Origin of the sequence: Moritella sp. 36, from assembly GCF_018219415.1 — a bacterium.
GTDB lineage: Bacteria > Pseudomonadota > Gammaproteobacteria > Enterobacterales > Moritellaceae > Moritella.
The window spans coordinates 2249188-2306858 of sequence record NZ_CP056120.1 but is presented as its reverse complement, the minus strand read 5'-3'; the positions used below and the strand labels follow the sequence as shown (position 1 = coordinate 2306858).

56 protein-coding genes and 2 tRNA genes (1 of these 58 running past the window's edge) are annotated in these 57671 nt (G+C 38.9%); 17 read left to right on the top strand and 41 right to left on the bottom strand.

Features of this window, described 5'->3' with window-relative positions; all coding sequences use genetic code 11:
• From HWV03_RS10395 to HWV03_RS10360, 8 genes are all read right to left on the bottom strand, one after another.
• Positions 1-423: the 5' portion of a hypothetical protein gene (locus HWV03_RS10395; protein WP_211679632.1), read on the bottom strand. Its footprint begins 1359 nt before the window's first position; the window shows 423 of its 1782 coding nt (coding positions 1-423); it begins with the start codon at positions 421-423; the stop codon falls past the left edge of the window.
• On the bottom strand, positions 420-1571 hold the full coding sequence (locus tag HWV03_RS10390) for a type II secretion system protein (protein ID WP_211679631.1): 1152 nt from the start codon (positions 1569-1571) through the stop codon (positions 420-422). The genes HWV03_RS10395 and HWV03_RS10390 overlap by 4 nt, the downstream gene beginning before the upstream one ends.
• Entirely contained in the window at positions 1561-2103 is a 543-nt protein-coding gene (locus tag HWV03_RS10385) for a hypothetical protein (protein WP_211679630.1), read from the bottom strand. The genes HWV03_RS10390 and HWV03_RS10385 overlap by 11 nt, the downstream gene beginning before the upstream one ends.
• A 29-nt stretch (positions 2104-2132) precedes the next feature.
• Positions 2133-2909 carry a prepilin-type N-terminal cleavage/methylation domain-containing protein gene (locus HWV03_RS10380; RefSeq protein ID WP_211679629.1) on the bottom strand — a complete coding sequence of 259 codons (777 nt, stop codon included), beginning with the start codon at positions 2907-2909 and terminating at the stop codon, positions 2133-2135.
• Between the two features lie 143 nt (positions 2910-3052).
• Positions 3053-4045, bottom strand: a complete 993-nt coding sequence (locus HWV03_RS10375; protein WP_211679628.1) for a type II secretion system protein — start codon at positions 4043-4045, stop codon at positions 3053-3055.
• A gap of 157 nt (positions 4046-4202) precedes the next feature.
• Positions 4203-4376 (bottom strand): hypothetical protein, encoded by a 174-nt coding sequence (locus HWV03_RS10370; RefSeq protein WP_211679627.1) that lies wholly within the window; start codon positions 4374-4376, stop codon positions 4203-4205.
• Between the two features lie 10 nt (positions 4377-4386).
• Positions 4387-4767: a hypothetical protein gene (locus HWV03_RS10365; protein WP_211679626.1), complete on the bottom strand. Its 381-nt coding sequence runs from the start codon at positions 4765-4767 to the stop codon at positions 4387-4389.
• 337 nt (positions 4768-5104) lie between these two features.
• On the bottom strand, positions 5105-5533 hold the full coding sequence (locus HWV03_RS10360) for a MerR family DNA-binding protein (RefSeq protein WP_211679625.1): 429 nt from the start codon (positions 5531-5533) through the stop codon (positions 5105-5107).
• A 127-nt stretch (positions 5534-5660) separates the two neighbouring features.
• On the opposite strand from HWV03_RS10360, the gene HWV03_RS10355 reads away from it, so the two are divergent.
• Complete coding sequence (locus tag HWV03_RS10355; protein ID WP_211679624.1) at positions 5661-6188, top strand: carboxymuconolactone decarboxylase family protein; 528 nt, start codon at positions 5661-5663, stop codon at positions 6186-6188.
• A 124-nt stretch (positions 6189-6312) separates the two neighbouring features.
• Here HWV03_RS10355 and HWV03_RS10350 read toward each other — a convergent pair whose 3' ends face one another.
• The 4 genes from HWV03_RS10350 to queE form a co-directional block, all read right to left on the bottom strand.
• Positions 6313-7689, bottom strand: coding sequence for a DUF1329 domain-containing protein (locus HWV03_RS10350; RefSeq protein WP_211679623.1), 1377 nt, complete (start codon positions 7687-7689; stop codon positions 6313-6315).
• A gap of 79 nt (positions 7690-7768) precedes the next feature.
• Positions 7769-9583: a DUF1302 domain-containing protein gene (locus tag HWV03_RS10345; protein WP_211679622.1), complete on the bottom strand. Its 1815-nt coding sequence runs from the start codon at positions 9581-9583 to the stop codon at positions 7769-7771.
• Between the two features lie 283 nt (positions 9584-9866).
• Positions 9867-10250 (bottom strand): nuclear transport factor 2 family protein, encoded by a 384-nt coding sequence (locus tag HWV03_RS10340; protein WP_211679621.1) that lies wholly within the window; start codon positions 10248-10250, stop codon positions 9867-9869.
• 156 nt (positions 10251-10406) lie between these two features.
• Entirely contained in the window at positions 10407-11075 is a 669-nt protein-coding gene (queE, locus tag HWV03_RS10335; RefSeq protein WP_211679620.1) for a 7-carboxy-7-deazaguanine synthase QueE, read from the bottom strand.
• 132 nt (positions 11076-11207) lie between these two features.
• Between queE and HWV03_RS10330 the strand changes: the two genes are divergently transcribed.
• The 3 genes from HWV03_RS10330 (at position 11208) to HWV03_RS10320 (ending at position 12648) form a co-directional block, all read left to right on the top strand.
• Positions 11208-11603, top strand: a complete 396-nt coding sequence (locus HWV03_RS10330) for a CidA/LrgA family protein (protein ID WP_211679619.1) — start codon at positions 11208-11210, stop codon at positions 11601-11603.
• On the top strand, positions 11600-12289 hold the full coding sequence (locus HWV03_RS10325; protein ID WP_211679618.1) for an LrgB family protein: 690 nt from the start codon (positions 11600-11602) through the stop codon (positions 12287-12289). Before HWV03_RS10330 ends, HWV03_RS10325 begins: the two co-directional genes overlap by 4 nt.
• Before the next feature lie 155 nt (positions 12290-12444).
• Positions 12445-12648 carry a CPXCG motif-containing cysteine-rich protein gene (locus tag HWV03_RS10320; RefSeq protein ID WP_211675292.1) on the top strand — a complete coding sequence of 68 codons (204 nt, stop codon included), beginning with the start codon at positions 12445-12447 and terminating at the stop codon, positions 12646-12648.
• A 161-nt stretch (positions 12649-12809) separates the two neighbouring features.
• Here the strand turns inward: HWV03_RS10320 and HWV03_RS10315 are convergent, their stop codons facing one another.
• The gene (locus tag HWV03_RS10315; RefSeq protein ID WP_211679617.1) at positions 12810-13415 is read right to left on the bottom strand and encodes a riboflavin synthase subunit alpha; all 606 of its coding nucleotides are present in this window, start codon (positions 13413-13415) and stop codon (positions 12810-12812) included.
• 274 nt (positions 13416-13689) lie between these two features.
• Between HWV03_RS10315 and HWV03_RS10310 the strand changes: the two genes are divergently transcribed.
• Positions 13690-15066, top strand: a complete 1377-nt coding sequence (locus HWV03_RS10310; RefSeq protein ID WP_211679616.1) for an MATE family efflux transporter — start codon at positions 13690-13692, stop codon at positions 15064-15066.
• Between the two features lie 121 nt (positions 15067-15187).
• On the opposite strand, the gene norR is transcribed toward HWV03_RS10310, so the two are convergent.
• On the bottom strand, positions 15188-16807 hold the full coding sequence (gene norR, locus HWV03_RS10305) for a nitric oxide reductase transcriptional regulator NorR (protein ID WP_211679615.1): 1620 nt from the start codon (positions 16805-16807) through the stop codon (positions 15188-15190).
• 282 nt (positions 16808-17089) lie between these two features.
• Here norR and HWV03_RS10300 point away from each other — a divergent pair, with 282 nt between their 5' ends.
• A complete protein-coding gene (locus HWV03_RS10300) occupies positions 17090-18322 on the top strand; it encodes an NAD(P)/FAD-dependent oxidoreductase (protein WP_211679614.1) in 1233 nt (410 codons plus the stop codon).
• Between the two features lie 83 nt (positions 18323-18405).
• Here HWV03_RS10300 and HWV03_RS10295 read toward each other — a convergent pair whose 3' ends face one another.
• Complete coding sequence (locus HWV03_RS10295) at positions 18406-18906, bottom strand: GNAT family N-acetyltransferase (RefSeq protein WP_211679613.1); 501 nt, start codon at positions 18904-18906, stop codon at positions 18406-18408.
• Positions 18907-19012: 106 nt separating this feature from the next.
• The gene (locus HWV03_RS10290; protein WP_211679612.1) at positions 19013-19540 is read right to left on the bottom strand and encodes a GNAT family N-acetyltransferase; all 528 of its coding nucleotides are present in this window, start codon (positions 19538-19540) and stop codon (positions 19013-19015) included.
• Between the two features lie 286 nt (positions 19541-19826).
• Between HWV03_RS10290 and hmpA the strand changes: the two genes are divergently transcribed.
• The 3 genes from hmpA (at position 19827) to HWV03_RS10275 (ending at position 21285) form a co-directional block, all read left to right on the top strand.
• Complete coding sequence (gene hmpA / locus HWV03_RS10285) at positions 19827-21017, top strand: NO-inducible flavohemoprotein (protein WP_211679611.1); 1191 nt, start codon at positions 19827-19829, stop codon at positions 21015-21017.
• A gap of 95 nt (positions 21018-21112) precedes the next feature.
• Positions 21113-21188 (top strand) — tRNA-Val (locus tag HWV03_RS10280).
• A 21-nt stretch (positions 21189-21209) separates the two neighbouring features.
• Positions 21210-21285, top strand: a tRNA-Val gene (locus HWV03_RS10275).
• Positions 21286-21517: 232 nt separating this feature from the next.
• Here the strand turns inward: HWV03_RS10275 and HWV03_RS10270 are convergent.
• Entirely contained in the window at positions 21518-22546 is a 1029-nt protein-coding gene (locus HWV03_RS10270; protein WP_211679610.1) for a hypothetical protein, read from the bottom strand.
• Positions 22547-22891: 345 nt separating this feature from the next.
• On the opposite strand from HWV03_RS10270, the gene HWV03_RS10265 reads away from it, so the two are divergent.
• Complete coding sequence (locus tag HWV03_RS10265; protein ID WP_211679609.1) at positions 22892-23830, top strand: hypothetical protein; 939 nt, start codon at positions 22892-22894, stop codon at positions 23828-23830.
• A 37-nt stretch (positions 23831-23867) separates the two neighbouring features.
• Here the strand turns inward: HWV03_RS10265 and HWV03_RS10260 are convergent, their stop codons facing one another.
• The 5 genes from HWV03_RS10260 to HWV03_RS10240 form a co-directional block, all read right to left on the bottom strand.
• Positions 23868-25337, bottom strand: coding sequence for an SLC13 family permease (locus HWV03_RS10260; protein WP_211679608.1), 1470 nt, complete (start codon positions 25335-25337; stop codon positions 23868-23870).
• A gap of 225 nt (positions 25338-25562) precedes the next feature.
• Positions 25563-25781, bottom strand: coding sequence for a hypothetical protein (locus HWV03_RS10255; RefSeq protein ID WP_211679607.1), 219 nt, complete (start codon positions 25779-25781; stop codon positions 25563-25565).
• Positions 25782-25783: 2 nt separating this feature from the next.
• Positions 25784-26311: a hypothetical protein gene (locus tag HWV03_RS10250; protein WP_211679606.1), complete on the bottom strand. Its 528-nt coding sequence runs from the start codon at positions 26309-26311 to the stop codon at positions 25784-25786.
• Between the two features lie 176 nt (positions 26312-26487).
• The gene (gene htpX / locus HWV03_RS10245) at positions 26488-27363 is read right to left on the bottom strand and encodes a protease HtpX (RefSeq protein ID WP_211679605.1); all 876 of its coding nucleotides are present in this window, start codon (positions 27361-27363) and stop codon (positions 26488-26490) included.
• A 184-nt stretch (positions 27364-27547) separates the two neighbouring features.
• The gene (locus HWV03_RS10240) at positions 27548-27733 is read right to left on the bottom strand and encodes a hypothetical protein (RefSeq protein WP_211675281.1); all 186 of its coding nucleotides are present in this window, start codon (positions 27731-27733) and stop codon (positions 27548-27550) included.
• Positions 27734-28006: 273 nt separating this feature from the next.
• Between HWV03_RS10240 and HWV03_RS10235 the strand changes: the two genes are divergently transcribed.
• The gene (locus HWV03_RS10235; protein WP_211679604.1) at positions 28007-28774 is read left to right on the top strand and encodes a spermine/spermidine synthase domain-containing protein; all 768 of its coding nucleotides are present in this window, start codon (positions 28007-28009) and stop codon (positions 28772-28774) included.
• Positions 28775-28901: 127 nt separating this feature from the next.
• Here HWV03_RS10235 and HWV03_RS10230 read toward each other — a convergent pair whose 3' ends face one another.
• Positions 28902-29249, bottom strand: coding sequence for a DUF2956 domain-containing protein (locus HWV03_RS10230; RefSeq protein ID WP_211679603.1), 348 nt, complete (start codon positions 29247-29249; stop codon positions 28902-28904).
• Between the two features lie 421 nt (positions 29250-29670).
• Between HWV03_RS10230 and HWV03_RS10225 the strand changes: the two genes are divergently transcribed.
• Complete coding sequence (locus HWV03_RS10225) at positions 29671-30732, top strand: CNNM domain-containing protein (protein WP_211679602.1); 1062 nt, start codon at positions 29671-29673, stop codon at positions 30730-30732.
• Between the two features lie 206 nt (positions 30733-30938).
• Here the strand turns inward: HWV03_RS10225 and HWV03_RS10220 are convergent, their stop codons facing one another.
• Entirely contained in the window at positions 30939-31592 is a 654-nt protein-coding gene (locus HWV03_RS10220) for a beta/gamma crystallin domain-containing protein (protein ID WP_211679601.1), read from the bottom strand.
• Between the two features lie 617 nt (positions 31593-32209).
• On the opposite strand from HWV03_RS10220, the gene HWV03_RS10215 reads away from it, so the two are divergent.
• Complete coding sequence (locus tag HWV03_RS10215; RefSeq protein WP_211675276.1) at positions 32210-32443, top strand: ubiquitin-like protein; 234 nt, start codon at positions 32210-32212, stop codon at positions 32441-32443.
• 183 nt (positions 32444-32626) lie between these two features.
• Here HWV03_RS10215 and HWV03_RS10210 read toward each other — a convergent pair whose 3' ends face one another.
• The gene (locus tag HWV03_RS10210) at positions 32627-33724 is read right to left on the bottom strand and encodes an SEL1-like repeat protein (RefSeq protein ID WP_211679600.1); all 1098 of its coding nucleotides are present in this window, start codon (positions 33722-33724) and stop codon (positions 32627-32629) included.
• Positions 33725-33821: 97 nt separating this feature from the next.
• On the opposite strand from HWV03_RS10210, the gene HWV03_RS10205 reads away from it, so the two are divergent.
• On the top strand, positions 33822-34976 hold the full coding sequence (locus tag HWV03_RS10205) for an IS110 family transposase (RefSeq protein WP_211675068.1): 1155 nt from the start codon (positions 33822-33824) through the stop codon (positions 34974-34976).
• Between the two features lie 372 nt (positions 34977-35348).
• On the opposite strand, the gene HWV03_RS10200 is transcribed toward HWV03_RS10205, so the two are convergent.
• On the bottom strand, positions 35349-35765 hold the full coding sequence (locus HWV03_RS10200) for a DUF6678 family protein (protein ID WP_211679599.1): 417 nt from the start codon (positions 35763-35765) through the stop codon (positions 35349-35351).
• Between the two features lie 559 nt (positions 35766-36324).
• On the opposite strand from HWV03_RS10200, the gene HWV03_RS10195 reads away from it, so the two are divergent.
• Positions 36325-36549, top strand: coding sequence for a ParD-like family protein (locus HWV03_RS10195; RefSeq protein WP_211679598.1), 225 nt, complete (start codon positions 36325-36327; stop codon positions 36547-36549).
• The gene (gene map / locus HWV03_RS10190) at positions 36542-37327 is read left to right on the top strand and encodes a type I methionyl aminopeptidase (RefSeq protein WP_211679597.1); all 786 of its coding nucleotides are present in this window, start codon (positions 36542-36544) and stop codon (positions 37325-37327) included. The genes HWV03_RS10195 and map overlap by 8 nt, the downstream gene beginning before the upstream one ends.
• 297 nt (positions 37328-37624) lie before the next feature.
• Here map and HWV03_RS10185 read toward each other — a convergent pair whose 3' ends face one another.
• The 4 genes from HWV03_RS10185 to HWV03_RS10170 all read right to left on the bottom strand — a co-directional run bounded on the left by HWV03_RS10185 (position 37625) and on the right by HWV03_RS10170 (position 40211).
• Positions 37625-38428, bottom strand: coding sequence for a hypothetical protein (locus HWV03_RS10185; RefSeq protein WP_211679596.1), 804 nt, complete (start codon positions 38426-38428; stop codon positions 37625-37627).
• A gap of 100 nt (positions 38429-38528) precedes the next feature.
• The gene (locus HWV03_RS10180) at positions 38529-38840 is read right to left on the bottom strand and encodes an immunity 53 family protein (RefSeq protein WP_211679595.1); all 312 of its coding nucleotides are present in this window, start codon (positions 38838-38840) and stop codon (positions 38529-38531) included.
• Between the two features lie 104 nt (positions 38841-38944).
• Positions 38945-39397, bottom strand: coding sequence for a hypothetical protein (locus tag HWV03_RS10175; protein ID WP_211679594.1), 453 nt, complete (start codon positions 39395-39397; stop codon positions 38945-38947).
• 7 nt (positions 39398-39404) lie between these two features.
• Entirely contained in the window at positions 39405-40211 is an 807-nt protein-coding gene (locus tag HWV03_RS10170; RefSeq protein ID WP_211679593.1) for a DUF4261 domain-containing protein, read from the bottom strand.
• Positions 40212-40904: 693 nt separating this feature from the next.
• Here HWV03_RS10170 and HWV03_RS10165 point away from each other — a divergent pair.
• The gene (locus HWV03_RS10165) at positions 40905-42098 is read left to right on the top strand and encodes a DEAD/DEAH box helicase (protein ID WP_211679592.1); all 1194 of its coding nucleotides are present in this window, start codon (positions 40905-40907) and stop codon (positions 42096-42098) included.
• 98 nt (positions 42099-42196) lie between these two features.
• On the opposite strand, the gene HWV03_RS10160 is transcribed toward HWV03_RS10165, so the two are convergent.
• The 11 genes from HWV03_RS10160 to HWV03_RS10110 form a co-directional block, all read right to left on the bottom strand.
• Entirely contained in the window at positions 42197-43156 is a 960-nt protein-coding gene (locus HWV03_RS10160) for an HlyD family secretion protein (protein ID WP_211679591.1), read from the bottom strand.
• On the bottom strand, positions 43156-43482 hold the full coding sequence (locus HWV03_RS10155; protein WP_211679590.1) for a DUF3302 domain-containing protein: 327 nt from the start codon (positions 43480-43482) through the stop codon (positions 43156-43158). The genes HWV03_RS10160 and HWV03_RS10155 overlap by 1 nt, the downstream gene beginning before the upstream one ends.
• A gap of 159 nt (positions 43483-43641) precedes the next feature.
• Positions 43642-44697 carry a TIGR01620 family protein gene (locus tag HWV03_RS10150; protein ID WP_211679589.1) on the bottom strand — a complete coding sequence of 352 codons (1056 nt, stop codon included), beginning with the start codon at positions 44695-44697 and terminating at the stop codon, positions 43642-43644.
• Complete coding sequence (locus tag HWV03_RS10145) at positions 44688-46133, bottom strand: YcjX family protein (protein ID WP_211679588.1); 1446 nt, start codon at positions 46131-46133, stop codon at positions 44688-44690. The genes HWV03_RS10150 and HWV03_RS10145 overlap by 10 nt, the downstream gene beginning before the upstream one ends.
• A 309-nt stretch (positions 46134-46442) precedes the next feature.
• Positions 46443-46931, bottom strand: a complete 489-nt coding sequence (locus tag HWV03_RS10140) for an RICIN domain-containing protein (protein WP_211679587.1) — start codon at positions 46929-46931, stop codon at positions 46443-46445.
• Between the two features lie 538 nt (positions 46932-47469).
• Entirely contained in the window at positions 47470-48513 is a 1044-nt protein-coding gene (locus HWV03_RS10135; RefSeq protein ID WP_211679586.1) for a hypothetical protein, read from the bottom strand.
• A gap of 415 nt (positions 48514-48928) precedes the next feature.
• Positions 48929-50230 (bottom strand): DEAD/DEAH box helicase, encoded by a 1302-nt coding sequence (locus HWV03_RS10130; protein WP_211679585.1) that lies wholly within the window; start codon positions 50228-50230, stop codon positions 48929-48931.
• Positions 50231-50453: 223 nt separating this feature from the next.
• Positions 50454-51281 carry a nitrite transporter NirC gene (gene nirC / locus HWV03_RS10125; RefSeq protein WP_211679584.1) on the bottom strand — a complete coding sequence of 276 codons (828 nt, stop codon included), beginning with the start codon at positions 51279-51281 and terminating at the stop codon, positions 50454-50456.
• A gap of 18 nt (positions 51282-51299) precedes the next feature.
• Positions 51300-51626: a nitrite reductase small subunit NirD gene (gene nirD, locus HWV03_RS10120; RefSeq protein WP_211679583.1), complete on the bottom strand. Its 327-nt coding sequence runs from the start codon at positions 51624-51626 to the stop codon at positions 51300-51302.
• On the bottom strand, positions 51623-54172 hold the full coding sequence (gene nirB, locus HWV03_RS10115; protein ID WP_211679582.1) for a nitrite reductase large subunit NirB: 2550 nt from the start codon (positions 54170-54172) through the stop codon (positions 51623-51625). The genes nirD and nirB overlap by 4 nt, the downstream gene beginning before the upstream one ends.
• A 292-nt stretch (positions 54173-54464) precedes the next feature.
• Positions 54465-57182, bottom strand: a complete 2718-nt coding sequence (locus tag HWV03_RS10110) for an HD domain-containing phosphohydrolase (protein ID WP_255547158.1) — start codon at positions 57180-57182, stop codon at positions 54465-54467.
• Positions 57183-57671: the final 489 nt, after the last annotated feature.

Sequence of the window (57671 nt, the reverse complement as noted above, 5' to 3'; positions counted from 1 at the left end):
AGTCCAATAGGCGATGAGTTCGTTAAACAGTGGTTCCATTTCCCAACGAACAAGTTCTAACATCTGTTGATCTGACAATGTTTTATCACCGTCAATCGGCAATGAAATTAATGCTGCTGTCACAGCGCCTGACACCAGTAATGCTTTTTGAGGAATTGCACAGCCTGCAACCGTTAACTGTTCGCAAATTTCAGCTAGTGACTCATTACAGCTTGCTATTTTGTTATGCGCATATTCAATTAATGTTATTGCATCGCCACGGCGTTCAACCACATAGGCATTAATACCAAAGCCACGACTTTCAATCACCAAGAGGCGATTAGCGCCAGCAGACATTTTACCTAAAAACGAACGACTTAACGCTTTACTTTTATTTCCAACTAGCTTTCCGAATAAACTGCGTTTTAACGGCGATTGACTCATAATAAACTCAATATAATAGGTTCAGGTGATACACCCGGTAATAGGTTCACATAGGTAAAAGTAGGACTTTCAGCATTGTATATCTGCCATGTATTTGAACTGGGCGATATTTCTTCCAGCAAGATGACAGCATGACTACCCACTGTAATCTTTGCTTCACCATGTGCAGAAAAATCAAATTCGGTAACTTGCGTTGGTATTACCGCTTCGAAGTGCCACTGTTTATTAGTGCTATCGCTAAAAATGAGCGCAGTCATTTTTTGGGTGCTTATATTGCTAGGCCCTGGCGTAATTGATTGAATTTTATTAGCGTCATCGACAAAAATCGAATTATCGTCACCGGTTTCAACTATTTTGAATAAATTATTAAAAGGCGCAGATGAAGCTGTATTTACATTACTTTTTAATGTTTGCCAACAGCGTTTAACTTCCTCATTGTTACCATTACAATCGGTTCGATTAGTAAAGGAAATCAATGCAACTTTAAAATTGGTTGTTGTATCGGGTAAATTTTTTACCGTAACAGATAATTCATTAACATGAATAGATTTCTCGATATTGATACGATGAAAGTTATCACTGACATTTTTATACGTCGAACTTGCAGCCGAAATCGCCACGCTAAACGCAGTGTCATTATTGGTTACCTGAATATTAAAGGACTCACCCCAACTGTCTTTTATTTTTCCCTCTCCATCACGATATTGACTAAGATCGAATAATCCAGGACGACTGCCTTTAAATAACTGGCTATTAGTAATAACGTGTTTGTTATTACCATTCGCATCACTCGAATCATCGGCATCAAGATTGACGAAAATAGGCGTTGCAGAGTAAACATAATAATCATCTGCCGATGTGTAGCCGAGGAGCATATTCATTAACTCATTATTTAGTCCATTATCAGCACTGAATCCACTGTTAATTAACTGCCCTTGATAAAGGTGTACAGATGATATAAATCGTTGGATCATCTTTAACTTTTCAACGGATTGCTGGTAGCGTTGTTGGCTGTCTTTTTCATCAATAAAAGTTAATGATACAGAAGCCATCACGCCCATAATGATCATCACTAAGACCAGCTCGAGTAATGAAAATCCGTGCTGACTTTTTCCCAGTAGCCGATTGTTACTTAAATTAGCGCACATTAACTTCGCGCCTTTTACGTTCAATTAAAAATCGTTGGAACCAGTTAGGTTCTACTTTCTTTTCCCAACTATAAATCAGTAATCCTGGTCCATAGGGAGAATTGTAAACATGGTATGATTCGAAAACGACATCATCACCAATTGATAAATGCTCATTCATTCCACCCGCTAACTCATCAATAATGTAAACTGATAATGTTTTTTGCTGTTTAGAGGCAAGAGTTAACCCTTGAGTTGACACAACATTAGACTTAGGCGCGATGTCACGTATGACTTGATCTAGATATGCGTGTTTTCGTTGATAAGGAAGTTCAACGACCTTACCTTCGAATTTTATTTTTCGAAATAGTGATAATTCAACAGTGCCTTCACGCGTTGCTTTAAACTCGATAAGCATTTGATCAAGTTCATAAAATGGTATTTCACTTGAGTCTGTTTCAGACGCCATCAGATGAGTTGAAAATACGATTAAAATCAAAAATGAAACCAAATGTAATCTAAACAGTAAGATATTTAAACGAGCGTTATTCATTAATAACTCCTTTTTTAATAAATACATTTTCAGTAAACACATAACACGAGATCATCACCAAATTGGGTACGACATGTTTCATCACTCGTTAATGCACGACCGTCATAGCGGCCATTGGCTCCCATACTCACAATTCTTGCGTTGTCTTTTGTATTGAGATCAAACAACAAATAAGGTCGACCATATGCTTGATGGGGTGTTTGATAATTACTTGTTGTTGTACCAACGGCCCACCATTCCAATACACAATTATGTGTGTTCGGGTCGGGGTCACTACACGCTTGGATAGTAGGCGTATCTTGTTTAAATTTTTGAGGCTTAAATTGAAATGGGTCGGGAATAGCGCGAACTATACTGCTCATGTCGCCAAACAAGGGACTGCCCGAACCGTCTGAAATTAATTGGTTTCCTATATCAACTAAGCCGCTATCACCGCCACTTAAATAAGGGCCACGCCAACCACGTTGGTAATCATTATTCCACGGAATTTGAATTATGCCGTTACTGTCCATGCTTGAGTATAAAAACAATAAATCAACAGGAGATGTCTGATTTGGAAATGAAAAATTGTCTTTTTTATAAGTTAATAACGCATTCCTAATATTAAGCATTTCAGTTTTAGCTGTTGCTAATTGACTCTCTTTAACCGCGTTTTGATTAAACGAATACATAGCGCCACCAGCAAGTATTGCTAATATGCCCACTACAACTAATAATTCCAACAAGGTAAAACCACGATGACGATGAACGGTTGGATAATGAATTAGAGGTAAAATATTAGATGATATTAGTGAAATATATGTCATAGGTAACAACTAGAATAAGCAGTAAATATAAAGAAACAGAAAGTAGAATTAATTCTATGTTAAATAGACATAACCAAGAGGTATTCCCCCTTGATTATGTGCTTAGCAAACTAAACGAATTAATTAAATTTAACTAAATACGATTAGATTTTTTGACCGTTAAATTCAGCGATTTCTTCATCTAGGAAGTCACCACGCGCATCAACAACCGCTTGAACTTGTGCTTCACCGTTAGTAAACTCGTCACCTGCTGAACCCACGTTTATAAGTGCAATGTAATGAGCGTATTTATCTTTACCGACTTGACCGTAGAAAGGTGCTTTACTAAATGCAGCATTAGGACCTGTACCTACTAAGTCAGACGCTTGGCCAAGGCCCATTGCGATAAGCACATCGTTTTCCGCTGCGCCAAGTTTAATGTTGTTATAACCACCGTCACCTTGTTTCCAAATTAGCACTGGAGAAGCAGTTTCAATCGTACCAGCAAAACCAATACCACGGTATTTATAGCCTGTTTGACCATCTGGGCGTAAACCTTCAAATGCTTGATTTGGAATATCAATACCAACTAGACCCTCACCGCCATCACCAAAATCAACTGATGTTGTACCATCTAATGCAACTATTGACGCTTTAGTTGCAACATCTGTATCACATGCTTCAGAGATTGCATAACGCATGCTTGTAATACCCACATCGTTCAGTGCTGCTGCTTGCTTCGCTGTTAGTGCAGCAATATCGAATTTAGCCGCTAGTTTTTTAGTCATACCGCCGCCAATACCCGACGCATTTGATGTGCCACCGTATTTATAAGACGTCGTTGGAGCCGCTGTTGCAGGAAGTACACCACCATCAGTTGCTGAAGGGACTGAAGTTGATACCGTACCAGCGGCATCATAGTTGGCACAAACAAGAGATTCCATGTTGTTCGGAAGCGTACCTTTAGTCGTAGCTCGGTAGATACGAGTCGCATCTTCAATACCTGCGATTGCGCTTGTTGCAACACCACGTGCAGCGGTAGCTTCTTGACCACTGAACGATGAAAGCATTGCGCCACCGATGATTGCGATGATACCAACAACAACGAGTAGTTCTAAAAGCGTGAAACCGCCTTGATTTTTGTTTACGAATTTCATTTAAAAAATACCTATACTTGTGATTGTATAGAGTACACAGGCCTCGCGCCCGCTGCGTTCTATGAGATTTGAGTTTGTAGTTAAATGGACGACCTCTCGCCGCTCCATGGTTCCAGTTAAAAGCAGTTGCCTTTAACTGGGGGTTTACTGGATATAATCAGTCTTTCTGAAAATCCAAAGTAAATCTGTACTGTTTACCGCAGTGGATAATGATTTCTTTTTGATTACGCTTCAATATTTTCATTTCAACTCTAAAGTCACCGTAACCATCATGTTCAAACACTTCGTCAAACACTTCATTCAATTTTTCTTTTACTGATAGATCACTCATTCTTAGTCCCTTAAGTTGCGCTAACCACATCTTGTGTATTCATCACTCGGTCGACTAAATTAAATAGATAAGCAGGTAAGATAATTGATTTTTGTTTCGCTAATACCCGCTTTAGCTCTCGAGTACCAGTACCATCGACTTTAATTTTTGACCAACTAATAATCGTGTCAGTACCGCTAAAGTGAACGCCATAATTAATCACGTTAATTTTATTCAGTTGTTCATCACGAACCAATTCAATAACAATACATCTACTTTTTTTATTTATCGAAAAATCAACGACACAACCTGCATTTTTAGGCAATTGTTTATTGAGTAGTATTAGTACTGGCGTCTTTTTACTAATAACACTTTTTTTAAACCGCTTAAGCCTTGACACAAAACCAAACATAAACAACCCCTTACAATCAACCTACGAATGCGAACCATTCGCATATCGATGAGGGCATTCTAACTAAATTTATGATTATTGCAACATTGCTCACAATTAATTAGGCTTCAAAGTATGTTGGAAAAATGTAGTGACTGTAACAAAAGTGTCACACTGGAAAATGTAACGCTAAATTTGACTCTTAGGATAGTGATAATTATTGCAGGGGGAGTAGTTTTCAGCTAAAAAAATTAATTTGAAATATTGACTAAAATATCTCTTAATGGATAACAAAAATGAGTAATTGATATGAATTCGGATTAAGTAATTACAGACTATTATCAATTACTCGTACATTTTAAAGATCTAATAATCCCGAAACATAGTCATCATAACTTGACTCTATATCCAAATCGCATGCGGATAAATCTTTCATCGCTATCTTTTCTAGCGCTTCTAGTTCAGCTATATTCTCTTGTAATGCAAGTTGCTGCTCACGCAGTTCATCTAATCTTGTACGACTCTGGTGTAACATATACAACATACGAGGTGGGCTATCCGGTTTGTCATCATACAGCGCCAAATAATGCTTTGCTGATGCCAAGCTAATACCTAGACGTTTGCTACGTAAAATAATAATTAAACGGGCACGCTGACGATAATCATAATACATAAACCGTCCTCGACGTTCGGATTGTAATAATCCCTTCGTCTCATAAAAACGAATAGCTCGTCGCGTGATCGAGAACTCTTCAGCAAGATCCGCCGCGGTATAATACATCGTCATTAATTAAACCCTTATTTAAAAACTGCCTTATGCTTCGCATACGAATAATTTACCACAAATTCACCCTATTGCTTAATTTAAACCATAATTAGTGTTGCAAAGCTTATGTAATGCGTCGAGGTTAGTTATGCGTATCCCCAAATTACAATCAAGCCAATACTCGTGGTTTATACGTCCGATCTTGTGGTTACTTGCGAGAAAACAAAATAAGACCTTAAAACCCGCACAAATACTGGGGCGTAAACCTAGGCTATTCGCTGCCGTCTTTCTATTATATAAAACCATTAATAGAAGAAGTTCCCCTATTCAACTCTATATTCACGCACTCATGAGTGTACGCGTGGCACAGCTAAATCAGTGTGAGTTCACCATCGAGCATGACTCTAAAGTATTACGCAGTCTTAAAGAAAGGTTGAATAAAGATAAACTATTAGATTGGCAAAATTGCAGTGATTTCAAGCCTCAAGAATGTGCAGTACTGGCCTATACCGACGCAATTACAAACACGTCGTTACACGTGACTGACAGACATATAGATCAATTACGTTGTTATTATAATGATGATGAAATTGTTGAGTTAACCACTATTATTGTATTTCAAAACATGACCACAAAATTCAACACTGCATTTGATGTCTGCAGAAAAACAGTTTAGAAAATTCAATCCTAGCAGTCTCGAAAAATACGGGCTGAAAACGAAAAACGAGAGTGTTAATACTTTTATTAAGTACTAACCCTCTCGCTATAATTGTAATACTAATCAAACAAATTGATTAAAATTAACGGCCCATACGTTTCAATGCTGACGTAGAGAAATCTTTACGTTTCGCTTTGACGTCGAACTGAATACCTTTGCGCTCTTCATTATTCAGACCAGTCACAAGGTAACGACCGGCGATAATATCATAGAGCGTTTCTGCAGCAAACCAGTTAACATCAGCGTTATAATATTGAACTGAATGTGCTTCTGCAACACGCCATAAGTTGCCACGTGCATCATAATGGTCAATCACTCCTGCTTGCCAACTATCCTCATCAATAAAGAAGTTACGCTGTGCATAAACATGACGTTGGCCATCTTTTACTTTTGCTTGAACTTCCCACACACGATGCTTTTCGTAACGTGTGTATTCTTGGTTGATATGGCCAGGCTTCACAATATCTTTATATTCAAGATCGGTAGAAGAAAGGTTGTAAGAGTTATATGGAATATATAGCTCTTTTTTACCAACCAGCGTCCAGTTATAACGGTCAGGAGCACCATTGTACATATCATAGTTATCTGACGTACGTGAACCTTCTACGCCAATCCCTTCGCCATCATACGATACGTTTGGAGCACGACGAACACGACGTTGCCCTGAATTATAGATCCATGCTTTACGTGGTTCTTTCACTTGGTCAATAGTTTCATGTACAAGGGCAATCGTACCCGTTAGACGTGCAGGTGCGATAATACGCTGCATGTAATAGAACAAAATATTGTCATCTTTCTTCGCATCACGACCGCCTTTCAGCGCTTCAGGAATATAAAATTTATCCTGTACTTTTACCGCAGTATAAGCGCCATTTCGCTGCACTGGAATGGTGGTAATGACACGTTCAGCGTGACCACCACGATAACGAGTAATGTGATTCCAGATTACTTCTAAACCATTTTCAGGAATTGGAAACGGAATTGATATTTTAAAATTGTTTAAACCATTACCACCCGCCGAAAGACTCGTATTTAAAGCGTTATCTTTAATTGTGGCATAGATATCATCTGGCTGAGCAAAACTACGGCGCGTTTCATAAACAGGCATCTTATAAGTATCAGGATACTTCTTAAACATAGCCAACTGGCCAGGCGTTAAATTGTCTTTGTATTTATCAACATTGGCCGCTGTAATAACGAACTGCGGCTTATCCGCTGCGAATGGATTCGTCACCCTATCATTTTTACCAATGTCTGTCCCTAGGATTGCGTTAGTAATGCCGCCTGTCCATGCAGGAATGGAACCGTCAGCATTACCCGCTTTAACCGCACCGACTGGTGTTAACTCTTTCCCTAATTTAGCCGCATCTGCCTCACTTACTTTTGCAAGTGCTGATGCCGAGAATGCCATAGCTACTGAAATCGCAGCTACGCTATATGCTTTATTTAAAACTTTCATATTAAAATCCTTTTCGATAACGTCTATTCGCTCTATCCGAATTTACTCTCTAAAACTTAATATACTTATCAATGCCTAATTAGAACGATATACCAACTGCAACAGAAACATAATCACGATCAGATAGCGGGTTAAAATCACCACCAAATTGGGTATAGCTCACTGACGCATTGTATTTTTTTAGGTAATCCGCTTTTAAGGCAACATTGATACCTGTACGACCTTCCTGGAATGTACCTTGTGGTTCAGGGCTGTAACCATAAACGTCATGAGACCAAGCTACAGACGGTGCTAAATCAACACCAGCGAAAACATTACGGTAATCGGCTTTTACTGCTAGACGATAACCAGCACTGTCAGACGTTGTAAAGCCATCTTTATCATCACCTAAACCATCAAAACTAACGCCATAAACCGTTGCACGGCCATATTTAACAGCACCATCTGATTCATCTAAGTCCCATACGTGACCATAACCCAGTTCAGCAACCGCGGTAATTCGATCGGTACCCAGTGCTTTATCAAAGAACTTAATAAACGTCAGTTGCGCTTGGCTATAATCAAAACGCTCAAAACCATCGACAGTATCACCAGCTTTTGCCTTTCGGTATTCTGGCGTTAACGGTGAGCCATCGGAATCTGATAGTGCTGAAGCGAGAAGATCTGCGCCATTAATTTGCAGTGGCATATCCAGACGATGACTCACTTCACCTGATACCGCCCATTCTGAGACAGTTGTATTAAAACTAAGACCAAACAACTGAATATCTTCTGGATAAACAGTATGATAATGAGGGTTATACGCATCTACGCCAGGAATGAATGGTAATAAAGCTCCAGTAGCAGGATCACTCTTTGGTGCAGTGTTATAAACACCAGCTTCGGCACTCGCATATGGTAAACGAGAGTGGTAGTTCATATAATAGAATCCAAATTCGGTTGCATTTAAGCTTTCTGCATAATATTTAAATGCAACACCGAATTGACCATCATCAGATGCCATTTCATCCGTACCACGAGTTGCATAAATACCTGCATCATATAGACCTTTATCTGTTACACCAGTGCTAGGATCAACAACTAACGTGTTGCAACCTTCAGCTAAATAATCCGCTGTCGAGAAATAAGTACCACAACTATCAATCACTGTTGGTTCAAATTCCAATTGATAAAACGCTTCAATACTTAAATTATCTGTTAAACCCACGTTAGCAAAAATCATGTTTACCGGTAATAAACCTTCTTTTACTTCAGCTCCCGGACGACGGAAAGCGGCCGCATCAACAGGATTGACCGCGTTAATACCGCCTTGAATGAATGAACTTTCCCCCCAGTTAACGACTTGCTTACCAATACGTAAATCAACAGCTGTGTCACCTAAGTAGAAGCCAGTGAAGACATAAGCATCAAGTAATGCGACACCTTTCGATTTAGTTAAATCATTAAAATCATCATCATTAATAGGCTGATTAGCAACGTAACCATTTGTACCACTACCGTGTATGGCATCATTTTTATCTAATGCATAGTCATACCAATACTTACCACGAACAAAGGCACCAAAAGTTGTGCCCTCTTCTGTTTCATACGTTAAACCAAGATCATGAATACCTTTAATAGTTTGAGTAAAAGCATCACCTTTATCATAGTTTAAATTACCGTCGTCACCCGTAGGTGTATTACCCTTAAGACCACCATTGCCGACACCGACATTTTTGGCATCTTGCTCTTGAACACGCCAGCTTGAACCCGCAGAAATTTGTGAGTTAAATGAACCTTCAACATCACCCCAGTTAAATTCAATTGCATGTGGTGCGGCTGTATAGCCTGAGACGATTAGTGCAAGAGCAATTGGTGTTGTTCTAAAAAATTTCTTCTGAGTTGTATTTTTCATAATAGTATCCATGCTACACCTTTAATTTGTTTTCATTCCATTAACAATTAGGTTGTAAGTATTATATTCACATAATACTTTTACTACACAGTCTCAGGTATAGGCTAAACGTGCCAAATTACTGTCAATCCAAGCCAAAAAGATATTTTATGCGAGCTATGTCAAACAATTAAAATAGATATAGAAACTTTACATCAGGGAGCCGCCCCCCTAAAGCGGAGGTAAACAGAGAAATAGTATTAGATAAGTGGGGGAGATATGAATGAATTAATATACATGCTTGTCAGTTTTTTGTTGCTTGGTGGAATTGAAGCCGCCATTGTTGGTTGTTAAAACGCCAAATTGAACTACGTAAACTGCCTGTTTCTTTTACCTTACCATCGTTAATCGAATTCGCTTGATAACAAACCAGCATTGTATCTGCAGCTAACTCAACAACTTTAAACTGAGTCAAGCTCCAACGTTGCGTCGCTGACTTGGCTAATAACCATGCCACTATCTCGCTACGTGAAGTATAAGTTCCTATTGGTGATATCTCAAATAACTCAGGGTGTAAGACCTCATCAAGCCGCATCGGAGATTGTGAAAAATCACTATGTAATAAGGTTTCTTCACGTTGTTTAAAGCGATCGATTAGTCCGGCGTCTGATGTATCAAAATGATTCATACCTGTCCCTACTTTCTATTAATACTTATTGATACTAGATGGCGATGATTTTGTCATGCCAACTTGATTTCTATTTTAGCGATGCGTTATGCCGCCATCCCCTGCTACAGATAAATAGAGCAGAAGGTAGGCGAATATCAACACATGTAACACAACTTAATCGATAAAGATGTATTTATGCATTTGAACAGACAGTTTCCAGTTACGTTCAATACATAGCTTGATCGCTAAGTCTGTTGCACGTTTTTGCTGTGAGATAGGCTGTAAACACATAATCTTGTCCGTAGTGTCTATATTCGCAATTAGCTCGTCCAGCTCTTCAATGTGTTTTTCCATTGCGATCACATGTTTAATTTCATTTGCACGACGCAGTGCACTCTGTAGAACCGGTAGCTGACCTTTCATCTGGATCTTTGGTGATACTGTCACCCAAGTCGTGTCTGTTGCGCGAACTTCGGATGTTCCCGAAGTCTCAATTTGGCAGAAATATCCTGCTTGTTCTAATTCACGCGTTAATTCGACAAGGTCATATTGGCAAGGTTCACCACCCGAAATCACAATATGCTTTGCAACAAAACCGTTTTTTTGTATCATGGCAATGAATTCTTGTGCAGTAAAGTTCGCCCAATGTGGTTTATCATCGCAAGCTTTGTTCACCGTTTGTTGTGACACTTGCATCTCGGGATCAACAGCCCAAGTTTGTTTGGTATCACACCACGAACAACCTACATCGCATCCTTGTAGGCGAATAAAGATAACGGGATAACCAGTAAAATGGCCTTCACCTTGTACTGTTTCAAAAATTTCATTAACCGGATACTGCATTTTTATAACCTAATAAACTTCAAGTAACGTTTATTGTATCATCTGCCCTGTATATTTTTAACATTTTATATAGGGCGCTTTCGATCGCACAGTAATTGCTTAGCAATCGCATAATTAGTAGGTAGGTAATCAATGAAAATATGGCTGTACAATATTTTCACCATTTTTTGTTTTGTGGTTTTAGGGCGTGTTATTAGCATGCTATTACCCGTTGAATTTCCCTCAAGTATCATCGGCTTATTACTTTTATTTATCGCATTAAGCAGTGGCATGCTAAAGCAAAAGTATGTAGCAAAAGTATGCTTTCAACTTAATCGTCACATAGGTATCTTATTTGTACCTGCAGGTGTTGCCCTCATGGGTTACTTTGATTTAGTGCAACAAAACTTGCTGCCCCTCATCATGGCGAGTTTCATTGGTACTGTTGTTATCTTTTTTACCGTTGGACATACCTATTGTTTTTTTAATCGAGCAAGTGCCACCAAATCAAATAAAGCACTAAATAAAAAACAAGGTGGTGATAAATGATCGTATATTTAGCTATCCCATTAACCCTTGTTATCTATTTTTTTGCGCAATGGATTTATAAGAAAACCGCACTTGCGATCTTTAATCCAATCCTGCTTTGTATTGGCATGTTAATTACCATCATGATGGTATTTGGATTTAAGCTTGAAGAATACGAACAAGGTACAACGATATTAACGCGTTTGCTCGAACCTGCCGTTATTGCCCTCGCCTTCCCCTTATATCAACAATTTGTCCACGTTAAGGCAAAAATAGTACCCATATTAATTGCCTGTAGTGCTGGCGTAATTATCGGGTTGGTCGTTACCGTATTCGTCGCCATTAGCTTTTCAGCTCCACCTGAAATTGTGGCCTCAGCAGCACCTAAGGCAGTAACCATGCCAATAGCAATGGCAATTAGCGAAACGATCGGTGGGATCCCAGCTATTTCTGCGATCATGGTTATTATGGTCGGTATATTTGGTAACGTCTGCGCACCATTTTTATTGAAACATTTACGAATTCACACCCCCGAAGCCCAAGGACTTGCTATTGGTGCAGGTTCACATGTTATTGGCACTTCTAAGGCGATGGAACTGAGTCATACTCACGGTGCGTTTAGCACCACAGCATTACTCATTAGTGGCGTATTAACATCTATTATTGCGCCGATGCTATACCCTTACCTACTCAGTTGTATGCTCTAGTATAACCACATAACATCCATTTTTTGGTACTGATATCGAGATATGTCAGTACCTATTTTCATCGTTACCCATGCCTAATACTCCAAACATGCAAAAGTACAATCTTCAGCTAAAATAAGCTTAGAGGATGCGATATATAACCTGCGGAGGTTATCATGAAACAATTTTCCCATAGAACAGTTGTGTGTCCACATTGTGGTAAATTTATCACGGCGGATATTGATGCCAGCAATGGCGAGCAAGATTTTTATGATGAGTGCAGTGCCTGCTGCAATAGTATTCACTTTAAATTATTGCATGATCAAGCTCATGAAAAATTTGAATTATTTATTGATGCGGATGATGAGCAAATATTTTAAATACGAAGCTTTAAATAAAATGCTTTTGAATACAAATTGTATAAATAAGGTCGTATTAGAGAGTGTGTGAATTTAGAGCGATGCGGCATGTTTGAAAAAACTGCTAAGCCTGAATATCGCTCTTATGATGCTATTTTCTATCAACTATAAGGTAACGTTAATTACTTATTTGCCATCATACGTTCGACAGTATCAACAATCGCTTGTGTCTGGCTGTCAATTTCAATGTTTACAAACTGACCAATACGACGACTGCCTAGGTTCGTTACGGCTAACGTTTCTGGTATTAAATGAACCCAAAAATGACCGTCTGCTACATCACCTAATGTGAGGCTGATACCATCAATTGAGATGAAGCCTTTTGGTAATACGTATTTTTGCCATTCTTGGGCTATTTTAAAGCAGATATCGCAGTTAGTTTCAGTACGATTAATGGTGACAATTTCAGCTTGTGTATGTACATGACCCGACAATAGATGCCCGCCAATCTCATCACCAAATTTTGCAGCGCGTTCTAGATTAACTTCATCGCCTACTTCAAGGTCGACAAGATTCGTTACTTTAAGTGTTTCTTCAATCACGTCAAAGCAAACACTGTCATCATTCATTTTTACTACCGTCAAGCATGTACCGTTATTCGCGATACTTGCACCGATAACTAAACCGTCTTGATGTACTTTATCTAGCGCAACTTCTAACGTATGTAATTGCTCTTTTTTTTCGATACTAATAATCTTTGCTTTTCTTTGTACAATACCAGTAAACATAAATGACCTTTATCACTACTTAAACGAATATACCTAACTATATCGTGTTAGTTTAGATAATTCATCTAGTTAATAACTTGATGTTAATATCGAATAAAATAAATTTAAATACATCTTTAAATGCTAGCCATAAAGGATTATTATGCTTCTAGCTGGATCAGGTATACCCTCACGAACGCGAATATCACAACATTCATAATCACTTCTTTCGTTTTCAGCAACATCAATTCTTAGAATACACAATATAACAACCCCAAAAATATTCGGAGTAGCAGTGCAGAAATATCGATCTGAGGTTTCTAAATTATTTAAATTAATGGTTCCAATTTTGATCGCACAACTTGCGTTCACTGTCATGGGCTTTGTTGATACCGTAATGGCTGGCGCAGTAAGTGCAACAGACATGGCGGCGGTCGCGATCGCCAACAGTATTTGGTTCCCAGTACTCATGTTTTTGATCGGCATTTTAATGGCGGTCACCCCTATCGTAGCGCAACTTTATGGCGCTAAAAAGAAAAATCAAATTGCACAAGTGGTTCAACAAGGTATCTGGTTTGTATTAATCACCTTTCTGCCTATGATGGCGCTACTGTATTACAGCCCTATGGTCCTTGAATTCATGCATGTTGAAGATAGATTAGCTGAGCTAACAACAGGTTATTTACGTGTTATTTCATTAGCATTGCCTTTTGCATGTGGTTATCAAGTATTTCGTAGTTACCATGAAGGTCTAGGCATTACCAAACCAACCATGGTGATTGGTTTAATTGGTATCATGGTAAACGTACCTGCAAACTACATCTTCATTAATGGTCACTTTGGTATGCCTGCACTGGGTGGCGTTGGTTGTGCTGTTGCATCTGCATTAGTATTTGTTGCTATGTTTTTTTCGATGATTGCTTATAGCTACTTCCATAAAGACTTTAAAGAGATCAAATTATTCGATCAAGTTTATGGTATCGATAAAAAAGAAATGTCGCACATCATTAGTGTTGGTTTCCCAATTGCCGCATCTATGTTCTGTGAAGTAACTTTATTTGCAGTTGTGTCTATTCTGTTAGCGCCACTTGGCGCGATTACGGTTGCAGCACATCAGGTTGCGTTAAACTTCTCATCAATGGTCTTCATGCTACCACTTAGTATTGGTATTGCAGCGACAATTACCGTTGGCCAATATGTTGGGGAGAAAAAACCACTACAAGCGAAGTTTGCCAGTATCACTGCGATGTGGATGGGTGTTGGTTTTTCTGTGATTACTGCGATCTTCACCATTATACTGCGTAACGAGATTGCAGAAATTTATACCGAAGACATGACCACCATTAATATTGCAACAGGTTTAATGTTGATTGCCGCTGTGTATCAAATTTCAGATGCAGTTCAGGTTATTGCTGCTGGTGCATTACGTGGTTATAAAGAAACAAGTGTGATCTTTTACATCACCCTATTCTCTTATTGGGCTGTGGGCATGACTATTGGTTATACGCTGGCATTAACAGATTTAATTGTACCAGCAATGGGCGCAGCTGGTTTCTGGATTGGATTTATTTCAGGTCTAACAATGGCGGCAATATTGTTATCGATTAAACTTGCAAGTGTTTATAAGAAAACAACGCAAGATCATACAGTTGAGTTAGCGACAGCAGCCTAATCAATATTGCTGTTTGGTTAGTACTAAACATAATAAAATAATTAAAAGGCGGTAGTGATTCAGATCACTACCGCCTTTTTTATACAACTTCGATGACGTTTAATCAAGTAAACGCGATGGCTTACTGAATATCAAGTCGCTTCATCAAGCGATGTAAATTACTTCTATCAACCCCAATCGCGCGTGCCGTTGCCGCCGAATTACCATTATTTTCAGCTAACATACTTTTGATAAACTGAGTCTGAAAATCGTCGGTTATTTGTTTTAGGTTATTATCATTGGCACTCGGGCTAATCACAATTTCGCCTTGTTCAACATTGCTATCAACCGACATAGCAGCCGATCTATTCATCGATAAAGAAGACGTTAATTGATTACTATCATTGGCTGTTTGTATATCTAAATCACTGCTTTCGAGTATCACAACACGCTCATCTTTGCGGTTACGAGCTGCTGCACGTAACGAGGCTCGACTTAATAGATGCTCAAGCTCACGCACATTACCTGGCCATTCATACGCCAATAATGCACGCTCTGCATCTTTGGCTAACGTTAAATTATTAATACCGACTTTACGTTGGATCTTAGCAAGGAAATTACCTGCTAATAACAAAATATCGTTACCACGTTCGCGTAAGCTTGGTACTTTTAAGGGATACACAGTTAAGCGATGGTATAAGTCATCTCTAAAACGTCCTTCTGCAACCTCTTTCGCTAAGTCTCGGTTCGTCGCTGTAATTAAACGCACATCAACCTTATGTGGCTTATCACTGCCTAAACGTTGGAGTTCACCAAATTGAATAACGCGTAATAATTTGGCTTGAATAGACATAGGTAATTCACCAATTTCATCTAAAAATAACGTGCCACCATCGGCAAGTTCAAATTTACCCAAACGGTTTTTAGTTGCGCCAGTAAATGCACCAGCGACATGGCCAAATAGCTCACTTTCGACCATGGTTTCGGGTAATGCAGCGCAGTTAACTGTAATTAATGCTTCATTGGCACGTTTTGATGCCATATGAATTCGACGCGCGACTAGCTCTTTACCCGAACCAGATTCACCATATATTAATGCCGCTAAGTCAGAGTCAGCCACTAAGTCTATTTCTAAATTAAGCATGTTCATCGCTGAACTTGAGCCGATCATTTCCTCACTGAACTTCTCGCTAATTAAACTCGCAGTCACTTGCTCTTGGCGTTGCACTCTTTGGTCTAATGCAAAGATTAAGTTGGCGGTTTTTATCACAGCTTCGGTCAAGCCAATCATGGAATTCAGGATTTGTGGGTCGAGAGAATCGAAGCGTTGTGGATTAAGCGCATCCATAGTGACAATACCCCACGGCTTGTTATCAATCACTAAAACCGCGCCCATACAATCGTGGACATTAAGTTGTCCATCTGGCGTTTGGATCAAGCCGTCATAAGGATCGGGTAGATCACAGGCAGCATCAAAACGGAGTACTTTTTTTTGTACTTCATTTTCGTAGTTAGCTAGAATCTGCTCAAATCTTGGATGTTCTGCAATGGGAAAATGTCGCCCCATTGCTTCTATTTGTAAACCGTTAGCCGATTTAGGCACCAAATTATCGCCTTCCAGCTTGAGTAATACACACGCGTCACATGAAAAAATATCCCGCCATGACTGCAATAATCGGTTATATCTTTGGTGCTTAGGTAGTTCTCGAGAAAGGTCATAGATAATCGTATCTATGCTCTCGATAAAACGGAGATTTTCCATTGTAACTAGTCCTTAAATCGGTCATTCAATAAGTATTAGTTATAGCACTGAGTAGTCATAGTGACAACATAAAATACTACAATTATATTTTTATAAAAAGCAAGGAGTTAAATAACCACCTTAGAGCTATAAATACACCAGCCTAGCTTGATTTATATCAACTATATTTATCGATTTACTTAAAGATTTTAACCAAGTATCGAACATGTGATAAAATCAGCATATAAAATATTTTACTAACTCAATCTGCCGAGCTAATACTCGATATAATAAGGAATTTTTGTGTCTTCAACACAACCAGCACATGTCGTCATTATTGGCGCAGGCCCTTCAGGCTCGCTCGCTGCTGCACTACTAAACAAGCAAGGCATTAACGCAACTATTATCGAAAAATCAATATTCCCACGTTTTTCTATTGGCGAGAGTTTATTGCCAGCGTGTATGGAATCACTTAAAAAAGCCGATATGTTTGATGCTGTCAACGCTGCTGGTTTCCAATTTAAAAATGGCGCTGCTTTTCATGCTTCTGGCAAATACACTGAGTTTGATTTCACCGATAAATACACCGCAGGTGAAGGTACTACATTCCAGGTACAGCGTGGACACTTTGACAAATTGCTTGCCGATTGTGCAGAGCAACAAGGCGTCACGATTAGCTATGAGCACGAAGTTAAAAACGTTGATATTAGGAGAGAAAAACCATTATTAACCGTCTTAGATAAAAATCAAAATAGCTATGAAATAGAAGCTGATTTTATCCTTGATGCCAGCGGTTTTGGTCGTGTATTGCCTCGCTTACTCGGACTGGAAGAACCATCAACTCTGCCTCCAAGACGCGCTATCTTTACCCATATTGAAGATAACATTACTGCCAATCACTTTGACCGTAATAAGATCTTAATTTCCGTGCATCCAGACGACAGTAAGGTTTGGTATTGGCTCATTCCATTTAGTAATGGAAGTTGCTCGTTTGGTGTAGTAGGTGAACCAGAATTCTTTGCCAACTATCCTGATGACCACATTGAAGCGTTAAAGCAATTAGCCAAAGAAGAGCACAACCTAGCGGCGTTACTTGCACAAGCAAACTACCCTAACGCTTGTGGCTCTATCATGGGTTATTCTGCTAACGTGACTAAGTTGTTTGATCGCCATTATGCTTTGCTTGGTAATGCGGGTGAGTTTTTAGACCCGGTATTCTCGTCTGGTGTGACGATTGCGATGAAATCAGCTGAGCTTGCAACTGACTTATTAATAAAACAGTTCAACAATGAAACCGTTAATTGGCAAATGGAGTATTCAGATACGCTCATGACCGGTGTTAACGCATTCCGTTGTTATGTTGAAGGCTGGTATAGTGGTGAATTCCAAGATGTGGTTTTACACGAAAATCCTAATCCGAAGATCAAACAAATGATCTGTTCGATTTTAGCAGGTTATGCGTGGGATAAAACCAATCCGTTTGTCGCAGAACCAGCCCGTCGATTGAAAGTCGTTGCCGAGCTTTGCAAGTCTTAAGTCAATAACGAAACCTTCCTCAGTCATTGAGGAAGGTTAATAATTGAGCTCAACAATAATTGAGTCCAAACTTTAAAATTACCCTACAAGAGTTTTTCTATAAGCACTTCATCTATATATTTACCATCTATCTTAGCGTGTTTTTTAGCTATGCCAATAACTTCAAATCCCTGTTTTAGATAGGTTGCCAATGCATCTTGGTTATCATTCCGAACATAAGCAAACAATTTCTCATAACCTTTGGATCTTGCTCGTTCAAACGTGGCGTTAAATAAGCTGGATGCAATACTCTGTCTTCTATAGCTACTATCAACATAGGTGCCGATGATGCCGACATGATCAAAGGCATGGGTATACGTTGCAAAAGGTTCTACGTTTTGAAAGCCTACAACGTTTGATTCTTCTAAGCTGACTGCAACATTAAAGACCCCTCTTTCAGGGAAGTCCTGGATAAATTTTTCTTCCTCTTCAAGTGAAAAGGTTGTGTCGAGAATCGTATAAAGACCAGCCTCTACGATAGGGTTCAATATGTTGATAATTCCTTGTGAATCTTCTTTTTGAACGTCTCTAATTATCAATTTCATTTTGTTCCTTCGCTGTATGAGGTATCCGGCCAAAGCAAAGTAAGTCAACCATTACAGGTGGTTATTAGCGCTTAAATTATCAATGCGTGATACCTATTGCTATATGTCAGGCTTGCAATTGCAGCTGGTATATATGTAAGTCCTGATTTTCATTACCTGCATTCATGTAGTTAGGTATTGAACCCACTAACTCCGCACCCGATTTTTTTGCCACACTAATACTCGCAATATTCTTTTCAAGACACCTAAATTCAATTATTTTTGCATCAGTACTCTCTAACAAAAAAGAAGGTAAATGTGCAATGATTTTAGTCATGATTCCATTACCATGCACAGCATGTGATAGCCAATAGCCGACCTCAGCAACACCACTCTCAGTTGAAATAGACTTAATAGCAAAGACACCACAAACTTGTGCATTGAATTTTATTTTGAACCATCGAGAACCTGGCAAGCCACTATGTAAACGTTCTACTATGTATTTATGAGCGGATACTTCATCTCGGACGCCATCAACCCAATAGAGATACATCCCTAATTGGGGTCGACTGGATTCAACTAAATTTAATATAGTTAAAGAATCACCTTCCTCTAGAGAAAGTAATTCGATGCCATCTGTAACATTCAATTTCATCTTAACTCCTTTATGAACAACATCTTAGCAATTTCAGGCAACAAGGTAAACCGGGTGAACATTAAACTTAATTCCATTTAGTTCACACACATGCAGTTGTCATTTGGACACCGCGTTGTGTTATTGACAACTAAATACGCGTGTCATAATAACAACGAACTCATAGTAAAAACAATAAACCAATTAAAAACAACAACTTAAAAACTTGGCACGACTACTGCAATAGAACAAACATAAAGATTGATGTAGATCAATTTATTTCACTAACCTATACAAGGTAGCTAATATGTTAACGCAACACACTATTGATATTATCAAAGCGACTGTCCCTGCTGTTTCTGTTCATGCCAATGATATTACAGCGCATTTTTATCCTTTGATGTTTAGAGAATATCCAGAAGTAAAGCGTTTCTTCAACCAAAAAAACCAAGCAGGTAATGCTCAGCCTAAAGCATTAGCTAATGCACTTGTTGCTTATGCAGCTAATATTGACAATCTTTCAGTATTAGAAAAAGCGGTAAGTGTAATTGTAAATAAACATGTTGTTCTTGATATTCAACCTGCGCATTATGAAATTGTTGGCGAATGTTTATTAAAAGCGATCAAAGCTGTTTTAGGTGATGCCGCTACAGATGAGGTTATTGATGCTTGGGGACTTGCATACTGGCAACTCGCTGACCTACTTATCGGGGCAGAAGAAGCTGTTTACTCTGCTAATGAAGAAGAAAAAGGCATGTGGCGTGGTGAACGTGAATTTAGAGTAACTACAAAAGCAGCTGAAAGCGATAACATTATGTCATTCTACCTGACGCCAACCGATGGTGAACCAGCGCCTTCATTCACACCGGGTCAATTTTTGGGCTTAGTATTAAACATTGATGGTGAAGAAACACGTCGTCAATACAGTTTATCTGATTCACCAAACTCAGAGTACTTACGTATCAGTGTTAAACGTGAAGAAGGTGGCGCCGTATCGAACTACCTACACGATCGTATTCAAGCGGGTGACACACTGCACGTATTAGCACCTGCGGGCGACTTCATCCTAAAAGACAACAACAAACCGGTTGTACTGGTAACAGGTGGCGTTGGTATTACTCCAGCAATAAGCATGCTAAATAGCTTAAAAGGCACAGACCGCCCTATTCACTTTATTCATGCAGCAATGAACACCAAGGTACATGCATTCCGTGACCATGTAACAAACCTTGCAGCTGAAAACGAAAACATCAAACCCTACTTCGTTTACAGTGATGCAACATCAGAATGTAAACCAGATGCAACAGGTTTCATCAACTTAGCCATGCTTGAAGACAAAATCGGTGATGATCGTGATGTAGAATTCTATTTCTTAGGTCCAAAACCTTTCATGCAAGCAATGAATGGCTTCGCACCAAAATTAGGGATCCCGGCTGAAAATGTCCATTTTGAATTCTTCGGTCCGTCAGAAGATCTAAATATCAACCCAACTGCTTAGTTTTAAAGCAAAGGACTGATATTATTTAAAAAAGACTTGCCGATAATTTGGATGCGGGCTAATATTTGTCTCGTCTTAACGACATACCAAATTATGCTCGCTTAGCTCAGTTGGTAGAGCGCTAGCTCGACATGCTAGATGTCACAAGTTCAAATCTTGTAGCGAGCACCATTTTTTAATGGTACAAACAACGCGTCCTTAGCTCAGTTGGTAGAGCGCTAGCTCGACATGCTAGATGTCACAAGTTCGAATCTTGTAGGACGCACCAAATAATGAAGCCTTGCTCAATGAGCGAGGTTTTTTTATATCTAAAATTCAGAGTTTGTTATATTTGAAGTGCATCGAGAATAGTTAACATTAAGCTTGAAGGCATTACCACCACAGGTTTTAGCAAAACCCATACACAGCAAACCCGCTAAACCAATTAATGTGCAAACCGGCTTAGCAAAGTTTCAATACTGATCAACACTCTTGGTATTAAGTGTTTAAATCCCGCGCTTTCAAAGCTCAGATAAACAAGAACGACTATCAACACCCGCATCGTTCAAAACACTTAACTGATTAACAATAATCGCTTTTAGTTCAGACACCGCAGCGACATAGTCTGCATCAACGTGTTGCAGAGCTTCATAACCAGGGAAACTTAATCTTAACTTACTCATTTGCTTATCTATGCTGTTAATCACCAAGACTGAACTTGCGTGATAAATTTTAACTAGCTTATCTGCTTTCTGTTTATCAATAATAGATAAACCCTCTAAGATCCCTGCTTCACCCACAAAATGCTCCGCCATTGCAAACTCAACATCTTTATACCATTCGCGCACCGCCAGCAGGGGCACAACATCAGTATTCAACCCCTTGTGATACGTTGCTAAGATCGGTGCTTGTTCAAACAGCTCATCAAAGTGTGCTTGAGTATTAGCGTATTTGATCATGGCTGGAAATAACAGCTTAATGTCATCAAGCTTTAGCTGTTCATTTGTTGCGAGGATTAATGCTTGTTGCTTAGCATTACGCCATTTAGATGAGAACCAACAAAACATCCCTGCATTATCTAAACAGCATTGAAGATTTCTCAGTGTACTCGCAGACCCTAACTTATGAGTATTTACAAACGGCGCGAGTTTCTTATTTAACGGTTTTAAAATGGCTAACAGCTGTTGTAATTCAGCCAAACGAAAGTCCATTTCATAACAATTAAAACTATCATCCCTTAACGACCACAGTGCTTGTGGCGCACTTTCGATAATCTTCACCAATGCTGCAAGCTGTTCGCGACTGGTTGCAGAACCTTGAAAACAAATATGTAACCTTGATGGTAAACTTGTGATTAACGGTGAATAGCTATCTTGCAATTGCTGACAGCTAACGAGAACAGCATCAAGTTCAAGGATCTGGAATTCTATCGCTTCAAGTGTCATCAAGCCCGAGATACCCAAGTTACTTAGCTGTTTAACAGCGCAAGCATGTGAATCGTCGTTTAGTATTTTATCTTGTAGTAAACGATTCGTTTCCAAAGATGACATTATTTTATCCTACTCAATATTAGATTATGCAAATTAACCACATGTTAAGCTTAACATAATCAACTTCAAATATTTAACAGGCTTCAGCTTACCTTATTCCTAACACTTAATCGACCTACTTCATCTTACCCGCTATTCAGTAGCAGAAGAACACACAGCCCTAACACGTCAAGAACCCATTAAATTATTAGATCCAGATCAATTAACAAGAAATAACTAGAACTAAGACTGGCATAGTTGTTGAATGTGAATAATTAGTTATTTAAATATTTATTAAAAACTGTTTAAATGTTGTAGTTATTATTGATGATATAAATTCAGTGAATTCAAAGAAAGTGGTGATCTATGAAGACAAAGCCAGTATTAGACCAATTCATTCAGCGCCACCAGTTGGATGCAAACTATTTAACCCATGCATCAAAAAATTTTTCGAGTGCACTGTTAAGTATCGTAGCGCACCAAAAACAAGCAAAACAAACCTTCCTCGTTGGTATTAATGGCTGTCAAGGTTCAGGTAAGTCAACGCTTGCTGATTATCTAGGTACTCGCCTAAGCACAGAGTTTGACTTAAACGTCGCGGTATTATCACTTGATGACTTTTATTACAGTCGGCATCAGCGCAACGAACTGGCCAACCAAGTTCATCCTTTACTGCGTACCCGCGGTGTTCCCGGCACGCACGACATGAATCTTGCTAATGTGACATTAGATAAGCTGTGTGCAGGCGCAAGCGAAAGCGAACCAGTAAAATTACCGAGATTTAACAAGTTTGCAGATAACCCTTACCCACAATCACAATGGCCAATTGTTGACCGCCCTATTGATGTGATTATATTGGAAGGTTGGTGTTTAGGTGTGCAACCCCAGTTAATGAAAGAGCTTATTTATCCGATCAACAAATTAGAAGCAATAAAAGACAAGTACGGAATTTGGCGCAGTTATGTTAACCAACAATTAAAGCAGAACTACCAGGAATTATATCAACGTATTGATCATTGGATCATGCTTAAAGCACCCAGCTTTAACAGTGTACAAGCATGGCGATTAGAGCAGGAAAACAAACGTCAAACACTTGAAGAAAATACTGGCCATAAGCAAAAAGAAACATTCATGACAAGTGCAGAGGTCCGTAACTTCACCGCTTATTTCCAGCGTATTACCGAGCAGTGTTTAGCCACGCTTCCCAATCAATGTGATTGGGTATATGAGCTAGATAATCAGCGTAACATCGTCAATATAGTGCATCAACAATCGCTAGGCGAAACTGCTACAGATTCAATTTAGCTATTTGCTCACTCAATTTAACTGATTATCACTAAATCTAACTGATAGTAACAAAAAACAGAATAACCGTATAAACGAGTCCTAAACCAGCAAGTCCCATGATAAGTCCCACTCTTGCCATGTCCTTGCTGGCAACTAATCCAGTTGCATACGCCAACGAATTAGGAGGCGTTGAAACAGGTAATATCATTCCTAGTGACGCAGAACAAGCCACCACAACCAGCATCACCAATAATGATAAGTCATCCATCGATGTTGCGACCGCTGCTGCAATTGGCATTAACAAATTCGCAGTTGCGGTATTTGAGATAAAATTTGCCATCAACCAACACACAAAAGACATGACCAAGATAACTAACAAGGCTGGTAACACGGAGTAATCAATCGCATTTGCCATCACTCCCGCTAACCCTGTTTTATCTAATGCAATACCAATCGCAATACCACCAGCAACCAGCCATAACACATCCCAATTAATTAACTTCAATTCTTCTTTACCTATGATGCCAGTTAACGTAAATATCGCCAGTGGCACAATCGCGACAACATAGGTATTCATGCCATGTAGAGCAGTACTCATCCACAAGATAATCGTTAACGCAAAGGTGATATAAACCACGATGGCTTGCCAACTACGTTGAAAGTCACCGCCAAGCTGTAAATGTAAGCTGTCACCGCTAAAGGGAAACAGTTTTTGTAATAACCACCATGCAAAAGCCAGTAGCACGATGACAAAGGGCAAACCAATCATCATCCAATCCAGAAAACTTACATTATAAAGACGGTCTAAATACTGCAGCGCAATTGCATTCGGCGGCGTACCAATCGGTGTCGCGATCCCGCCAAGGTTAGCAGCAATCGGCACACTTAATACTAATGCTTTGACACCCTTTTCTTCTTTCGGCACAGACATCAGGATTGGTCCTAACAAGGACAGCATCATCACCGTCGTTGCCGTGTTTGACATAAACATAGAAAACAACGCAGTGATCATCATCAAGCCAAGCATAATCATAGCGGGTTTAGTGCCAAACGGTTTTAATAATACGTTAGCTAGATTTGTATCCAAAGCATATTTATTTGCTGCAATTGCAAGTGAGAAACCACCTAAAAACAACACAATAATCGGTGACGAAAAGGCAGCGAAAATATCGTTATAATGCATCAGCCCCTCGATATTAGTGGCGGGTTCGATGCCATCATTAAAAAAACGAAAACTGTAAAGCCCTTGATCTGAGAGCATCACTAACTCAAGCGTTATAATTAAAATCGATGTGGCAAAGACAGGCACAGGTTCGAGGATCCACAGCAAGGCAGCAAGGACAAAAATGGCTAATAATCGATGTTGAATAATACTAAGGTTATCAAAGGGTAATTGTGAGGTGGGGACAGAGAGTAAAAACAGCGGAATGCCAAACGCAATGAATAGTTTAGCGAATCTAATCATTAACAAATGGCGACCGTTACCGTCAACCACAGGTACTTTATCTACAGTTATGTCCGTCATTAGCTTTAACCTCATAAGCCACTAATTCATAACATATAAAATACACTTTTTTGATATTTATTATTCGTTTGTCTATCACGTTTTAAACGTATAAAAACATTTAATTAACCATAAAGAGTTACTTTGGTTAATTATCTTACAGAAAACAAAAAAGCCCCAAAGGTATAATCTTATTTTAGTAAGACCACCAATGGGGCTAACTTAATCAACATTGATATGGTCTTATTAATTAATATTTTTATCAGACTTCATAATACTTGCAACAGCACCGATAATTACTCCAAAATAAGCCCAATCTGAAAGTTCATTCACAGTATTTGTTAGGTATAAACTCATTACGATTAAAACTGTACAAATTGAATACAGTGTAATGCCTTTACAAAAAAATCGGGTGAGAATAAAATAGAGGGCACCTGCAATACAGATAGAAATTAACATGTCCATAGCTATCGATCCAACTTGTTTTTATCATAACTGTTACGAGATATCACTATATACTGACTCGAATGTGGCTGTCCAATTCCACCGTTTACTTTTCCGTCTACCGTAATTAATATATCACCGCTATTCCAGTTTCGTTTTATAGACAACATAAGGTCTAAAATCGCAAATCGAGTCAAACCGCCAGCTGGTATACCCACCCAAGGTCCAGCTACAGGGGTTAAACCACCTGTAACTATTGTACCCAAAGTGTTTGCTACTGAGCTAGCCGACTTTGCTCTTCTATCATTTAAATTTTTAGACTGCTCTTCGTCTATTGGATCATATATCGAGATAATTAAATAACAAGGTCTATTCCCAGGTTGCATATGTTGATGTAATTTCGATGCAAGATCCGTTGCAGCTCTATTTATACCAAGATTAGGAGTAAACAATGTATTAGAAATAGCTGATTTATCAGCTGATGATTGTAGGACTAAATTCCAGACTCGCTTTGTTCTATCATTATGTGTAACAAGGAATGATTTATCCATAGAAAATATACTCATTTAAATAAGTTAAAACGACTATATCACCTACAATAATTTCAAATGTATGAGTAATGTATGAAATAGTAACAAAAAAGCCCCAAAGGTATAATCTTATTTTAGTAAGACTACCAATGGGGCTAACTTAATCATCAGAAATGATTATTTATAACGTCCGTAAATTAAAGGTTACGTAATGCGTTAATACGGTTTTGAAGCGGTGGATGGCTCATTAATAATTCCATCATCGTCTTCTTACCTGTAATACCAAACGCCATCATCGAGCCTTCAAGTTGTGTTTCTTGACTTGTTTTTAGACGTTCTAGTGCAGCAATCATCTTCTCTTTACCAACTAGCTTTGCTGCGCCAGAGTCTGCTTTAAACTCACGTTGACGGCTGAACCACATTGTTAAGAAGCTTGCTAAGAAACCAAATAGCATTTCTAACACCATTGATACGATGAAGTAAGTCATAAAGCTACCACCTTCACCCTCGCCTTCTTCATCATCCGATGTGAAACCACTTACTGCATTAGCAATAATACGTGATAAGAAGATAACAAACGTATTCACAACACCTTGCATCAAGGCCATTGTGATCATGTCACCGTTAGCAACATGATTGATTTCGTGGGCAACAACAGCTTCTGCTTCATCACGTGTCATTTGTGCTAATAGACCCGTTGATACCGCAATTAAGGCGTCATCGCGTTTAGCACCCGTTGCAAATGCATTCATCTCGGCAGCATCATAAATAGCAACATCAGGCATGCCAATACCCGCTTGTTTTGCTTGTCGAGTAACGGTTTCTAATAACCAATGTTCATTCGAGTTACGAGGCTCTGTGATGATCTCGCCGCCAATTGAACGTAGCGCCATTTTCTTCGACATCATTAATGAGATTAATGAACCACCAAAACCAAACAATACCGCCATCACCAACAACCCAGAAAGGCTACCTGATTGAATACCGGTAGTTGCATAGATAATGTTTAATACAATACTAAAAACCACCATTACGGCCAGGTTGGTTGCAAGGAATAGCATAATGCGTTTCATATATGTGTTTTCTCCAATCAAAATAGAGTGACATAATATGACAAAATTCAGAAAACGCAAAGAGATCACACTGTAAAGAGGAGTAAAGAATAAAAAATGACCTTTAAATGCTTAATACATCTAAAGGTCCAAAATACAAATGTCGCTGAGTGATGACACTGTATGTACTACAAAATAAAAAAGGTTAATTAACCGCTATATGAATAAGGTCAATAAGCTCTGTTTCTGTCGCAGGTTCACGAGCAAGGTCTAACTCGGGAGCCGCGCCACCACTTAGAGAGTAAACTTTCGAACCACAGTGATCGTAATGATACCAGGTACCATCAATACACACGTCCGTGTAACATTTAGGATTGCGTAATAATTCCATCTTTACCGCCTTTTACTCATGTGTGAATCACTTTACATGCTGTTCACATTAACTATAAACGCATAGACTGATACCAGCCATTGATACAGATCAAGTTACAATTAGTTTAATGCTTTGTTACCATTTTATTTCGCTAACTTGCAACACAGGCACGCGTCATTTATCATCATGGTGCTTAATATCCCACTATACACTCACTAAATACGATTACCTCATCAGTGAACTAAGCTTAGACATTAGGGCTTACAAGGCTATATAAAAGGTTAAAATACGATGGATATTAATGGTACCTGTATTTCACACACTGTCGATGAACACGGTCCTATCTACGTTTATGAAACAAGGACGAGCCGGATCCTCAGCTTTGATAGGAAGATCTATCAAAGTTACATGAAGCTGAATAATATTAATGGATTAGCACTCGGCTACACACAGGCTATGATGACGGGTTTATTGTTTATCCCTATACTAAAAACAGTCTCGATTATGGGACTCGGTGCAGGCTCAATGGCAAAGAACCTACTCAGTAGTTTCTCCGACTTAAACGTACACGTGGTTGAATACCGTGAAGCAGTAGCGAAGACCGCAAAAAAATATTTTAGCTTGCCCGACACTGACCGCCTCTTCATTCATATAGACGATGCTGTTAACCACATGAAAAATACCAACATGAAAAGCGACATTATCTTTTCAGATCTATACAACTCAGCAGGTATGGAACCAAAGCAAATACAGTCATCCTACTTGTCTGATTGTAAAAGTGCACTCAACGAACAAGGTGTCCTTGTACTCAATATTTGGCATACGACTCTTAAATCACGTCAAGAGTTAGATGAATTACTCGCACTTGAATTTGAAGGCCGACTACTCAGCTTCGAAGTCGAAAGTGGAAATACAATCGTACTCGCATTCAAAAACAACATCCCTTCAATAAAAAGAGCAGAGCTACTGACTAAAGGTAAATGGCTGCAGGAAGAAATGAACATTCCGATGGAACGTTATGCTGAATTACTTTGGGATACGCAAAATTTATCAGGATAGCAAGCTAACAACACCCACTATGTATACAAATAGGTGTCGCTGGATGACACCTATTCTTATACTAAATATAAGATTTAATGCTGTCTGTAACCGATGTCGCGAGCTCACGGATTAGGTAGCAAAACGATTAACCTACTTTAAGCACACCAGTTTGTACAAGATAACCTGCAAAACCAGCCCAGCTTAGTGCTAATAATGCCCAAGGTAATCGACTTGAACTTGATTTTGTTTGTTCAATTTCAATCTCTGCTTCATTTTCTTTTGCTACTGCCGCGGTATTAGATCTAATTTTTTGTTTTTTCTGTTTATCAAGTTGGCGAACTTTAGCTTTATGCTGTTTTTTGTATTCGGCTATTCCCTTTTCAATACCTGCCGCGATCAATTTAGTCTGCTCTCTGCTTTGACCTGGTTTTTTAATACCGTTAGCAATGCGTGTCGATTCAGTTTGCACTTCTGTTGATACTTTCTGTGTCATGGATTTTTCACTCTTAATTCAGTTACCTTGATGATAAATAACTCAGGTCCATGTTGCAAGTTTGCAAGATTACATTCCAAGTTTCCGATGATCTATTTCTGGAAAACCGTGCAGTCATGCTCTCATGGAATATGTTGAAAAAAATAATCAAGTTTTACCAAGTTAACTTATTAAGGGGTCAATTCTGCTTAGAATTATTGCTTAGCATTATTGCACTAAGCCATTGTTGGACATAAACGTGTTAGAATTATTGTACTAGCTGATAGTAATACTCATTATTTTTTGTTGGGTAAGTAAAGATACTCAACAGTTAACTATAAAATTTTAATTGATGTTTTATATGAGTGATGTTGTACGTTTAAAACGGAAGTGACATAGTTAACATAAATAATTTGCGGATTCCGTAGCAAAAGGGGAAGTTATGTTTCTTCTAGGATTGTATTTATTTATTGCCTTATTTTTTTCATTCTTGTGCTCTATTGCTGAAGCTGTTTTGTTGAGTGTGTCTCGTGTACACATTGCCATAATGGAAAAAGAAGGGCATAAAGCAGGTGGAATTCTACACGTATTAAAAGAGGATATTAATAAGCCGTTAGCAGCGATCCTAACTCTGAATACAATTGCGCATACGGCAGGTGCCGCAGGAGTTGGTGCTCAAGCAACAGTGGTTTTTGGAAACTCTTCACTGGGTATTGTTTCAGCGGTATTAACTTTACTGATCCTCGTTTTTTCAGAGATAATTCCTAAAACACTGGGCGCTTCGTATTGGAAGGAGTTGGCCCCAGTCACCGCTTACAGTCTGAAGTTTCTGATTTTTGTATTGTATCCGTTTATCAAAATGTCGGAAATTATTACCCGTAACATTCAGGGTAAGGAAGACTCAGCAGGTTTTAATCGCAATGAATTTACCGTCATGGCACAGTTAAGTGCCGAGGAAGGTCATATCGATAAGGAAGAAGCCACCATATTACAAAACCTGCTGCTATTACAAAAAATTAAGGCCAATGATGTGATGACACCAAGCACAGTGATGCTTTGTGCTTCCCAAAATTTAAAAGTAGAAGAGTTTTTTCATAAATATAAGAAAGCTCGATTTACCCGAATACCCATTTATGACAAAGATCCAGATGACATTGTTGGTTTTGTTATCCGCTCTGATCTGCTATTGGCGCAGGCTCGCGGCAATAAAGATACCCGATTAAATAACTACCTCCGAAAAATGCCAACTTTTCTGGATGTTATATCTTTATCTCATGTCATGAAGGAATTATTATCTGGTAAAATCCATATTGCGCTAATTGTAAATGAATATGGTACTGTTCGGGGAATATTAACACTGGAAGATATCTTGGAAACTCTGATTGGTCGTGAAATTATCGACGAAGATGACAAAGATATTGATATGCAAAAATTAGCAAAACGCTTATGGAAAATCAAAGCTAAAAAATTCGGCATTACACCAGGCAATACCAGAGCTGATTAGATTATCTATTCATCCCCACTAACCATAAGATCGTTATTCGCGGTGGTAATGTTGGAGCAGCAAATCAAGGCAAGTTTATCTCGGGATTAAAGATATCAACAATGTGACATTTTAAACTTGCCTTAACATGGTGAAACATGCGGCCCATACGTGTTAGTGTTAAAATAATCTGACGAAAGGGTTATAACGCGATTCTCGTCGTTGGTTTACATAAAATTGACCGTATCAAGGATCAAATTGAATAAATTGTTACCTTTAACCTCTACAGCCATATTTTTAGGATAATTAAGAGAAGCGTCCCAATCAACAGATGCTTCAACACCATCAGTTTTAAAATACAGCGCCCCATTAGCAACAAATTCACCATAATTACTAGATGTACGGTCAGTGTCACGAACTTGTACCGAAATGTACATATCATGCTCGGGAGTCATATCCCCAACAGCAATATAATCATTATCATTAGACGTTGTAATGACTTCAGGCATAACGCCAATGCTACCTGCGATTTTAGCGAACAAGGTGTATTCGTTAGAATTAGAGCCTGAATGGTCGATGAGACGAATTTTAACCACTTGGTTTTCTTCTGGAACAATTTTAAAACAAGAGAGTCCTTGGAGTTCATTTATATTAGCCTGGTCTTCTTTGTACTCTCGATAAACACCCGCTGCGCCTTGGTGTTGCCAGCAGTGGAGAGAGCAAGCAGATCCAACTTTAACTGAATAAGCTTTGTCATTGAAATCTTCTTTAACACAGTCATACACCTTATCAGTAACCTCATAAGGACCATATTGAGAACCTTCGAAACTAAAATCTGAAAAGAATAATACAGTACGAGCAGTAATTTTAGTGTTTTCCATAATATGTGTAATTTCCATTTTATATATTGAAAGAATGTCTTAATTAAAAGCACAATTAAATATAGCAACACTAAAAGAAAACTAAACCACCACGTAACACTTTAGGGATACAAATCACATAAGGTAATTGCTTATTCAATAGTACAGGCACAGAAATATTACTTAGTATCAATAACTTTTTGTCACAATAATCATTATTCATCTGCTAAGTTGAAGCCCCCCACCTCGCTTCGCGCCCGACAAGTCAGGTTTTACTGCGCGGTTATTGTCTACATTAAATCGACTGTCTTCTACGTAACAGCTTAGCTATCATGCTCAGTGCCATATCGGCCTTACTCATTTTTCCTACTTTGTTTTTCCTTAGTGCCACTATCGCGTCTTTGAATTTACGCCGAGCATGAGCCAGCAGCCCACAAGTTTGTTGCTTGCCTGCTGATAAGCCGCGTAGCCATCGAGTTTAAATAGCCATTAAACAGAAAGCGTCCTATTCGACTTGACTTGACAATACAATGTTAACGATAATGATAAAGCATTGATAATAATAAAATATTGATACGGTTTTGTGGCTTAGAGTCCACGTAGTCATATATATTTCAACTTACAACAGGGAATTGTTCATGAGTATACAAATTAATGTAAAAAAGCTAGCAGGATCTAACCGAGTTTCAACTTATGGTGTAGAGCTAACGGATACTATTAAAGTACTGAAATTGAAGATAAAAGATAAAGAAGGAGGGATACCACCTGAAGCGTTTCGTCTTATATATTTAGGGAAGCAAGTTGAGGACAGTAAGACGATTGCAGACTATTCTGTTGAAGAAGGATCAACTTTGTATCTCGTACTTCGATAGAAAGCGGCTTGCTCCCGTAAGCTCGCTAACTTTTTTAAATCAAAAACCTTATTCAGTTTGCTTGTCTTTTAATCTGCGCAACTGATTTTGGGGAAAATTTGGCTTAGCGCAATTGCACTAAGCCAAAGCTGGACAGGAACAAGTTAGAAATTGAAACTTTATTATCTAAAATATAACCGCGTTTTAATCTAACCGTGCTTTTAGCTCTAGGAGCTTTTTCTTAGACCAGGCTGAGTTTGATTTTTTATAAAGCTCTAATGCTTTCTGCTCATCTTTAGCAACACCAAATCCATTCTCATACATAAGTCCAAGATTTCCTTGCGCATCTGCATCGCCTTGCTCCGCTGCTTTGCTATACCAGCTAACCGCTTGCTTGTAATCTTTAACAACACCTAATCCATTCACATACATAAATCCAAGATTAAATTGTGCATCTGCATCTCCTTGAGCAGCAGACTTTTCATACCAGATAGCAGCTTGATTATCATTTTTAGCTACGCCATGCCCACTGTCATACATAAGCCCAAGATTATATTGTGCACTTGAATTGCCCTGTTCCGCAGCTTTGCGATACCAGGTAACCGCTTGCTTGTAATCTTTAGCTACACCGAACCCATTCGCATACATAAACCCTAAATTTCCTTGTGCAGTTGAACGGCCTTGTTCCGCTGCTTTGCGATACCATATAACCGCTTGCTTAGCATTTTTCGTAACACCTTCGCCATTAGCATACATCTCTCCAAGACTAAATTGTGCATCTGCATCTCCTTTCTCAGCGGATTTACCATACCAGATAGCAGCTTGCTTATAGTCCTTAGCTACACCATTTCCATTGTCATACATAAGCCCAAGATCATATTGTGCTTTTGAATCGCCCTGTTCCGCAGCTCTGCTATACCAACTAACAGCTTGCTCGTAGTCTTTAGCTACACCTAATCCATTCGCATACATAAACCCAAGATTATATTGTGCAACCGAGCTGCCTTGATCAGCAGCCTTGCGATACCAACTCATCGCATCACTGTAATTCTGAGTAACACCTTGTCCATATTCATGCATAACACCGAGGTTGTTTTGTGCACTAGCATTATTTTGCTCAGCTGCCTTTCTATACCAAATTAGTGCATTACTGTAACTCTCAGTGACCCCCTGTCCTTCTGCATACATATAACCAAGGTTTGTTTGCGATCTGGCATGACCCTGTTCAGCGGCCTTACGATACCAATTCAGCGCTTCACTATAACTCCGCGCTACCCCCTGTCCTTCATTGTACATAGACATAATGACTCCCACAAGGTGCTAGCCTCCAACTTCGTGGGTTAGTTTTAAAAACCAGAGCCATAATATATTTGTCAAAAATATAAAACTGGAGACTAGCATGAGTAAACATAACATAGTTTTTATTGGCATGGACACACACAAATCATTTATTGAGGTCGCTTATATTGAAGATGTGCGGGGCGTCAAACCTATTCACCTAGGTAAGAATCCATCAACTAAACAATCAGTTACAAAATTGGTGCGTCGGTTCGAATCAAAATACCCACATGCAACCCTACACTTCGTTTATGAAGCCGGTCCTTGTGGTTATTGGATCTACCGTTTGATCACATCACTCGGCCATTGTTGTTATGTCATCGCGCCTTCGCTTATCCCCAAGAAACCAGGCGATAAAATAAAAACCGACAAGCGTGATGCAATGAACCTCGCTAAATTGCTTAAATCAGAAGACTTAACCGCTATTTACGTACCCGAGCCTGAAGATGAAGCGGTACGAGATTTATCTCGTGCCAGAGAAACTGCAATGAAAGATCTTAAAGATGGTAAATATCAACTTAAAGCCTTGCTGCTGCGAAATAATGTTACAGCAAAAGTGAAAGACAATTGGTCAAAACAACATTTACGCTGGTTAACCGAATTGATCTTGCCGCACCCTGCTCAACAGATTGTTTTGCAGGAATACATACAAACAATAACTGAGCGTATGAATCGATTAAAACGGCTCGATAATGAACTTGAGCATCATGTGAAAAACTGGCGCTATTACCCCGTGGTAAAAGCGATCCAAGCGATGCGAGGTGTACGCTTACTTGTAGCAACTGGTGTTGTAGCAGAGCTCGGAGATCTAACCCGTTTCGACCATCCAAGAAAGCTCATGAGTTATCTTGGACTTGTCCCCAGTGAGCACAGCAGCGGTGGCAGCCGTAAGATTGGTTCTATTACCAAATGTGGTAATAGTCGAGCAAGACGCTTACTTGTTGAAGGAGCACACACCTATCGTTTTGCCGCAAACATCTCCACAGAACTGCAACTTCGACAGGAAGACCTAGGTAAAACCATTGTAGATATCGCATGGAAAGCACAGCTTAGGCTGTGCCGCAGATATCAAACCATGTTACGTCGAGGCAAACACTATAACGTGATTGTCACGGCAATAGCGCGAGAAATGATTGCCTATATCTGGGCGATATCGCGTGAAATAGTGCTGACACCCGTAGAGCCAAAATTACGGCTATCGAGAGTGCCTGCATGATAAAAGTTGTTGAGTTAGCGTATAGAATCAAGCATCGGGTGTGGCACAATCACCGACGGCGTTAGGATGGTAGCTAATGAAAGTTAGCTGATCCACGAACATAGACTGAAGACAGGTGTCACGACGAAATAAGTAAGGTAGGCGCTGCTTGCGAAAGCAAGTAATCCACGAATATCAGCATGATAACCGACGAATATACTTGCTTCATTCTTACGTTAACTCACTTTATTTAATGAAAGTGAATTTATGGCTATATTTTTTAGCAAGGATCTCTGCGTTTTACTTGACGTGGGGAGTCATACCAACGCCTAAAACAGCGGCGGCCGGTACGGCTGTCCAGCACAACTTGTTGTGCGTTGCTGCTTTTTCTTGTTATACGTATTCTACCGCTTGACCTGGCCATTGATAGCCCCAAATTCTCAGTGACTCACCCTCAATGCTAAAGGGTATGCTGTTATTCTTAAGAAGGCTGACAAAATACTCAGTATTATCCGTGACTTTATCAGGCAGTACGTGGCCCCTATGCTCTTTGTTGATCGGGTATATTTCTAGCCACTCAATATGCTTGTACTCTGGGAGGTGATAAAACCAGTCACCATCCCATTGTGGCTCAACCTTCCGCTTATCTCTCAGGCAGCGCACACGCCAAGCTGGTTTTCTTTCAGCTTCTTCGAGCATCAGAGTTCGGAGCTTCTCCCATTTAGTGTTGTTCATAACACTAATAAGAGATTCACGAACGATATAGCGCTCCAGCCTTTCGCGATCTTTGAGTTGCTCGTCAGTTTCCATGATTCGTATAACAGTGTATTTTACGGAATTCCGTATAATACCTAGAAAATCACTAGCGTTAAAGGGTTGGGCATTAAATTATTGTTCAATAACAATAATTTACATCATATTTATCATCGGTTGGTATTATCTCTTATTTGGATATACAGAATGCTGTTATTTATACAGGTCCGTATAAATAATGATAACATAGATGTATGACATATAAATCAACGGCTTAATTTTAAATACGCTTACAAATAAAGCCAATCTAGGTCTGTTGAAGTTACTAAACATTTATTTAATAGAACCCATAAACAAATGTATGGCAAATTGATATGAACATATTGTGAGAGAGTTTAAGCTCTAAATTGGTTTGGGGCAATTTTGAGTTAGCAAGGCTAGCTAACTCATTCTTGGACCGAAATGGCTTAGATCTTATGCCCAACAAGATAGCTTTGGTTAACGTTTCTATTACAAATCCAACAGATATATTCTTCGAGTATTATAAACTAACCTTGACTCACTAAATAGCTATGACATACAATTCATATACATTTTATATACAGACTATATATCGATGGGCATTGTAAAAATATCAGATGAGCTTCATTCAGAAGTAAGAAAAGCCAGTTCAGTTATGTCACGTTCTATTAATTCACAAGCTGAATTTTGGATGAAAATTGGCATGCTAGCAGAGCTTCACCCTCAACTTTCATTCAATCAAATCATCGCTGATCTTATGAAATCAGCAGAAGTATCTATTTCAAATCTAACAGTAGTCGAAGGATCGGATGATGAATAATAGCGTGAATATTAAAACAACGACTGAAATAGAACTAATGCGAAATTCAGGAAAGTTACTTGCTCAGGTTTTTCATATGCTGGATTCTTATATTAAGCCTGGCATTTCAACAATGGATATCAATAACAAAGTTGAAAACTTTATTGTTAATGATTTAAAGGCTCGCCCTGCGAGTAAGGGACAGTATGACTATCAGTATGTTTTAAATTCATCTATCAATGAAGTTGTATGTCATGGTGTACCTAAAGTAACTCAATTTCTGAAAAATAAAGATATCATCAACTTAGATATTACTTTGGAAAAGGATGGTTTTATTGCTGATTCAAGCAAAATGTTTGTTATGCCAGACGCATCTCCTTTAGCTAAAAAACTTGTTGAAGTCACGTATGACGCAATGTGGGCTGGTATCAAACAGGTAAAACCAGGAGCCAGACTTGGCGATGTCGGATATGCGATTCAACGTTATGCTGAGTCTTATGGTTACAGCATAGTAAGAGAATATTGTGGTCACGGTATTGGCAGAGAAATGCATGAAGAACCACAAGTTAGTCACTATGGTTCTCCAAACCAAGGTCTTCTACTCAAGGAAGGCATGGTGTTCACCATTGAACCAATGGTGAATCAAGGCTCAGCGAAAATAAAAAACAAAAAAGATGGTTGGACAGTAGTTACTCGAGATAAGAAACTTTCAGCTCAATCTGAGCATACGGTATTAGTAACAAGTTCAGGTTATGATGTCCTAACTTTACGTGAAGAGGAAAAGTATCCTGCCAATTAATACTAGCCACCGTTTTCAATCCGTAACTGTAAATCATGTGATATGAGAAAGCACCAAACTCCTCACATGAGAAAATGTATGACAAGTTGATATGGATATTATAAGTAAGTAACGACTCTAAGCCTAAATGGGGCAATTTTGAGTTAGCAAGGCTAGCTAACTCATTCTTGGACAGGAACGGCTTAGAGTTTATGCTTAAAAGGGTACGGTTCGCATTACAGAAAGTATTGGTAAATGAGATTAACGCCCCAATAAAAGGACAAAAACCAGCTGTTTTTTGTCCTTTGAATTGGCTTGTTAACTTAATATACTACCAAACCAATAATCAATCACAGTTTCATTTAAACCAAAGCTTGGTTTCCACAAATCTGTCGGGTATGCCCAGTCTGACTTAGCGTAATCAGAGTTTCTACGCTCAGAGTTATTAATATATGACTGAAAGAATTTTTTCTCATTTGGTACTTCAAGTATCCCACAGTAACCAAGAGTTGAAATAATTCCTTCCCTTTCTGTTTTGTTGCTCTTAATAAATTTTAGAGACTTCTCTGCACTTGAAAGTTTATCGTCAGGAAGCTCTTTCAACGCAACCATAATTTTTTTTAGTAGTTCCAAATCATCTACTGTTGGGGAAGAGGTTTTCTCTTTTTGAAATAACATTAGGTCTAACCAAATGTAACTTGGTTCAAGGTGGCGAACACCGCCAAATTTAAACCTCTCAAAATTACGTATATTTAAATCAACTTTGTCGGTCTGATTATAAACACCACATATGGAACAGGACGTTGAATATTCTAATAATTCAAATTTATGAGCGGGAAGGTTCTGACCACACGCATAACTACTTAAAGCAGACCTAAGATCCAACCTTCTCGAAGATAAGCTACAAACAAAAGCGTTTACTACATCACTTTTGGTTAATCTATTTAAAGCTTCCATACTCAGTTTTAAAGCCTCATCATGCGTTATAATACGATCTTCAAACATATAGCCAGCGTTTTTAGCGTATTCAAGGGCTTCATGATCAACAACCTGGTTTACCCAACCTTTTGAGCTACTCCAGTATTTGTTATAAAGAGTTTTTAAAGCTAATTTATCGAGCACACGATTCATCCCATTAAGCTAACGCCCACACACCGGACGGCTTTTAAGTTGATGTAGCGAAGCGGAAGCAGCTTAAAACCGGTTCGCGTGATTGCGTTTGTTAAGCATTGGACTTTGCCCATGCTAAAAACACAGTAATAATTTCTTCAAGCTTATGAGGGCCACCATAACCTTTGAATGTGTTTGACTCTACCTTTGAATCAAGCCATTCATTGCCGCTAGTGTCAGCATCAACCCCCATTCCATAACAAAACTCTGGATACTTGATATCTTCCAAGTAAGTATCCGATAACTCTATTGAAACACTCCAGCCTGGATTATCTAGAGTTTCAATTTTGATGCCATAGCAATGCTCCCAGTCCTCATTGCACTGGGATAAATACCAATTTTGTAACTCTATCATTTTGGACATAATTAATGCATAACGCCAATTTAATTAGTGAAGCACGTTAGCTAAGCTTTTTGCGGGTCTTTGCAAAAAGTGTGACAACTTGCTGAGTGCTTTTAAGTGACTTGTTATATGCCTGTGCCACCATACAAAACAGTCTCACTTTGACTGTTATTTATTAATTTTAATAGGTTACCAGAGAACTCTTCTATTTTATGGTTTCTTAGCTGTAATTCACCAGATAGTTTACGAATCTCATTATTACGACAGTCACTATATGGGTAATCCGCCAGTGTTACATGAACACCGATAATTCCATTCAATTTAGACGCTGACAGCACATAGCACCGAATTGAAAATGTTTCTAAATACTCGCTACCATCAGGTTTAGATTGAGAGCCTACTAATTCGGCTGTTCCTGCCATTTCAGAGGCAAGTTGCTTTAGCTTTTTACAAAAAACTGTGACTTCATCTAAGTTAAACCATGCCTCACCAAATCCAGAGAAATCGTTGAGATTTGCCTTACCTGTTAAACCTACCGAGAAATCATCAAGGTCTGCTGTGATTATTAATTGCTCCATCGTTTTCCTAAGGCATATTACGCCAGCATTTACGGATGCTCTGGAGCGGAGCGTAAAACCAGTCCGACAACATGCTTTTGTTAGTTTCTTCTTCTAAGGGGTAGAGCTTCCACATCCCAAAAGGATTATTGAACAACGTATTTTCTCCATAATCAATAGTGGGATGTTTGGTGATTTTATACGCGGGAGATTCCGAATCTACTGAGAATGTTTGACCATCATTTATATCTGGTGATTCAGATAATATGTATTTTGTAAAAGCCCTGAGTAATTCAGAAGCATTATCAGAGTCTGCGCTATTAATAATTGCATCGGGAAGACCGAAATTGTGCATACCACAGGAATAAGTCTCATCAGAGGTTACATAAACAACGTATGATGAGTGACTTTTGAATAAATAGCTGTATTCACATTGTTCTCCCCAGTCTTTAGCCGAGTGAGCTAAGCCTGTACTTTCAACTTTAACACCAAGTCCCCCTGCTTTTAGTAACGCATTAGCCGCGTTCATTATTGAGTGGGCAAATTCAATTGAACCGCCTTTAGAAATTAGATAACAAACGGATTTGTGGGATGAGATCAGATCCATTTCAGGCGAGTTATTCCAGTGAGAACCAGCAGCTTCAAAAGCAGATAGCATCCGCTCGTCTGAATCTTCAAATTCAAGCTCAAAAGATTGATTGGTTTCCATGTGCATTAGAATCATACCTGCAAAGATATAACCCTCACTATCTTTAACAATGCGCTCTACTAAATCACTCCGGTCTACCCATGGACCAGGAACACATAATACGATCTCTACTTCTTTCTCAGACATGTACCTATCCATTTTTGAAAACTAGCGTTTTGTATAACAGGACTCTCGATTTCCCAAATTCATTACCTCAATAAAAGTAGATTAATCAAGTGAAAAATAAGATTATACTTCAAATTTATTAATTACATGTTTATCGGAAAGCGAGCTGTCCTGTAAATTATTTATTTAGTCTTATAAGTTATATACAAGGCTCGCTATATTATTGAGTATATTGATATTAATTTTAGGCTACAAGGTAAAGCTGACGGCCTTTTGACAAATCGAGACTGGGTTCACCAAAATACCAATAACACTGTATAAAATCAGCCTATCTAGTCATTTTATTACACATAAGTTGGATTAACTTAGTTGGTAAATTTTGCTTAACGTAATTGCACTAAGCCAACGCTGGACAAAACCTTGATAGGATATAATGACTAAATCCCCCCCCAGCCCCCCGAATTACAGAACGTATTACTCAGTTGAAATGGTAACATCCTACACAAGACAGCTTCTTTTCTTTCCGGTGAATATAGAGTCATTTCAGCCCCCTATAGTTGACTGAAAATACAGGGGGAAGAACACTGATTACTGAACTGTTTTGTGAGATATTTTGTAGGTATTTGTCAGAAAAAGTCATCTTGAATACGTCTTAAATATGTTAAAGCATTCTGTTAGAATAATAGGCTATTGATTAAAGAATACCGAGCCAGCATGTCAGAGTTTAAAGAATTTTCACTTTTAGAGTCAATTATTGACCGCGTTAGTCTTAAAGGCTATAAACAGCCCACACAGATCCAAAAAGAATGTATCCCAGCTCTTATTAATGGGAATGATCTTCTTGGTATAGCGCAAACGGGAACAGGAAAAACGGCGGCTTTTTCATTGCCTATTATCAATAATTTTGGGCGGAATAAAATAGATATCAAAGCTAAGAGCACGCGTTCGCTCATACTAACACCCACGAGAGAGCTTGCCTCGCAAATAATGCAAAACATTGATGACTACTCTGATGGTTTAGGGCTTAAAACTAAGGTTGTTTATGGTGGTGTAGGAAGACAAGATCAAGTTGACTCTATCGCACTTGGACTTGATATTTTAGTAGCCACCCCTGGAAGGTTATTGGATTTAATTAAAACGGGCGATATAAATTTTAAGGCGTTAGAAGTATTTGTATTAGATGAAGCAGATACAATGCTTGATATGGGGTTCTTTAAGGATGTTCAAAGCATCATATCTAAACTGCCAAAGAACCGACAAACACTATTGTTTTCAGCTACTATGCCTCCTAAAATAGAGATACTTGCAGAAGCAATATTAACGGATCCAACAAAAATTCAAATTACTGCTAAAACGGTTACTATCGACTTGATTAATCAAAGTGTATACCATCTTGAAAAATCGAATAAAGTACCTTTGCTACTTAATCTCCTGAAAGAATCTGACTATAAAAAAGTGCTCATCTTTTGTAAAACCAAGCCTGGCGCAGACATCATTGTTAACACACTCGAAGAAGCATCCATAACTGCCGCTAGCCTTCACAGTGGTAAAACACAAGCAGCGAGAGAGGAAGCGTTACAGCACTTTAAAAACGCTAATTTACGCGTATTAGTTGCAACGGATGTTGCTGCTCGTGGCATTGATGTTGATAATATTACTTTAGTCATTAACTATAACCTGCCTGAAGATCCAAGAAACTACATACACCGTATAGGACGAACTGCACGTGCAGGGAAAAGTGGAATGGCCATTTCATTTGCTGTCGAAAATGATATAACGCTATTAAAGAGTATTGAAAAGAGCATAGGCCAAGTCATTCCTGTTGTTACAGAACAGCCTTTCCATAAAGAGTTTGCTGAAGCGCCTAAAAAAGCCAAGAAAAAGGTTAAAAAAAGAAATAGAAGGTGAGAATATCGAGTCTGAGTAAAGATATCGTAATAAGCGCCTGATAAAAAAGGACTATAACCGTGGTTATAATCCTTTAGGAAAGTCGTAAAACAAAAAAATTAATGGAATGGGAAGAGGTAATTCATCCAAGATGCCATGCGTAACAATATTTTACGCATGATAGCCACGTGTTCAAAATGCTCTGAATAGATTGCTGTCTGACCATACGCGCCCCCCATCATCACATCACTGTATTGCTCGAAGCGTGGATCATCGATTTCAAACAATACAGGGATACGGCCTGGAATTCGCGCAGTCTGAACTGAAATTAATGTACCCGATGCTTGAATTTGTCCTTCAGGGATCGCAGGAATAGCACCGATCACCCTCGCGCTAAACACCTTACCCGGCAGCCCATCAAAAATCACTTCAGCTTTCGAACCTTTCTTAAGACGCAGCATACTGTTTTGACGATACCAACCGACCAGATTCTTATCGCCTTTATGTTTAAACACCATCACAGGTCGCAATGGTATACTCACTGCACGCATCCCTGGACGTAATGCTTGTTGTACGACATAACCGTCCGTTGGTGCACGAACAACTGTATTATCAAGGTCATACAAGGCTAACTCTCGCTTAGCCGTTAAGTCATCAACTTGGCCACGAGTCAGATCAACATCTCGTTGCTTGCCAATGCCTTTACGATACAGTTCTTCCGCACGTTTAAAGTCTGCGGCTGCAACCACTAAATTAGCTTCAATTGAATCCAGCTTGTCTTGAAACGGTTTAGGATCTAACTTAAATAACACATCACCTTTGTTCAATAACTGATTCGGTTCAACTGGTACTTCAATCACAGTACCGCTAACAGCAGGCACAATTGGCGTAGTCGCATAATACTCCCGACTAATCTCTGAAAATGGGTGATTGTAATTCATGGTGAACACCAGTCCACCAATTAGAATGATGCCACCAAGTATCGCAGTTGGTACACTCCATTTATTTAGTGGGATCTTGAAGATTTTGAATATCGCGATACATAAGGCTGTATACGTTAATATGAGTAATAAATCCATTATTCACTCTCCCCTTCTAACGCATTAAGACGTTGTTTAACTTCGGTTAGTTCAAGTTTTAATTTTTCGATGTGCTCTTTACTTGAATGACCATCCGAGAAACCCCAACCACGATCGGTTCGGTACAACGTCGCCCAAATCCACAAAAACGGCCAAAGTACATGTAAGGTGAATAGGCTTACCCAACCTGCAACATGGATGGCATCTTGGTGTGGATGATTACGATGAACAGCAATTTCATAAGGAATATCATGTATAACGATGACACCATAAAACAGCAAAATAGCAACAAACACCAGTAACCCGAGTGCAACGTATTCCAACATAATAACTCCTTTGACCGTTGAAAATATTGCTTACTGCCAGTGAGGAGTCAGTAAGCCTATCATTTAACTCTAAAAATAATACAATTCGTATACAGAGCTTCAATGATAGACTACGTCTGTGGGATTTAGCGGGGAACGAACCCATTTATATTCGAGAATTTAACCATTCATACGTTGTATTATACGTTTTATAAAATCTTTCAATTTAGGTTTGTTCTCTGGTGAAAAACTAATAGGTCGACATGCCGCTACAGCTGCTAAACCAATACGTGCAGTATATACGCCAGCACCAACACCTTGGCTTAAACGAGCACCTGTTATTCCCGCTAAACTTGTTGTGCCAAATTCTTGCAACATTTCATCAACTGCAAGTTCACTTACACCAATTAATACCAAGTAACGGAGCACGCTCTTTAATAGCTTGTAACGGTTGGCCAACGAAGGACGCATGCCATATACCTGCCCTACCTCGTCAATCATTTTCATACTACGCCATAATGCTAATAACATATCAACAGTTGCCCACGGACTCGCAGCCACCACCATACCCGTTTGTAAACTGTGCTTAGATACACGCCGTAACGCTTCTTTATCCAATGGAGCTAAAAACACCTGTTCAAGATGCACCATTGCTTCTTTATCACTGCTGTAATCGGGCATAGTTTTAATGCTTTTAGCTAGCAGCGCCGCTTGTGGTTTGCCTTTATAAAATTGCGTTAACTTAGCGATGAAGCCTTTCGCTTGACCAACATCATTGGTCATTTTTAATTGTTCGGCCTTATCTTGTAACCCTGCTAATGCCGCCATATTTTCTTTATCAGACATAAAGCTAAACACGCTACGTAATGCCAACATAGCAACGATGATAATCAATCCTGCAAAACCTGCAGCAGCGATCCAATGTAAGGCTAAAGCACTTTGGAATATGGTATACATTTGCCATAAAGACATCACACCAAAGATACTCGCAATACCGATAACAAACGACTTTAACCCTTTGATTGGTAATGCTTCGAGCGTTAACCCACGGTAAGTATCATCTACCACATCTTCAGCAGTAATTGATGCGGGGACTTTACTCAAGTCATTATCGAGATCGGGCATAAATATTTTTGCTTCACGGCTCACCGTCACCACAGCTTCTTCGACTTGCATGTCGATGGTTTTACCTTGATTACGTGTTGAGCTGCTATTCGCTTGCTTGGTCATAGGCATTTGTCCCCTATTAATTCATTTAAAATAGTATCAATTCGAATATGTGGTAATACATCCTGATTACTGTACGACAGCCCTTGTGGTGGATTTAACAAGGGTATTTGCCAATCTAAAAATGGCTGCCACTGTTCCCCCTCGGGGATTCGTGTTGGTATAGTAGGATGAATGTAACCAATTGGTTCACCATTCACACCTCGTCCAGTAATACCACGATCGCCTTGATGCTTTATCTCTTTAGAAGAACGTACTGCAGCCGTTGCTTCACAGATTGGTTGTACCCCTTCATGCTGCGCACTCTTATAGGCTTGTTTTACAATTACCCCCAGTAGTTGACGCACTGCATCATGGTCTTCACTTAACACCTGATCAATTTTAGTTGCGGCAAACACAACCTTGTCTATTTTAGGCTTAAACAATTGCACTAACCGATTTTGGCGACCATACGAAAAGCTTTCAGTAATACTGGTTAACGCCTGACGCATATCATCAAGATATTCAGGCCCTGAATTTAAGGTATTAACCACATCCACCAGCACTAATTGTCGGTCAATACGGCTAAAGAATGTTTTGTAAAATGGTTCAACCAAATGCTTCACATAGCCTTGATAATTATGTTGGCAATGCTTGTAATAACTGTTGTCAGCCGCACCATTAAGCACATCGTCACTGTATTTCTGACAGCCAAGTAAAGGCACGAAGTTCAATAGTTCTGTATTCTCAACCGTACCCGGTAATAAGAAACGCCCTGGTTGGATCAAACTTAAACTACTGTGTTTATATTTACAGTCATGAAGAAACTGTACAAATTTAACGTTTAGTGATTTTAGAACGTCTTCGTCAACGACGGATAATGGGTCTAGCTGTGATAATTCGTCGAACAACTCCCCCATCAACGCCCGTCGTGGTGATACTTGGTACTGCGCTTGGCATTGTTCGCTCCAACGTGCAAAGCTCATGTCACGTAAAGGTAAATCGAGTAGCCACTCGCCCGGATAATCACGAATTTCAAGAAACAAAGAAAACTGCTCTGCTTTTAACGGATTTAAACGTCGTCCCGAACGAGATAGTCTTAATTCAAGTAAACAACCGCTAATATTAGTGGTTGATGCAGGCCATTTTGCTTCAGCTTGCGTTAAACTTTGGTAGTTCTTGTCATAGGGAAATACCGGAATATCTGCATCTGCTAGCGGGTGCATTTTTACACCCAACAAACGTTCACTTAATACGGGTGAAAATCCAGCTAGGCTCGCATTCTCGTGATGCATGAGCTGGTTAATTAAGCTGGTGATAAAGGTTGATTTACCACTTTTACTTAAGCCTGTAATACCAACACAAAAGTAACGGTTCTGTAATTTAGCAATGCTCGCCAGCCCGTCAGCTTTAAGAGACGATGCTTTATTCATTAACTTAGAAAACTTTTTGTCTGGGTCTCGCATATACCTACTTCATGGTTAAAGGAAGAAGAACAAAGATTATTTATTATAAACAGTGAGCTTACTATAACTTAAATAAACTGAACAAGAGAAAAATTAGATCGATTAATGCGGCACGTTTTTATATTAAAAGGATAAATCGCTTAATACGTATGTAGTGTATCTTGAGCAAGGATCACTGGGTTACCCTGTGATCCTTTCTTATAGCTTATCATCTATCTAGATTATGGTTCAGCCGCGAGCCTGACTGGAGACCGTAACAGACTTCTGTAAATTTGTGTTAAATAATGGAATACCATTACGGACTTCAAGTCAACTGCTAGCCCTAATTCGAACTTCCTTCAGTGAAAATAACAGAATTACTGACAACTGCCACTGCTGGCAGCCACTGCCGTTGTCGTGATGATAAAGATCAACGATTCTCCCGTCTCCTGTGCAACTTAGGTATTTTTCACCTTGATGCGTACCTCCCGAAATCTCAATATTAAAAGAACCGTCCGGCAATGGATTCAGCTTCCACAGTTGACGCCCACTACTGTCAACCTCATGATACAAATCAACTTTTCCGCCAGAAGTACAACTCAAATATTTTCTTTTGTTTGTTACTCCGGCGAACACCTCAATCGTGTAGAGACCTCGTGAAACCTCTATGAATCGCCACCTTTGACGACCGGCATGATCATCGTCATGCCAAAGATCAACCTTTGAGCCATCAGATGTGCAGCTCAGTAGTTGACGATTTGAACTTCCGCTAACGGTCTGCACATTGTAAAGTACATTTGCAATTGGCATTTGTGACATTTTTAGTTCCTTTTTCTAGTTTCAATGGGAATTACATTTTGGTCATTTTCTCCAGTCCATTATATTTTAGCTAAACTAAGCTAAACAATTTATTGAACAAAGCGACTGTGTGGCAGAGTAAACAATCCAGTATTTGTTATAATTAGTATTAGTCATCAATTACTTAGAACCACCTGATAACAATATGTTAACAATTCAGAAACACCAGATAAAGACCCAAATACCATTGATGGTTATTCTCGTGCAGTTCAATACATTTCGATGCAATCTAGCTTGTTTTAAATAAATATCCCGATGATTTAACTACTATTTATTTAAAAAACACGTCAATGTTCGGATTTAAACATAGACGTATGTGTACAATTAAAGCAGGCTTACAAGTGGAGGGGGAAATTAAGGTTTACAGCAGTCTCATTTACATATTTTGGTTACGAATGGTAGTTAGAATACAGTGAAGAATGTTAGATGCCATAAATCATAGTGATTTATCACTATCGACATCAATCCCAGGTAAATGTTTTCAAAAAACGCGGGTATCTTACAAGGCTATTCTGTAGAGACCACCACTAAGGAATGACGTAACCACTAGATTTCCTTCATTAAATAAAGAGTTACCTTCAGGTAAGTTTGGCTGATAAACAATACTACTCGGTATCACTTTCATGCGGATGCTTGAATACTTTTTAGCTTTATCTTCAAATTCAGCTGGTGTCAAGATAACAACAGCACCTGGTACAGAAATTTTAGAGTAGGCTATATAGCCTTCATGAATAGCAAAGTCATCAATGGTCGCAAGTTTTGACCCATTGTAATGAACATTTACGTCACTCGCCGAAAAATTTGGATTTATTTTAGCTTTGAGGATATTTGAGCCTCCCGTATAATAAAGAGTATCCCCTTCTATTTGCAAACCATTAGGGAAGAGCTCGTTTCCTGAGATCCACGTTTTATGGCTAAAGTCCAAAAAGCTAGTATCTCCATTTTCTGTGATCGTGACTTGCGAGATTGTATCTCCGTTAGGTGCAAAAAAGGCCTTGATATTACTGATATAAAGATGCCCTTCACTATCAACCGCCATACCATTTGCCATAAACCAGTTTGGGTCGAACGATTTTTCAGCGTCCCCTTGAATGAAATTTCTATCAGTCATATGACCTGTTTTGATTCTTTCACTGTTTAGCGTAGTTTCTACTTGGAATAAGGACACTGCTTCAGTCCTTAAGCCTAATAAGCCACTCGTCTGGATGCAAGTAGCATAAAGCAATGAGCCACTAGCCGTTAACCCAGTAAAAGTGCATTCTTCGCCATCAGGAGCGTCATTGATACCACCTAACGCTGTCCCATCAACCGTTCCTTTAACATAAGGCGTATGCGTATATGAACCATCAACATTTTTAATAATTTCAAAAATCCAACTTTCTTTATATCTATTTTTTCCCACAACAAACAAGCGACCATCTGTTGTAAAAGCGCTATTCTCAGTTGCTTTTATCTCTTTATCTGAAACTAGTTCAGAAACGATACAACCCTGCAAAAGGCCCGTGAACATTAGAATTAGTGAGAGTTTTATTATATTATTCATTCTTATTTCCTTATCATAGGCAAAGAAATAGGTATATAAAGCCAAATGCTTGCTACCCTTTTATTTTTACCTTACTAGGACTTAGTCTCTTTTTACTATTTAGCAAAAAAGAAGCGAACGCACATAAGTACAACGTCTTCATGTTGCCAATTTTTTCGACTGAATCCACCAACAAATAGGGTATATCCTTCAATTTGAGAGCTTAGTCTCAAATCATAGGCAGGTTCTTTGAAAAAGATAGAGGTTGTAACTTAAATTCGAAAGGACAATATGAAGGGTTCAAAAATTCTGGAATATTGACGACGTATTTCATTTACCAAGTAATAGCGAGAGCTTGTTATGGTTATAAATCGAGGAAAAAAATGGCTAAGGTCTTTCAACCTTAGCCATTCATGAACTAAAAAGTGTATCCAAATTAATTATTTGGCTTAACGTCTTTTTTCGCTCGATTATTTGTTTTCTTACCATAAGAACGATTCTTAGCACGACGTTTATCAGCAGTACGACTGTTGTTATTACCTTTGCTACCACCTTTACCACGGCCATCATCAACAGGTTTACTTAGATCAGGTTCATAACCCGGTAACCACTGCGCTACTAAACGGGTATCAAGCAGTGTTTCGATTTCTTCTAATAACCAGTTTTCACCAATACTTACTAACGACGTAGCAGTACCTGATAGACCTGCACGACCGGTACGACCGATACGGTGAATATAGTCTTCTGCTTTAAACGGTAATTCAAAGTTAATTACGTGTTTAAGCTGTTCGATATCAAGACCACGGGCAGCAACATCTGTCGCCACTAATGCGCGTATTTTACCATTTTTGAAATCTTCAAGACCGCGTTCACGTGCGCCCTGTGATTTGTCACCGTGCACAGCGATTGTCTTAATACCATCTTTACACATTTCTTTTGCTAGGCTATCTGCGCCCTGCTTAGTACGGGTAAAGATAAGTACTTGATGCCAGTTTCGAGAACCGATTAGGTAAGACGTTAATTCACGTTTACGATCAGTATCAACCGCATAAACAATTTGTTCAACTTGCTCAGCCGCTGCATTACGCGTATCAACTTCAACTAATAATGGATCGTTTAATAAGCTCTTGCTTAGTTTAAAGATCGCATCATCAAATGTTGCCGAGAACAACATAGTTTGACGTTTTTTCGGTAGGTGTTTTAGGATACGACGAATTTCTTCCATAAAGCCCATATCGAGCATACGGTCAGCTTCATCGAATACGATCTTTTCAACAAACTCAAGTGTTAGCGTTTCACGATCTAATAGATCCAATAAACGACCTGGTGTTGCAACTAAAATGTCAGCACCTTGTGCAAGCGCTTTAACTTGTGGGTTAATACTCACGCCACCGTAAACAAGTTCAGCCGTTAATTCACTGTCTTCACTATATGTAACAAAGCTTTTGTGTACTTGCTGTGATAATTCACGCGTTGGCGTTAATACTAAAGCTCGAATTTGTTTTTTAGCCGTTGACTCTGTTGAGTTAGCGGTTAACTGCTGGGCCATTAACTGGTGAATTATAGGCAATGCAAATGCTGCCGTTTTACCTGTACCAGTTTGAGCTCCACCCATGATGTCACGCCCTTCCAGAATTGCCGGAATAGCCTGAGCTTGAATTGGTGTAGGCGTTTCGTAGCCTAACTTGGTAACAGTATTAATTAAATTTTGATTAAGATTTAAAGCAGAAAAACCCATAATGACCTTACTAAACACAACAACAAAAACGATATGCCGCGCAGTTTAGCAGAAGTATTACAAGATTGCAGATAAAGTCGGTAAAGCAATGATTTTAAGAACTAGAGGCAAGTTTCTGCATATAAAAAAGCCAACCGTGTATACAGTTGGCTATCACTTAAAGCGTTAGTTAAATTTAAAACTTATATGCAATCGAAATCTAGATTGAACTAGTCAACATAAATTAAGCTTTAGCTGTTTTACCTGTAACTGTTGTCGCTTTTACAACGTCTTGGTTTACTACAGGGCGTTCAGCTTTTGGTGTTGAGTACCAGTAGCCTAATCCCATGAATGCAGTACCAGAAATGATATTACCGAGTGAAACCCATAATAAGTTATGACCAACACCAACCAGATTGAATGCTTCTTGGCTATCTCCGAAGTAAGACATTGCAAAGATAGTCATGTTAGCGATTGAATGCTCATAACCAGACGCGATAAACGCTAATAGACACCACCAAATAGCGATAAATTTACCCGTACCTTTTACACGTTGGCACATCCAGATTGCTAGACAGACTAACCAGTTGCATAAGATACCTTTGAATAACAAAACGATTGCTGGTGCAGTTGTTTTCGCTAACGCAACTTTGTGCACTAAACTTTCTGAGTTACCTAATAACTTTCCGCCACCAGCATAATAGAATAACGCTGCAACTGCGATTGAACCCATAAGATTATATAACCATGTTTTTGGTAATATACGTACATTATCAGCCCAAGTGATGGCCCCTGTTTTCGCTCCTAGTGCTAAAAACATAGTATGACCAGTGAACAGCTCAGAACCCGCAATAATAACTAACGTTAATGCAATACCAAATGTCGCGCCCATCACTAATGGACGAATTGATGGATCAACCATGTTACCTAACGTGAAGATCAAGATAATACCAAGACCCACATACGCACCAGCCATAGCACCGCTGATAAGAAAGCTAAGTGGGTCTGTCTTGTCTAGTTTTACAATGCGGGCAGCGTTGGCTGAGCATTTTTTAATTGTGTCTGCATACATAAGGGACTTCCTTTTAAACTAATCGCTAATCTCAACAGCATCTTTGTTCACTCTAATTTTATACGTTGCAAGTGACACAACATCGTTTTCTAGACATTGCCCTGTCGATAAATTAAAGCGCTGTTTCTTCAACGGACTTGCTACCCAAAGCTGCTCGTCATGTTCACAAATAAGACCGCGTGAAAGTACATTTGATTTAGCAAACGGGTCCATATTGTCTATCGCAAACAACTCATCGTTGTCACGTGGACGAAAAATCGCAACTTGTTTACCATTAACCAGTGCACACACACCTGTCTTTGGGTTGATATCGTTTAGTTGGCAAACGCCAATCCATTTACTCATGCGTGTTCCTCCACTGTGATTGTATAAGTATCCGCTTTCTCTGCAATTGAAGCAGGACGATGTTGGTCACGTGCACTCACAAAGCGCACATTGCTGTCTTGCTCATCGCTATTAATAAAGTGAGCGAAACGTTTTTGCTGCTCTTCACTTTCGACTACTTCAGACCATTCACATCGGAATTCATTAATCAGTTTATTAATGTCAGTTTCTAGTTGTTCATTGATACCCAGCTTGTCATTAACAACCACTTCACGTAGGTAATCAACACCACCCTCTAGATTATCCATCCATACCGAGGTACGTTGTAGCTTGTCTGCTGTGCGCACATAGAACATTAAGAAACGGTCAATATATTGAAGTAATGTTGCTTCATCTAGATCCGATGCGAGTAAATCTGCGTGACGCGGGTTCATGCCGCCATTACCACACACATACATATTCCAACCAGAGTCTGTCGCAATAAGACCTAAATCTTTGCCCTGTGCTTCAGCACATTCACGTGTACAACCGGATACACCAAACTTCATTTTGTGTGGAGTACGAATACCTTTATATCGGTTTTCAAGTAACACACCGAGACCGACACTGTCTTGCACACCAAAGCGACACCAAGTACTACCAACACAGGTTTTAGCCATACGTAATGCTTTTGCATACGCTTGACCCGTTTCATAACCTCCAGCAATCAGTTTCTTCCAGATTGTTGGTAAATCACCTTTATGAGCCCCGAACAAACCAATACGTTGTGCGCCAGTGATCTTGGTATACAAGTTATATTCAGCAGCAACATCAGCCAGTACAGCCAGTGCTTGTGGTGTTACTTCACCGCCTGCCATACGTGGAATAACTGAATAAGTACCGTCTTTTTGCATGTTTCCTAAGAAGTTATCATTGGTATCTTGCAGGCCAACATTATCACGACTTAATATATGCTCACCCCAACACGATGCTAAGATGGAACCAACAGTTGGTTTACACACTTCACAGCCGTAACCTTTACCGTATTTAGTCAATAATTCGTCAAAGGTCTTAATACATTCAATGCGGATAAGGTGGAATAACTCTTGGCGAGAATATTCGAAGTGACAACATAAATGGTTTTTCACTTCAATGCCTGATTTAGCCAGTTCTGAATTCAATACCTGTGTGATAAGTGGTAAACAACCACCACAACCTGTACCGGCTTTAGTAACCGCTTTTATTTCGCCTATTGTTGTGTGGCCATCGGCAACTGCGGCTGCAATTTTACCTTTAGTGACATCAAAACAAGAACACAATACTGCAGTATCTGGTAATGAATCAGCACCCATTGCTGGCTTATCGCCACCTGCATGCGCAGGTAAAATCAAACTATCTGGATGCTCAGGTAGATCCATGTCATTCAATTTAAGTTGTAATAAATTACCGTAATCAGATGTATCGCCGATTAATACTGCACCCAGTAATTTTTTGCCGTCTTCAGAAACAATAATACGTTTGTATACTTCCTCTGTTTCATCAAGGTATACGAAGCTCTTGCAGCCCGGTGTACGGCCATTTGCATCACCGATACTCCCTACTTTTACGCCAAGCAGTTTGAGTTTTGCACTCATGTCTGCGCCTTCAAATACACTTTCATGACCTAACAAGTGGTCAACAGCAACTTGTGCCATTTTGTAACCCGGTGCCACTAATCCAAAGAATTGTTCGTTCCAAGATGCGCACTCACCGATCGCATATACATCGTTATCGCTCGTCACACATTGGTCAGTAATAGTAATACCACCACGGCGGCCTGTTGCTAAACCTGATTGATGAGCCAACTTGTCTTGTGGGCGAATACCGGTTGAGAATACGATAAAATCAACTTCAAGCTCGGTACCATCAGCAAACTTCATGGTATTACGTGCCGTTTCACCTTGCGCAACGATTTCTAATGTATTCTTACTGGTATGCACTTGCACGCCCAGTTTTTCAATTTTTTTACGAAGCTGTTCACCACCTTCACGATCTAGTTGCTCAGCCATTAATACCGGTGAAAACTCGATAACGTGTGTTTCGACACCCAGCGCTTTTAATGCGCCTGCCGCTTCTAGACCTAATAAACCACCGCCAACAACGACACCGCTTTTACTGCGTTTTGCCGTTGCTTCAATGGTTTTTAAATCTTCAATAGTACGGTAAACAAAGCAATCTTTACTTTCGTTGCCTTTAATTGGTGGTACCCAAGGTGTTGAGCCCGTTGCCATAATCAATTTGTCGTATTTTATTTCACGGCCTGAGTTTGAATAGATGATCTTCTGTGAGCGGTTAATATTGATAGCACGTTCACCAATTAATACAGTGATATTATGCTTGCCATAAAAACCTTCTTTTACCAGAGATAATTCATCGGCAGTATGATGAGAGAAATAAGAAGAGAGATGGACGCGATCATAGGCAACGCGGGGTTCTTCACAAAATACCGTTATATCAAAATTTTCGATTTCAGCTTTTTCTACTAAGTCTTCGATGTAACGGTGGCCAACCATACCGTTACCAATAATAACCAGTCTGACTTTGCTCATAAGTATTCCTATATATTTATTATGTAGGTATTTTGAGGTATTACTTAGGAGTTAATAATGATGCAGATCAATTTTAATTATGAGGTAGCATGAAGGAGATCAAAAGTGTGAACCGGAACGTAATTATATAACGTAATATAGCGTTTAATAATTGAAGATTGATAAATACTGCCATTATTGTAATTTAAAAACAACAAAAACACCAATAAAAATACTCACAAGTGGGTATTTGCGAGTATTTTGTTATTTAATTACAAATGTGACAAGTCGCTAATCGGTGTATTTATATCGATTATTTTTTGATATAAATAGCTCTAAGCCCATCAACATCGACAAAATCAAGTTGTTCAGGTTTTAAGTATTCATCTGCATAAGATTCGTAGACGCCTTTTGTTAAAAACAAATCAAACACATCATGATCAAGGTGCTCGTCTTTTACCATAAATGCCATTATTTTTAATGCTTGGCTTAACTTTTTAGCGTCTTTATAGGGACGGTCAGATGCTGTCAGAGCTTCAAAAATATCAGCGACAGCAATCATACGACCACCCATCGGGATCTCTTCCCCTTTTAATTTCAGAGGATAACCTTCACCATTCATTTTTTCGTGATGACTACCAGCAATTAACGGAACATTCTTTAAGTATTCAGGATACATAATCTGATCTAGCATTATGTATGTTTGCACAATGTGATCGTTAATGTGGTAACGCTCTTCCTCTGTTAAGGTTCCGGCCTTAACAATAAGGTTATGTATTTCACCACGGTTAAAGCGGTGCGCGGGTTGCAGTATTTTAAAATCACGTTTACTATTCTTATTCTGCTTTTGCTTTTCTTCCCATGTACATAAATGTTCTAGTTTGTCCGCTAACACATTCTCAATGGCAGGCAGCTGATTCAAACCCGCAGGTTTTTTCGCTAACGCTTGTTGAGAGATACCAATATCATCAGGCAATGTTCTTAACCAAGTACGTTTTGATATCTCGGTTAATCGTTGCTGTTTTTCCGGTGCTAAAAATTCACTACCCGGGTTACAACTTGCTATAAATGCAAACTCTTCATCTAATTCCGCTTTTAGCTCGTGGCAAACTTGCTGGGCTCGAGACTTATCCATCCCCTTTGCTATCGACTGCCAATATACAAGGTCAGCATCTCGTTTTAACACTTCATAACGCATACGTATTTCATGAATACGATCATAAATAGTTTCAAGCTTCGTTGCTTTATCCATCACATAATCAGGCGTTGTGACTTTACCGCAATCATGTAACCAGGCGGCAATTAACAGCTCTTCCCTGCTTTTTGAAGTTAGCGAAAAATCAGCAAATAGGCCCGTATCAGATTCAGCCGCCTCGGCGATTAATTTGGTAATTTCCGGTACCCGCTGACAATGACCGCCAGTGTAAGGGGATTTTGTATCTAACGCGGTCGCTGTCATCATCACAAAAGAATGGAATAATTCCTGCTGTTCCTGTTCTTTCTCTAAATGTTCTAATACTATTTCGTTAAAACCAATAAAATTTCGTACCAAGCGAATTCGATCGTAGGCGGTTTTATCTATTTTGTCTTTAAAGCCGATCACTAAAACACCGATATTTTCTTCTTTACGGTTCATTAAAGGAATAATAAAACCTGTTTTACACGGCCCACCAGAAAAAATAGCTTTAGCACCTTCCCCTGATAATTTATGCACATGTTTATCAAATACGTCTTTATTGTCATGAGCGAAAGACTGAAGTTCAAACTCAGGAATAGAACCCGAATTGGCTGCGAGATGAAATTTTTGTCTATTTGTTCTATTCGTGATGAACAACTGGCAACTACTTGCAGATAAAATAACTTCTGTCTGTTCAACAATCGAAGCGGATAACTCTTCAGGCTTAGATGAACGAGCCACATGGTAAAGATTATTAAAGAAATCAACGAGCACGCTTTCCATCAATAACATGGTTTCATTAAGTTGATCGATCTCCGCAATATTTGAGGGTTGATATTTCTTATGGCGATACTTAAATGTTTGAATATTAGTTAAAGATTTATTTAAATATATAAGCGGCCTCGCGATCCGCCTAGTCGACAAAATACTAATAATAAAAAATATCAGCGTTAAAAACAGCATATTTTGAATATTGAAGTGGGAACTAAAATAGGCTGACATAGCTAAAAACTCTTGTTCTTTAATCAGATTAACAAGATAAATAACGTGTTCGTCTCCAACATTCAACGGGGTTATTAATAACCGAGAGGCTTGACCGTTATTAGTAATAGATTGCATTACCGTTTTAAAGGGGACTAAACGATCTAAATTTACCAGCGCTTTCACTAGCCCTGGTTCACTACTTTCTAGTAAATAGTCATTATCTATATCAATGTTACTGGCAATGACATCTTTCGTTGGGGTTAATAAGAAAGTCTTCGCATGTTTCGAGTACTTCATGTCCTGAGCTACTCGTGATAACGACTTATAATCAAAGTCGACACCAACAACACTTTTACCGTCATAGGCACGACGTGAAAATGTAATACCTAAATGTTGAGAAGGGTAAAACTTATACGGCTTAGAAAATAAAATACTGCCATCAAGTTTTGTGTTTTTAAACCAAGGGCGAACTCTTGGCTCATAACCACCATTGTCATAATACTCCCAAGAAACAACTTCTAATTCCTTATTCAAAAATACACGACGTTGCTTTCCACTTACCTGATTGAAGTTAACACTGAATACAGCATTAGCAGGTAGCGTATGCTCAGAACTACGCATATCTTCTGTGATTCGGTAAATAAAAACCGACTTGCCATCTTGATTCGCTGCATATAGGGAGGTCATATACGGATTTTTAATTAATGTTGTCGCTATAGGTGCTAGCCATGCTAAATCTTTGTCGTTATTTTCAACTAAGTTAACGACTATCAACATATCAAGGGAAGTGATCGCGGGGATCGAAATAAGTTTAATTTGGCTTTGCAAACTGCTGGTATATTTCTTTACATACTCGTTTGTAAAATTCACTTTTTCTGACTCCATATGGCTTACCCCTGCCACTATCGTCGTTAAGCTAAATATACTAAAGAGTAAAATGAAAATGCCAGAAATATAAGTTCTAAACGAAATAGGTTTCATAATCCATATAATGTTGTAAATATTCTGTGATGACATTGTATCGTTAAAATGACGATTAACGAGGAATATTAAATCCGCTCAGTTTTCCCCTTACAAATCTTACAAATAAAGTGATTTATCGCTCTAATTTTAGACTAAGTGAATACCAAAAAAACACTTGTTTTAATCAAGGGTTTAGCTTGTTAAGTAAATAGCCCGTAATACATCAACATCAGCATCAGCATCAGCATCAGCATCAGCATCGTCAATTTGCTCTGCGTTAAGTATTCTTGATATCTGTCATCCACTCATCTGTCCAGATAATTAATATTACTAATTGGTTAGTTTTTAATTAGAATATAACTGAAAACCTCATTAAGCATAAGAAATGACGCATTG

Coding starts and splice junctions, on each gene's coding strand:
- HWV03_RS10290 (WP_211679612.1), bottom strand. CDS start 19,540: ATGAAATTGAATGTTACAGATGGCATCGAATTACTTTCTCTAGAGGAA.
- HWV03_RS10145 (WP_211679588.1), bottom strand. CDS start 46,133: ATGCGAGACCCAGACAAAAAGTTTTCTAAGTTAATGAATAAAGCATCG.
- HWV03_RS10255 (WP_211679607.1), bottom strand. CDS start 25,781: ATGGACATGTTAATTTCTATCTGTATTGCAGGTGCCCTCTATTTTATT.
- HWV03_RS10165 (WP_211679592.1), top strand. CDS start 40,905: ATGTCAGAGTTTAAAGAATTTTCACTTTTAGAGTCAATTATTGACCGC.
- HWV03_RS10345 (WP_211679622.1), bottom strand. CDS start 9,583: ATGAAAAATACAACTCAGAAGAAATTTTTTAGAACAACACCAATTGCT.
- nirD (WP_211679583.1), bottom strand. CDS start 51,626: ATGAGTAAATGGATTGGCGTTTGCCAACTAAACGATATCAACCCAAAG.
- HWV03_RS10375 (WP_211679628.1), bottom strand. CDS start 4,045: ATGAAATTCGTAAACAAAAATCAAGGCGGTTTCACGCTTTTAGAACTA.
- HWV03_RS10330 (WP_211679619.1), top strand. CDS start 11,208: ATGAAAATATGGCTGTACAATATTTTCACCATTTTTTGTTTTGTGGTT.
- HWV03_RS10370 (WP_211679627.1), bottom strand. CDS start 4,376: ATGAGTGATCTATCAGTAAAAGAAAAATTGAATGAAGTGTTTGACGAA.
- HWV03_RS10180 (WP_211679595.1), bottom strand. CDS start 38,840: ATGTCCAAAATGATAGAGTTACAAAATTGGTATTTATCCCAGTGCAAT.
- HWV03_RS10350 (WP_211679623.1), bottom strand. CDS start 7,689: ATGAAAGTTTTAAATAAAGCATATAGCGTAGCTGCGATTTCAGTAGCT.
- HWV03_RS10270 (WP_211679610.1), bottom strand. CDS start 22,546: ATGTCATCTTTGGAAACGAATCGTTTACTACAAGATAAAATACTAAAC.
- HWV03_RS10260 (WP_211679608.1), bottom strand. CDS start 25,337: ATGACGGACATAACTGTAGATAAAGTACCTGTGGTTGACGGTAACGGT.
- HWV03_RS10355 (WP_211679624.1), top strand. CDS start 5,661: ATGCGTATCCCCAAATTACAATCAAGCCAATACTCGTGGTTTATACGT.
- HWV03_RS10220 (WP_211679601.1), bottom strand. CDS start 31,592: ATGGAAAACACTAAAATTACTGCTCGTACTGTATTATTCTTTTCAGAT.
- HWV03_RS10195 (WP_211679598.1), top strand. CDS start 36,325: ATGGGCATTGTAAAAATATCAGATGAGCTTCATTCAGAAGTAAGAAAA.
- HWV03_RS10360 (WP_211679625.1), bottom strand. CDS start 5,533: ATGACGATGTATTATACCGCGGCGGATCTTGCTGAAGAGTTCTCGATC.
- HWV03_RS10200 (WP_211679599.1), bottom strand. CDS start 35,765: ATGGAAACTGACGAGCAACTCAAAGATCGCGAAAGGCTGGAGCGCTAT.
- HWV03_RS10170 (WP_211679593.1), bottom strand. CDS start 40,211: ATGTCTGAGAAAGAAGTAGAGATCGTATTATGTGTTCCTGGTCCATGG.
- map (WP_211679597.1), top strand. CDS start 36,542: ATGAATAATAGCGTGAATATTAAAACAACGACTGAAATAGAACTAATG.
- HWV03_RS10295 (WP_211679613.1), bottom strand. CDS start 18,906: ATGAAATTGATAATTAGAGACGTTCAAAAAGAAGATTCACAAGGAATT.
- HWV03_RS10365 (WP_211679626.1), bottom strand. CDS start 4,767: ATGTTTGGTTTTGTGTCAAGGCTTAAGCGGTTTAAAAAAAGTGTTATT.
- hmpA (WP_211679611.1), top strand. CDS start 19,827: ATGTTAACGCAACACACTATTGATATTATCAAAGCGACTGTCCCTGCT.
- HWV03_RS10160 (WP_211679591.1), bottom strand. CDS start 43,156: ATGGATTTATTACTCATATTAACGTATACAGCCTTATGTATCGCGATA.
- queE (WP_211679620.1), bottom strand. CDS start 11,075: ATGCAGTATCCGGTTAATGAAATTTTTGAAACAGTACAAGGTGAAGGC.
- HWV03_RS10320 (WP_211675292.1), top strand. CDS start 12,445: ATGAAACAATTTTCCCATAGAACAGTTGTGTGTCCACATTGTGGTAAA.
- HWV03_RS10140 (WP_211679587.1), bottom strand. CDS start 46,931: ATGTCACAAATGCCAATTGCAAATGTACTTTACAATGTGCAGACCGTT.
- HWV03_RS10130 (WP_211679585.1), bottom strand. CDS start 50,230: ATGGGTTTTTCTGCTTTAAATCTTAATCAAAATTTAATTAATACTGTT.
- HWV03_RS10175 (WP_211679594.1), bottom strand. CDS start 39,397: ATGGAGCAATTAATAATCACAGCAGACCTTGATGATTTCTCGGTAGGT.
- HWV03_RS10155 (WP_211679590.1), bottom strand. CDS start 43,482: ATGTTGGAATACGTTGCACTCGGGTTACTGGTGTTTGTTGCTATTTTG.
- HWV03_RS10215 (WP_211675276.1), top strand. CDS start 32,210: ATGAGTATACAAATTAATGTAAAAAAGCTAGCAGGATCTAACCGAGTT.
- HWV03_RS10380 (WP_211679629.1), bottom strand. CDS start 2,909: ATGACATATATTTCACTAATATCATCTAATATTTTACCTCTAATTCAT.
- HWV03_RS10205 (WP_211675068.1), top strand. CDS start 33,822: ATGAGTAAACATAACATAGTTTTTATTGGCATGGACACACACAAATCA.
- HWV03_RS10150 (WP_211679589.1), bottom strand. CDS start 44,697: ATGCCTATGACCAAGCAAGCGAATAGCAGCTCAACACGTAATCAAGGT.
- HWV03_RS10390 (WP_211679631.1), bottom strand. CDS start 1,571: ATGTGCGCTAATTTAAGTAACAATCGGCTACTGGGAAAAAGTCAGCAC.
- HWV03_RS10225 (WP_211679602.1), top strand. CDS start 29,671: ATGTTTCTTCTAGGATTGTATTTATTTATTGCCTTATTTTTTTCATTC.
- HWV03_RS10325 (WP_211679618.1), top strand. CDS start 11,600: ATGATCGTATATTTAGCTATCCCATTAACCCTTGTTATCTATTTTTTT.
- nirC (WP_211679584.1), bottom strand. CDS start 51,281: ATGTATGCAGACACAATTAAAAAATGCTCAGCCAACGCTGCCCGCATT.
- htpX (WP_211679605.1), bottom strand. CDS start 27,363: ATGAAACGCATTATGCTATTCCTTGCAACCAACCTGGCCGTAATGGTG.
- HWV03_RS10265 (WP_211679609.1), top strand. CDS start 22,892: ATGAAGACAAAGCCAGTATTAGACCAATTCATTCAGCGCCACCAGTTG.
- norR (WP_211679615.1), bottom strand. CDS start 16,807: ATGGAAAATCTCCGTTTTATCGAGAGCATAGATACGATTATCTATGAC.
- HWV03_RS10135 (WP_211679586.1), bottom strand. CDS start 48,513: ATGAATAATATAATAAAACTCTCACTAATTCTAATGTTCACGGGCCTT.
- HWV03_RS10210 (WP_211679600.1), bottom strand. CDS start 33,724: ATGTCTATGTACAATGAAGGACAGGGGGTAGCGCGGAGTTATAGTGAA.
- HWV03_RS10340 (WP_211679621.1), bottom strand. CDS start 10,250: ATGAATCATTTTGATACATCAGACGCCGGACTAATCGATCGCTTTAAA.
- HWV03_RS10235 (WP_211679604.1), top strand. CDS start 28,007: ATGGATATTAATGGTACCTGTATTTCACACACTGTCGATGAACACGGT.
- HWV03_RS10250 (WP_211679606.1), bottom strand. CDS start 26,311: ATGGATAAATCATTCCTTGTTACACATAATGATAGAACAAAGCGAGTC.
- HWV03_RS10315 (WP_211679617.1), bottom strand. CDS start 13,415: ATGTTTACTGGTATTGTACAAAGAAAAGCAAAGATTATTAGTATCGAA.
- HWV03_RS10240 (WP_211675281.1), bottom strand. CDS start 27,733: ATGGAATTATTACGCAATCCTAAATGTTACACGGACGTGTGTATTGAT.
- HWV03_RS10385 (WP_211679630.1), bottom strand. CDS start 2,103: ATGAATAACGCTCGTTTAAATATCTTACTGTTTAGATTACATTTGGTT.
- nirB (WP_211679582.1), bottom strand. CDS start 54,172: ATGAGCAAAGTCAGACTGGTTATTATTGGTAACGGTATGGTTGGCCAC.
- HWV03_RS10230 (WP_211679603.1), bottom strand. CDS start 29,249: ATGACACAGAAAGTATCAACAGAAGTGCAAACTGAATCGACACGCATT.